Origin of the sequence: Chryseobacterium sp. T16E-39, from assembly GCF_002216065.1 — a bacterium.
GTDB lineage: Bacteria > Bacteroidota > Bacteroidia > Flavobacteriales > Weeksellaceae > Chryseobacterium.
In genome coordinates, this window is the sequence record NZ_CP022282.1 from 2,652,889 (window position 1) to 2,710,289 (window position 57,401).

Sequence of the window (57,401 nt, forward strand, 5' to 3'; positions counted from 1 at the left end):
ACAGCATATTTTAAAGCAGGAAGATCCAGCCAGCCAACTCTTCTCGGCCTTCCCGTATTAGAACCAAACTCATTTCCTTTGGTTCTTATCTCATCCCCCAATTCATCAAAAAGTTCTGTTGGAAAAACTCCATTTCCTACCCTTGTACAATAGGCTTTTGTAACACCATAGATTTCACCTACTTTTTTAGGCGAAATACCTAAACCGCTACAGGCACCCGATGCAATTGTTGTTGACGAAGTTACGTAAGGATAAGTCCCATGATCAATATCGAGTAACGTTGCCTGCGCGCCTTCAGCCAGGATATTTTTCCCATCTTTGATTGAATTGTTTAAAAATACTTCGGCTTCAATCATACGAAATCTTTTCAAAAATTCTACAGCATCAAAAAAGTCATTCTTCAGGTTTTTCAATGGAGGAAGCTTTTGACCATACTCTATAAGTTGTTTATAATCCCTTTCCAGAATATGATTTATCATTTCTTTAAAATCAGGTTTCATAATATCTCCCACTCTTACATTCTGTCTCAGAACCTTATTTGCATACGCTTGTCCTATTCCATTCTTTGTCGTTCCGATCGTATGATAAGATGGATTTTCTTCCATAAATACATCGAGCAGTGAATGAGTGGGTAAAACAAGATGAGTCTTTTTAGAAATAGCAAGATACTTTTCAACCTGAATTGTTGCATCAAAAGACTGTAATTTCAACACTTCCTGCTTAAAATTAACAGGATCCAATACCATTCCTGCTCCTATTATATTTTCTACACCCTCCATAAAGATTCCTGAAGGAAGAGATTTTAATGTTATTCTCTTCTCGTTACGCTCAATGCTATGTCCTGCATTTGCTCCCCCGTTGAAACGGGCTACAATGTCATAATTTTGACTGATTAAGTCGATGAATTTACCTTTTCCTTCATCTCCCCATTGTAAACCTAATACAATATCCATACTATATAATTTATCTTTTTTACAGAGCAAATCTATAGCATGTACAGCAGGAGGCAATTGTCATTTGACAAGAAAGAAAAACTATACTATATTTTTCCTGATCCGACTGAAAGAAGAAGGAGTAATACCCAGATATGAGGCCAGCATCGCCTGAGGAACGCGATTCGCCAATCCCGGATAATGGTTTAGAAAATGAAGATATCGGGATTTCGCATCAAGATTGAGCATTGTACTGGCAACTTTAAGCTTATTTTCAGCAACAAAAGCATGAAGTTTCGCAATGAGAACCTGCCAAATCGCAATTTCACTTTCTAAAGTTTTAAAGTGATCAAAATCAATGACCAATAAAGTCCCCTCCGTAATAGCTTCTATATATTCGTTGGAAGGAGTCTGATTGACAAAACCCTGAAAGTCTCCTATAAACCGGCCTTCATAGATAAAATACCGGGTAAAGTCATCCCCTTGTTTGTTATAATACAATGAACGGAATACACCTTCCTTTACAAAGGCAATATTCTGACTTATTCGACCTGCTTCTACAAATACCTCTCCTCTTTGGATACCTATTTCTCTTACTCCATCAGCAATCAGGCCTTCCTCTTCTTCAGTAAGCACCCCAAATTTTCTTATGTAATCAAATAGTTCTTTCATTCCTCTACTCATTCGTATTTTAAAGATATACAATTACCATTTACTGGCAATTGCTAATTGACAATAAAAGAAAAAGCATTAACAGAAGTTACCTATAGTATACACGACGAGTCACATTCCAAAGATAAAAGCGGAAAAAATTTCCGCTTTTGATTAAATTACTTTTCGTTTTTTAGTTTTCAGTTGGCTTACAAATAATTATTCTGTACCAGCCATGCTGTAATTCTTTTAAGGGTAAGCAAATTAGGGTCTATCGATGATGAAAGACCACCCACTTTATCTTTCTGAGGGATAGAAACCACTATTCTTACTTTATCACGTGGAGTAAATAGCTCAAAATTCTGCGCATTGTTCCCTCCTGCAAAATTCACCTTAGCCACCATAATACCATCCGGAACAAAAAACTCATAAGAATCCTGACCGCCCATACTTCCGGTGGATGTAAAAAAGCCGATAGTTTCGCCTCCCTGCTCAATCGATTTCCCTTCTCTTAGTTCAATTGGCCAGTTTCTATTACGCGATACCAATGTATAGTTCACAGAAGTTCTTGGTGATACTCCTTTTGTGGCAATCAATTCGGTAACTTTATCCGCATCCAGACTATTCCCATTAATTATAGATCCCTTTCCAATTAAATTTATGAATCCTTTCTCCATAGCCAGGGTGGATAATTTAAAAATTCCAACCTGATTAGTCGGCAGAAAAGTAAAACGGTAATACATGCTTGTATTGTCATTTCTATCCCCTTCAAATTCTGTACTTAAAACTGCAATTACGAGTTTTTGCCCATCCATTGAATAAAGATTAAAATTCTTTGTAAGGCCTAAATTTTGTTTTTGGACTTCGACCTTTCCAATTTTATTGCCGTCTACAGCAATGATATTATTTTTGTATTCAACCTTCTGTGCAGAGAGGAATATGTTTACTCCAAGTAAACATAAAAAAGTAAAAATTGTCTTCATTAATGGTTATTTTTTATATCGACACAAAATACAAATAATAAGTTAGTCTTTTTATAAAAGTATTTTCCAAGATCAATTGAAATACCACAATTAGCAAATATTTTTCACACGGCACAATCATTGTACGTTATTAATCAAACATAGTACAATGAAAGCAATCTGGAATGGCGCCATTGGCTTTGGCTTAGTTAATATCCCTGTTAAAATTTATTCGGCAACTGAAACCAGCAAATTGGATCTGGACATGTTGGATAAATCTGATTTTTCCAATATTAAGTTCAAAAGAGTCAATGAAAAAACAGGGAAAGAAGTAAAATGGGAAAATATTGTAAAGGCTTACCTCATGGAAGATCGATACATTGTTCTTGAAGATGAGGATTATGTAGCTGCAAGTCCCGAAAAAAGTAAAATACTCTCTATTGATCAATTTGTAAAAGAAATTGAGGTGGACAGTGTTTATTTTGAAAATCCTTATTTTCTGGAACCTCAGAAAAATGGAGAAAATGCTTACAGACTTTTAATGAAAGCTTTAACGGAAACCAAAATGGTTGGTGTTGGAACCTTTGTCCTTCGTGAAAGTGAGGCTATAGGAATGATCCGACCTTACAATAATGAAGTTTTGGTTTTAAACAGATTAAGATTTGCTCAGGAAATCAGAGACTATAACGATTTAAAAATTCCTGAAAAAAAAGCTCCCAAACCAGCTGAATTAAAAATGGCAGTAAGCCTGATAGAGCAGCTTTCTCAAAAGTTTGATCCCACCCTGTATAAAGACACCTATTCTGAATCATTGATGAAAATCATTAAGCAGAAAGCAAAAGGAAAAACTGCAAAAGCACAAAAAGCAAAACCAGTGAAGGAAGGAAAAGTAATTGACCTGATGGCTCAATTAAAAGCAAGCTTACAAAGTCCAAAATCTAAAAATGCATCCTGATGGCTCTAAAAGATTATAACGAGAAAAGGAAGTTCAATGAAACGAGTGAACCTGAGGGCAAAACAAAAAAAGGCAAAGGTCAACTTATTTTTGTTATTCAAAGGCATGCCGCATCACGGCTTCACTATGATTTTCGTTTAGAAATGGAAGGAGTTTTAAAAAGTTGGGCTGTACCCAAAGGTCCTTCTCTGGATCCCAAAGATAAACGTCTGGCAATGATGGTTGAAGACCATCCCTATGATTACAAAGATTTTGAAGGAAATATTCCTGAGGGAAATTATGGTGCCGGTCAGGTAGAAATCTGGGATAGTGGAACGTACGAACCACTGGAACAAAGCACTAAACTTTCTGCTGAAAAAGAATTATTGAAAGAATTGCATGCAGGATCATTAAAATTTGTTTTACACGGTAAAAAACTGAAAGGTGAATTTGCTTTGGTTAAAATGAAAAATGCTGAAGATAATTCGTGGTTGTTGATCAAACATAAAGATGATTTTGCAGAAACGGGTTACGATGCTGAACAGAATACTTCTGCAAAATCATTGGTAACTCAGTTTTTAGAGGAAAAAAAAAGCCTAAAAAGCAACAAAAAGAAGTCATAACTGGGCCAACTGCATTTCGAAATTTTAATGCTTTAACGAATGAAAAGAAGCTTACTTCTTTTATCAAACCCATGCTCGCAAAATCATTTGAAAAGGCGTTCGATGATCAGGACTGGATTTTTGAGATCAAGTGGGACGGCTACAGGGCTATTGCTGATTTAAGCCATAAAGCTCATCTGCTTTATTCAAGAAATGGGATTTCTTTTCTGGCGAAATTTGAGAAAATTACTCAGGATTTTGACCAACAAAAACATACAATGATTCTGGATGGCGAAATCGTAGCTTATGATGAAAAAGGGAAACCTAATTTCCAATTACTGCAACAGATTGGAGATAATCCCAATCTTGCTCTCGTTTATCAGGTTTTTGATTTACTTTGGCTGAATGGTCATTCTACGGAAGAGCTCCCGTTATTGCAAAGAAAAGAACTGTTAAAAGAAGCATTAGTTGAAACAGAAGTGATCAAATACTGCGACCATATTCCGGAAAAAGGAATTGAATTTTTTGATCAGATGAAAAAGATGCAGCTGGAAGGAATGATTGCAAAGAAGACCGACAGTCTATACATTGAAAATCACAGGACTTCTGACTGGCTAAAAATTAAATTTACCAATACCGAAGAGGCTATCATCTGCGGATTTACAGAACCGAGAGGTTCAAGAGAAGGATTTGGAGCCCTGATTTTAGGAAAATATAATCAGGGAAAACTAATTTATTCGGGACACACAGGTACAGGATTTAATAAAGAAACTTTGACGCAGCTTCATCAGCAGTTGAAAAAATTAATTATAAAAAGTACTCCATTTGACTCTGCTCCCAAAACAAATATGCCCGTAACATGGGTACAGCCTAAACTTGTCTGCGAAATTAAATACTCTGAAATTACTAAAGACGGAATCTTTAGACATCCAGTTTTTATTGCCATTCGCCAGGATAAAAATCCTGAGGAAATTAACGATTCAACTAATAAAATGGATCAACCAAACGAAAAACCTAAAAGAATGAAAGCCAAGACTCCATCAAAAAACACCGAAAAAGAAATTACTTTGGATAAACATAAAGTAAAATTAACCAATCAGGATAAGATCTATTTCCCGGAAGATGGCATCACTAAGGGAGATGTGATTGATTATTATCAGTCAATAGCTAAATACATATTACCCTATCTCAAAAATCGTCCTCTGTCACTGAACCGTTTTCCAAATGGAATTGAGGAGCAGGGTTTTTATCAAAAAGATGCCAGTGACAACATTCCGGAATGGATAAAAACAACAGAAGTCTACTCAGAATCTAATGACAAATACATTGACTATATTTACTGTAATGACAAGGCGACTTTAGCCTATCTCAATAATCTGGGCTGTATCGATCTCAACCCCTGGAACAGCTCAATCCCAGATCTTGAACATCCCGACTATTTAGTGCTGGATCTTGATCCTTCTAAAAAGAATACATTTGACGATGTTATTGAAACCGCCTTGCAAGTGAACGAAGTATTGCTTTCAATTAAGGTGAAGGGGTACTGCAAAACTTCTGGGAGCACAGGAATTCATATTTATATCCCCATGGGTGCTAAATACGAATTTGACCAGGTAAAGGATTTCGCCCATATTGTGATGAAACAGGTCAATGAAAAACTGCCCAAAATAACAACTTTAGAAAGAAGCTTACAGAAAAGAGATGATAAGAAAATTTATCTCGATTACCTTCAAAACAGGACAGGACAGACATTGGCAAGTGCATACAGCTTACGTCCAAAACAAGGAGCTTCTGTTTCGATGCCTTTGGACTGGAACGATGTAAAACCAGGATTGAAACCTACTGATTTCAATATCCATAACTCGTTGGAAAGAATTAAAGAAAATGGAGATTTATTTAAACCTGTTTTGGGAAAAGGAATTGATATGATGAAGGCATTGGAACTCCTACAAAATTTAAAATAATTAAAGTATTAATTAAAAAAAGTCCTGCAGTAATGCGGGACTTTTTTTATATCAAATGATTCATTATTTATTATAAACATGTACATCCCGCTGAGGAAAAGGAATTTCAATTCCAGCTGCATCGAGAGCCGATTTACATTCAATAATTAATTCCTCCAGCATTGTCCAGTAATTTTCATTGGAAGTAGTTACCCTTACCGATAAATTGATTGCACTGTCCCCAAGTTCAGTAACAACTACTTGTGGCGCTGGATTTTCCAGAGCATATTGATTATTCTTTATTACTCCGAGCAATATTTCTTTTGCCATTTTTAGATCAGCATCATAAGATACCCCTATATCAAACCACGTTCTTCGCGTTCCCAGCTGCGTAAAATTGGTAATGCTCTTATTTGAAATTTCGCCATTGGGGATCACGATCAATTGATTTTGAGGAGTTATCAGCCTGGTATGAAAAACATCTATTGCATTCACTGTGCCGGAGACTCCCGAACTTGCTGAAATATAATCCCCTATCTTAAATGGTTTTAATAATAAGATAAGTATCCCGCCCGCAAAATTGGTTAATGACCCTTGTAATGCTAAGCCAACTGCTAATCCGGCAGCACCTATCATGGCTACAAAGGCAGAAGTTTGTACTCCTAGCTGAGTGACCACAACAATAAAGAGAAGGATATTGAGACCCCAGTTAATGATATTTAATAGAAAAAGCTGTAAAGAAGGCTCCATATTACGCTTTTTAAAACCTTTTTCAACGAGTTTCTTGATCATTCTGATCATCCATGATCCGATAATATATATCAGGAATGCCGAAATCACAGCCGTAATAATTTTAGGCGCCCATGCAATCGCTGAAGTCATGAAGTTATCCCATTGTTGCTGAACATTGTTCAATTTTAAATCATCCATTTTGTATTTATTTAAGTTTTGATATGTTGCGTGTTTATTTTAATTTGTTCAGTTTTAAAATGACCTATATCCAAAAAACAATATCCTCTAAGCCTTTGGCTTAAAGTAAAAGTGATATCTAAATTTAATGGAATAGCAAACAGTCTGTTTCAGACTTACTCAATGATCATTTTTGAAATTGAATCTTGAAAAAAATAATTTCGAGTTTTAAAAATACTCAAAAAAAAGGTGAATTCCAATTTCTATCAGGCATACAGCACCCAACCAAACGATTGCTCAAGAAGGTGTAAATTAAAAAATATACTCATTTATGAGAAATGAGTGAAAACACACTAGGAATCAAAATGTTTAGTGAAAAATATCAAGGTAATTTCGCCACCAGGTTTTCAGGTAAAATTCTCAAAATATGATAAATTATTTTCCATTTAAAATTGGGAACGATAGTAAATGAATTTCCGGCATTAACTATAAACTTCGCAACATATTCGGGCTCCATCATTAAAGATTCTGTCAATTCAAGACCCTCATTCATTTTAGTACGGATGTATCCGATGATTAATGCATTAACAATAATATTTCTGGAAGATAATTCTTGTCTAAGCCCTGCTAAGTATTGTGTAAATGCCGATTTAGTACTCCCATAAATAAAATTGCTTTTTCTTCCCCTTACCCCGGAAAGCGAAGAAAGTCCAATAATTCTTTTAAGATTTTTATTGCTCTTATCCATTGCAATGATATTGAGAATAGAAACACCTCCCATATAATTTACCTGCATCATTTGATGGGTACCTTTAAAATCAATCAAAGCCTCTTGATTGTTCACTAAAAACCCGGCAGCATACACGACAATATTAGGTTTTACAGGGAGATCAAAATAAAACTTCTGATGAGAATCGAAATCAATGGCATCAAAATACAGGACTTCTACCCTTGAAGAATCCAGTTGGTTTTCACTCACAAAGTTTTTCAGATCATGTATATTTCTGGAAGCCGCAAGCACAGAAAATCCCTTTTTGAGATACTGTTTAATACACTGTTTTGCAACATCAGAATTAGCGCCTAAAATAAGAACAGTCTTATCTGTATTTTGATTCATTGAACAAAGATAACGTAAACCTTAAAATATCAAAGATGATTAACCTAACAACATTTTTTGATATATCTTATAAAAAATCGGCGCGGTGAACAAAGTTCACCGCGCCGATTGTATTTTAAAAACTAAAAAATTATTTCTTTTCAGTTTCAACTTCTTTTTTCTCAGCAGTCTTTTCAGCTGCTTTTGTTGCTTTCTCTCCAAAACGGTTGTCAGTAAATTCTCTTGATACCGCAGCCTTTTCGAATTTTAATTTTCCAGATAAAGTTTCAATTACGAAACCATCATCCTGGATTTGAGCAATTCTACCGTGAAGACCAGAAGTCAATACGACTCTGCTCCCCACTTTCAGATTTTCCTGAAAAGTTTTCTCCTGCTTTTGTTTTCTCATTTGTGGTCTTATCATTAAAAAATAAAACCCTACAAACATCACCCCCATCATGATCAGCATCATAGAAGAAGATCCTCCAGCCGGCTGTGCCTGTAAAAATATAGTTAGCGTATTCATTTTAATTAAGGTTGAATATTAGCAGTAAATGTTAATTTAATAGGAGCTTTTTCTACGTTAGCATATACATCTGCATATTTTTGAACGTTTCCATCAAAATTTGAAGAATCGAAATGCAATGTAATATTTCCTTTTTTACCAGGTAAAATTGGTTCTTTTGTAAAATCAGGAGCAGTACATCCACATCCAGGCTTAACTTCAGAAATTACTAATGGATTTTTTCCTGTATTGGTAACTTCATATACATGCTGTACTTTATCTCCTTTTTTGATATTTCCAAAATCGAAGTTGCTTTCTGATAAAGCAATTGAAGTTGACGGCTGGCTAGACACAGCTGGAGTAGCTGTTTCTGTAGCTACAGGAGCACCTGTAGAATCTGTAGGAGTTGCAGCTACAGCAGTAGAATCTGCTGTTACAGAGGCAGCACCTTGAGCTTCTTTATTTTCTTTTTTACAAGAAACTAAACCAAAGCCTATAATAGACAAAGCGATAATTGATAACGTCTTTTTCATGTTAAATTCTATTTTGATCTTTACAATATTTATCTAAAATTCCGTTGATGAAGATATTGGATCTATCCGTAGCAAATACTTTAGCAATTTCAATATATTCATTAATAATAACTCTTGAAGGGGTAACAGGAAAATGATCAAGCTCTGAAATAGCAACAGATAAAATTACTTTATCCATTAAAGAAACTCTTTCCAAATCCCAGTTTTCTAATCTCTCACCCAGTTTCGTTTCATTCTTTTCCCAATTGTTCAGAGTGTCTCTAAGCAGTTTACCGGCAAAAGCCTTGTCATCTTCATCTTTGATCATTTTGATCAGTGTTCTGCTTTCTTCATCCTCTTTCAGGAAACCGATTGTCTTCTGAACCATGGAATTGGAAATATGAATATCATCAGACCAGGTCAATTCTTTATCTCCCAGATAGTCATGAAAATCTTCATTCTCGGCGATGTATCGTAAAAATAACTTACCGATAAATTTCTGATCTTCTTCGAAAGAATATTCTTCTACCTTCATGAAGTCCTGATAACGTTTTCCAGCAGTAATCCTTTGGAAAGTCTTTACCAGTAAATCATCATGCAAATCCCATTTCAATTCTTTGTGCTGTCCGGTAAAGAAAAGTCTCTCCGGATTTTCTTCTAACTTGATTAACACTTGATTGTTAATAAATTTCTGATTAGGATTAATATCAGAATCGGTCTTCAAATATTTTTTCTTCCCAATCTCCATTTGATTTTCTGCCAGATCTTTAAGACCTACTAAGAAATTCAGCTGGTAAATATAGAGATGATAGATTTTCTCTATACCCGAAAACATGTTTTTCTCTAAAACATCAAATTTAATCGGATTTTGGTAGTATGAATATACATTTTCCACCACTTTTTCACGGATTTGTCTTCTTCCTAACATTCAAAGAGCTTTTTATGGGTGCAAAGATACAAAATTTAAAATTTATGAAATTCGTAGTGTAAAGGTATTTTTGTAATTTTGCAAAACTATATGAAAGCTTTAAAAACCCTGAACCCCTACTTTTGGAAACACAAAATATTGTTGTTTTGGGGGCTGTTATTTATCATTGCAAGTAATTTTTTCAATACTTATAAAGTTCAGTTTGTAGGAAAATCGGTAGATGAACTTACAAAAGGCGGACAGATGGGATTTAACAGGCAGGTATTAATTTACGTTGCAATTATTGTCGGATGTTCATTGCTAACAGGATTCTTTACTTTTATGATGAGACAAACTATTATTGTAGCCTCCAGAAGAATTGAATATGAACTTAAAAATAAGATCTACAGACATTATCAGGAACTCTCCTTAACGGATTATAAGCAAACTACGATCGGGGACCTTATGAATCGTTTGAGCGAGGATATTGTAGCAGTAAGAATGTATTTAGGTCCTGGAGTGATGTATGTAGTCAACTTAGTTATTCTTCTTCTTATTACCAGTATATACATGATAAAAACGGATGTATCAATGACCCTCTGGACATTGTTGCCACTTCCAATTTTATCATATCTTATTTTTAAAGTAAGCTCTATTATCAACAAAAAGTCTAAGATCATGCAGAAAAGCCAATCTGGTATCTCGACTTTTGTTCAGGATAGTTTTTCAGGAATCAGGGTTGTAAAATTCTTTGCAAGAGAAAACTACATCAAAAAGAATTATGGAGTAAAAGTTACAGACTATCAGGACAAAGCTTTAGATCTGGCAAAAACTGAAGCCTACTTCTTTACTATCATTTTATTTGTGATTGGATTACTGAATGTAGCCATTATCGTAATTGGAGGACAAAAATATATTGCCCGGGAATTAAGCATTGGGAAAATTGCTGATTTTTTCATGTATATCAATACCCTGATATTTCCATTTTCAATGGTAGGATGGGTAACCTCTGTCAATCAAAGAGCTGAAGCTTCCATGCAGAGGATTAATGAATTTCTCGATAAAAAATCGGAGATTATTAATAAAAATTTCGACAACTATTCTATTAAAGGGGATATCGAATTTAGAAATGTTTCCTATGTATACCCAAACACGGGGATTAAGGCATTGGAAAACCTAAGCTTTACCATCAATGCAGGGCAGTCACTGGCTATTATGGGGAAAACAGGAAGTGGAAAATCTACTATTGCTCTTCTTCTTTGCCGTTTAATTGATCCCACAGAAGGAGAAATTTTAATTGACGGAAAAAATCTTAAAGATCACAATCTGGAAGTTTATAGAAATTTTATCGGTTATATTCCACAGGAAAGCTACCTGTTTTCTGATTCGATAGAAAATAATATTGGTTTCGCGATAGATAATCCTTCCCACGAAAAAGTGATCGAATATTCAAAAATTGCTGATGTCCATAAGAACATCATAGACTTTAAAGAGCAATATAAAACGACCGTTGGGGAGCGTGGAGTGATGCTTTCGGGAGGTCAGAAACAAAGAATTTGTATCGCCAGAGCCCTAATTAAGGATCCAAATATCATCATTTTTGATGATTCTCTGTCTGCTCTCGATACTGAAACTGAACAAAACATCCTGGAAAATATTGATACTAAAATCAATAATGCAACCTCTATAATCATCACACACAGAGAGTCTAGCGCACAAAAAGCTGATAAAATCCTTAATCTTACTGAAATTACCAATTCTGTAACTGCTTAGCCGATTCATTCAAAATTGTTAAATAAATCATAAAAAAAATTTTGTGATTAAAAGAAATCTTTTATATTTGTTCTTAACAAGATTAAAAAATATCTAACAATGAGTGAATACAAGGAACGCCATGAAAATGAAATTTTCACGAAGGTGTTAAAAGCAGGAAGAAGAACATATTTCTTTGATGTGCGTGAGACGAAAGCAGGGGATTATTATCTTACAATTACCGAAAGTAAAAAGAACTTCGGAGAAAATGGAGAGGCTACATTTGAAAAACACAAAATTTACCTTTACAAAGAAGATTTTAAAAGTTTCCAGGAAATGTTCAATGAGTCAACAGATTTCATCATTAATGAAAAGGGTGAGGATGTAATTTCAGAAAAACATGACAAAGACTTCAAAAGCAAATCTTATACTATAGATTCTGACGACGAAGTTTAAAAAAAGAATATCTAAAAACACAAGCATCTGAAAAAAAGATGCTTTTTTTATGTTTTAAATTATAAAGATTCACTTATAAAATGAAAAGGTACACTATTCAAGGTGTACCTTTCATTTTTATAAAAGTATAATTTTGGATAAGTATCAATCCAATATTACGATATTATTCAAATGAAATAAAACACTAAAATCGCTTTGAAATTACTGTTTTATAATCTTTTTTCTTATTGTAAATTCTTTACTTCTTAATTGAATAAAATACACTCCCGGGGTCAATTCTCTTAATTGTATGACACTTTGCTTCTTGTTAGAAATATCAATAGTTTTTAATTTATCACCTACAGCGGTATATAATTCAAGCATTAAATCTTTTGTTGGCGCTATATTAATTGTGATCTCATTAGTAAATGGATTGGGTGAAATGTCAAAATTAACAACATTGCCAGTTTCATTAACTCCCAGTTTTGGCTCAACATACACCGTTTTACAAATTTTATCAACATCACATGACGTACCGCTTATTGATAAGCTCACATTGTAATACCCTGTATTAGCATATGTATGTACCGGATTTTGTAATGTACTCGTCCCTCCATCCCCAAAGTTCCAATAGTAACCGGTTGCATCTACTGAATTATCCGTAAACTGAACTGAACTATTTGTTGTAGCCTGTAAAAATGCGAAATTTGCGGATAATGACTTAGGATTGATGTAATCTTCAAAAAAATTAGGCAGGCCTCCCCAATCATTTTCAGTTCCAGGTGCAAGATTAAATGATGATTCATTATAATTACACGCAGCTCCTAAGGCATTGGGGTTATTAATTGTCCCCAAATAGCCCTTCCACCTCTGAGCCACATATATTTTTCCGTCGGGTGCATTGACTAATGAAACCGGTATATTTTCCGGAACCTGAGCAAAAGGAAACGGAGATAAAAGTGTTTTTGAAGCCACAATATCCGTTGTTGTCCCCGCATTTAAATTAAATTGATAAAGATTTGGTCCATAAAACCCACTGCTTAAATACAGCTTAGAATTATCCGGTGAAAAAGTTGCTCCATAAAATGGAATTGTCCAAGAAGTATATGGCCCCCACCAATGTTGAGTATCTGCAGGAAATACAAAATTTGAAGAGACATTCCCAGTAAGTTTATCAAAATTAAAGAGCTCAGGAAGTGTAGTTACTGCCCAGGAATATGCGCCGTCCGGATTTACATTAATTAACATTTGTCCATTCGGAGAGGCTTTTAAATAGCCACGAGCATTTATATAATTAGGATTCAATGAATCATGAATTTGTCCTGTTGATGAAATGACAGGGGTTGTATTAATTCCTGAACCTGTTATCAGATAAGAATAGAATTCATTTGTTGTGTATTTATGGGAGATAATCCAAATATCACAACCATTGGAATGTTTAGCTGCGGTTATTTTTTCTTCGGCCAATCCAAGCAGCGGCTGATTTTTTAGAACTACCTGTCCTAATCCATTATTCATACTCGTATCTACAACAGAATATCTTAAACCATCTACCAGGTTATCTTCAGTACAGTCTGTCGTAAATACATAAAAAATAGAATTACTTGCAGGCTGACGTACAATCAGAGCGGATTGGGAACTTGAAGATTTACTAAAGGCACTGCATTTTCCACCAATTCCACTCCCATTCACCATAATCTGATGATTGGCATTCCAAATTATATCGCCGTCTGTGTAAAACAATAATCCACATCCATCAGAAATTGATGCTACTCCTTCAGAAGCTAAAAGATTTCCGGTAGCTGCATGAGCTCCTAAATTATCAAAATATATTCCCGCCTGATTTCCAAAATACCAGAAATTATTCGTATTCTGACTATATACAGAGGCCTTTAGCAGTAAAATAAAAATAATTAGTAGTTTTAGTCTCATAGTTTAGTTCTTAATAGCGCGCTAAGTGCTCAGCACTTCAAAAATAATCTAAAATATGTAATAAAACATTCAAAAAAATAATCTATTCATGATTATATTCTGTCATTTTAATAAAAAATTAACAAAAACTATAAATTATTAGGTAAAAAAATAAGTTATCCAGCCTCTAACCCCCAAGTTGATATGCTGGCTTGACATTCTGCCAGAAAATTTTCAAGAATGTTTAAAAATTTAAACGAGAAACAGGATCTCGTAGGAGTATAAAATAAAAAAGTACACTTTTAAAAAGTGTACTTTCTTTGGGTGAATGAGGGGTCTCGAACCCCCGACCTTCGGAACCACAATCCGACGCTCTAACCAACTGAGCTACAATCACCGTTTTGTGGTTGCAAATATAGGAAAGAATTTTTAATTACAAAACAATTCCATCAAAATTTTTCAAAGCAATTAATCTCTCTGTTGTAAAGCCCTCAGCGTAAGCAACTCCCGATAAACGCCCAAGATCCTGCGCCCTGTAAGTTAAGCTCTCAAAGAAGTCTTTTGTAGCAATCGGAGTCACCGGTTCGGTAGAATTAGGATCATAAAACTGAGTTTTGAATGCCATACAAGCTTCAATCTTTTTATCAAGATGTTCAGAAATATCAATAACAAATTCCGGTTGAATATGTTTCCATTGGATATAATGAAAAATATGTTTGGGTCTCCATACTTCCTGGCTCTCTCCGTCTTCTATTGTTTCTATTTTTCTAAGCCCCGCTAAAAAGCACGCATCGGAAACTAATTTAGACCCTTTTGCATGATCCGGGTGTCTATCATCAATTGCATTAGCCAATACGATTTCCGGGCGGTATTTGCGGATCATTTTTACAATCTTCATCTGGTATTCTTCAGAATTAACCAGGAAGCCATCTTTCATGCCCAGGTTCTCTCTGGCTGAAACGCCTAAAATCCTTGCAGAATCACCTGCTTCAACTTTTCTGGTCTCATCAGTACCTCTTGTTCCTAATTCACCTCTTGTAAGATCTACAATAACACATTTTTTACCTTCTGATACCAATTTGGCGATTGTCCCACCACAACCAAGCTCTACATCATCAGGGTGTGCTCCAAAAGCAAGTATGTCTGTTTTCATCTGTTCTTTTTATTTTTTGAATTTGTCAGATGGAACGCCCAAAAATTATGCTCATATCTTCGAATGTTCAATTAAGGGCATTTCATATTTTCAAAGATAGGGCTTAAAATAAAAACTTCCCAAACATTACGAATGGGAAGTTTTAATATCTATAATTTAAATTTTAAATTACTTATTGATCTCACCGTTAAGTTTAACAGCATCCTGATATGTTGGATCCAACTGAACCGATTTAGCAACATAATCTTTAGCTTTAGCAAGATCAGAATCTTTACTCATATATGCTACCGCAAAGTAAGCATATGCTAAAGTTTGCTTATTCGCTTCAGTGTCTGCAGGTTTTACAGTACTAATGAATTTCTCATAAGCAATTTTTGCCGCATCATTATTAGCAGCTTGCTGATAAGAATATCCTAAGCTGTAATAAGCAGGAGCCCAATCAGGAAGAAGAGTGCTCATCTTCTGCCATGTAAGAATAGCTCCATTCCAGTTTTTAGCATCCTGATAAGCTGTTGCCAACTTAAATAATGAATCTGTATCCTGAGCATTAGCAGCTACTTTTTGTTTTAATCCTTCAATCGTAGGGTTAGTTGGCCCAGCATCAGCAGATCCTTGAGAAGCACCTCCTCCAGCAATTTTAGCCAATTCCATATCCCATTTCATTGTTTCATCTTTAGCAGCTTTAGCCATAGCAATTTTTTGCTGAGCTTCAGTTGTTAAAGCAGTTTTCTTAGCTGCATCCTTTTCGTCTTTAGCTAATCCAGCTGCGATCAAACCTTGTAAACCTTGGTCTGCAGGCTGTACTCTTGATTTGTCTGCCTGAGAAACGAAGCTATCCATGTTTTGTTTAGCCTCTGCATATTTTCCTTCAGCATATGACTGATAAGCTCTTAATTTGAATTTAATAGGATCATCAATCTTATCAAAGATCTTATCTAAAACCATTTTGGAGTTAGCATAATCTTCATTCGTAAAATAAAGCTTAGAAATTTCTAATTGAGTATACGGATCTTCATCAGCATATTTTGTATAGTTGATCAAATCCTGAGTAGCCTTTTCGTTTTGCTGATATTTAATATCATATGCAGCCAATGCTTTATAAGCAGGAGCATATGTAGCATCTACTCCAACTGCTTTATCAATATTTTCCTTAGCTAATTTCCATTGCTGTGCAGCCATCCATAAAGTACCCATTCTCGTGTAAACAGAAGCTTTATTTTTAGCAAGAGGCAAAGCTTTGTCGTAAGCTGTCATTGCATCTCCTGGAATTTTCTTTAGTCTATAAGCATCTCCAAGCGTATAGTAATAGTTTGCAGGAACTTCTTTTTTCTGAGCTCTTTCAATTGCTTTGTTCAAAAACTGAATAGCTAAATCAGGAGAGTTATTTTTCTCAAATAATGTTAAAGCTTCAGCAGCTCTAAACAATACTTCAGCATCTTTTTCTCTTGAGTCACTAACAATTTTCTGAATTTCAGCAACAGCTGCTTTATCTCCTTTTCCAAGTTTTACAGCCGCTAATCCAATCTTGTTTAAATAGCTTTTGCCATCTGCAGCAAGACCTTTATTAAAACTTTCAGTTGCTTTAGCAAAATCAGGTTCACCTTGTCTTAAAAAAGTATTTCCTAAGTAGAAATAGTTTTCAGCAGTAGGTGCTTTAGCAATCATATCAGTGAAGTTAGTTTTTGCCTGAGCAAACTTATCACTATCAACGCTATTAATACCATCTTGCAATGTTTGTGCAAACGAAAAATTGGCAAAAAATACCACCGCTGCTCCAAAAGCAATCTTTTTTACATTCATAATCATTATATCTTTCATTTTATATTTTCTAAATCGAGTAATATTATACACAATTTTTAGACCAAAATAGTGTATTTATTTAGGGTAAAAAGTTAATTTAATATTTTTTAACGCATTTGCACCTCCCTTTTATAGATGTTGTAAGGTTGCAAACCTTCTTTTTGAACAATCATTTGCCCTAGTTGAGTACACGAATATCTAATAAATCCATTAGCAATGTTAAAGTTTCCTTCATTTGTTAAAAAATACAAAACTCTTGTAAAAGGGTACTCCATTTCACGTAGTCCGGCAGCATCGGGAGAATATAATTTTCCATTGTTTTCAACAGGCAGTACTTTAACCATATCCCTCAATTGTATAGAGACTTTATCATAAGGACGACTAAAGGTATTAAGACCTATTACTCCAATCTTATCAGGATACTTATTTAATTGTTCTATAATATTCTCGCTACCAGGAATCACCGAAAATTTAAGATCCTTCGGTTGCTTTTTCAATTTCTGAGCAACAAAATTTAAATTACTAGAATTGGCTCCGTCAAAAATAAATGATTTATTATCGGATAAAAGACCATTTTGTATCTCATTCATAGTAATACTGGTCTTGGTAGAATTTTTAGGAACAACGAAAATAACAGCATCAGCAGCAAATCTTGCAGGTAAAAATTTAGAACCCACCTGCTCTTTAAACGCTTTAAGTTCTTCAGCATTTAATTCTCTGGACATTACAGCAACTCTGGCTTTTCCTTTTAACAAATCAAGGAATCCTAAGTCTTCTTTTTCTGTAACAACCTTTATATGTGCATCAGGATAATTTATCATATATCCGTCCGCTAAAGCTTCTGTAACACTTTTAAAAGATTCATCGGTAAGAATGGTAAGATCTCCTTTATAATAGGAAGGAGATTTATCTTCTTTTTTACAACTTAGAGCAATAACACTTAAAACAAAAAGCATTATCCCTTTCATACTATTCTTCATTTCCTGAATTTTTTATTCTTGAAACCGCTCTGTAAATTCTAAAGATTCCATATAAAATCATAACACCTCCCAGCGGGTATGCAACGGCAGGCTCTAAAATAATAAAGAAGAATTTGTAAAAAATAACTACAATTCCTAAAACGATATAAAACAATCCTGTAACTAAGGATAACCAATTGAACATCATGCAACAAAAATACCAAAAAAAATAAAAAGAGAAGCATATGCTTCTCTTTTTTAATTATTATTTAAAGATAAAAAATTATCCTTCAAAATTCATTGTCAATGGTAATCTGAAACGATAACGTACAGATTGTCCATTAATCTTAGCAGGGCTCCACTTGTTCTTAATAGATTTAATGGTTCTTACTGCTTCAGAATTAAAGTCTGAATTCTTTCCACTCGCTTTAACGTCTGTAATACTTCCATCTCTTTCAACAACGAAAGTTACTTCAGCTTTTACAGCACCTTCATCTCCATTCATCGCAGATCCGTCAAAGTTACTAGACACTTTATTTCTAAAAGCGTTAATACCTCCTGGGAATTCTGCAGTTTGCTCTACTTCAGTATACACTTGAGTATCACTTACCTGAGGCTTCACTTCAGCTGTTGAAGTTTTTGTCCCTGTAGATGGTGGTGGCGGTGGAGGTGTGTAAGCCGGAGCTTTTACCCCCTCCTGATTATTTAAACCAGTCGTCGTTTCTAATTGCTTAGAGATTGGCGGTGGTGGAGTTTCAATCTTTGGAGCCTTTACAGGTTCCGGAACCACGTTTTGGATTACCTCAATTTTCTCCTCTTTTGGAGGTGGAGGTGGTGGAGGTGGTTCTTCTTCTTTTGGCTGCTCAATAATTTTATCTTCCTGAAGAATTTCTACCAAATCAGCTTTTACTTCTTGCTTTTCTGGCGCTGTAAGTCTTTTAATCGTAAGATAAATAAAAGGAGACAAAGCCGCAACTAGGAATAATGCTGTTCCAACAATAAAAGATTTTGTCAGAAGTCTTGGATACTGATGTCTCAGATCATAAGCACCATATTCCTTGTTTCTATTTTCAAATACAATCTCGTCTAAAGTTAGATTCTGACCGTATACATTTTCATCTGCCATAGATTTTCAATTTTATGGTTAAATTACTTTGTAGCTGGTGTAGCCGCAGCTCCATTATTCCCAACCTTCTTATTATAAATAGCTGTTTCCCAAGGCTTCAGATCAGTAACTCCGTACTGCTCACTTTTGGTAATAGCCATTTCATCAAGAATATCCACAAAGTTTTTATATACAGCGTCATCAGTCGGTTTGATAATTACAGTAAATTTAGTTTTATCTGCCGCATTTGCTTTTGCCTGCTCAATTACTTTTCTAACACCTTCTCTATCGAAAGTAGTTTCATTAAGATTCTGATCAGTTAAAGATGTATTATCTTGCTGATGCCAAAAAATCTTATTGTCCTTACCCAATAATAAAGAAATTGAGTTAGAAAGTTTAATTTCTGTTGGAGGTGGTTTTTTATCTTTTTCTTTCGGTTTTGCCGGAAGACCCAAATCCATTACGTTAGGTTTACTAAACGTGGTTGTGAACATAAAGAAGGTAATCAATAGAAAACCCAAGTCCACCATCGGAGTCATATCGACTCTGGTACTCTGTTTCTTGGAACGTACCTTGCCGCCTTTGGCGCCTTTTTCCTGTACTTGTACTTCTGCCATTTCTAGTGATATTAAGGTTTACCTTCTTGTGATGTAATCAACCAAAATTTAAGAAAATCAATATCTCTTAAACCTTCAAATAAGCTTTTCACTTTAGGGTATTGAGTAGTAACGTCTCCTTTAATAGCCAATTTGTACTCAGGATTTACGCTTAAACTTTGTTGTACCCAGTCTACTAACTGCTTATTAGTACTGTCCATAGGAATCCCAGTAGGACTCTTGAAACTTTTTTGCTCGTCATCTGACAAATCAAGATAGCTTTTAAGTTGGTTCATAGGAACCCCAATTGCTTGTACTTTCTGAAATGCAGCTTTTTCGTTATTGTCAAAAGTAATATTATATTTTTGACCCATTTTATCTAAAAGCTGTAATCTCTCTGATGCGTTTTCTACAGGCTGGAAATAAAATTTTCCGTCTGGAGTAGCGTTAATAGTCATTAAACTAGCATCAGGAAGTAACTTCTCTGATATTGAAGATGGCGGCTTAATCTGCTCCACGTCAGGTTTTTTAAACTGAGTGGTCAATATAAAGAATGTAAGTAGTAGGAACGCAACGTCACACATCGCGGTCATATCCGTCACTACTCCATGTCTTTTTGGTTTGACTCTCGCCATTATTTTTATTATTTTTAATTAAACTTCTTTTATTGCTAATGCAAATTCCTTGCTAAAAATTCTTAGTTGAATTCAGCGAAAGACTGCTGGATACTCATAGCGATCTCGTCGATCTTGTAAGTTAATCCATCAATTCTAGAAGTAAAATAGTTGTAAAGAATAATAGCGATAGCTGAAGTACCAATACCTAAAGCTGTATTGATCAATGCTTCAGAGATACCTGTAGAAAGTGCAGCTGCATCCGGAGTACCACCACCAGAACCTAATGCGAAGAATGCTTTAATCATCCCGATTACTGTTCCTAAAAGTGCGATCAATGTTGCAACAGTACCTAAAGTAGAAAGAATCATCATATTCTTTTCTAGCATTGGCATCTCAAGAGTAGTAGCCTCTTCGATAGCTTTGTTTAGAGCGATCATTTTCTGCTCTTTATTTAAAGTAGTATCATGAGAAAGTGCTTTGTAAGTAGTAAGACCTTCCTTCACTACGTTACCTACAGATCCTTGTTGTCTGTCACATTCTTCTAAAGCTTCATCAATTTTGTTTTGATTAAGTAAGCTTCTTACCTGTACTACAAAGTTGTCTAAGTTTCCTTTCCCAGACGCCTTTCCTAATACGAAATATCTTTCAAAAGAGAAAACGATTACAGTGATCATGAAAGTAATCAAGATAGGTACGATAACCCCTCCTTTGTAGATAATACCTAAAAACGACTCTGGATGAATGTCTTTTCCTTCAACACTTGAAAAAGCTACAGAACCACTTCCTAGTTTATCTGCATCTTTGAAGTTACCAGGACTCCCTAGCACGAATAAATAAATACAAACTCCTATAACGAATAAAATAGGAATAATAATAGCCGGGTTTAAACCTCCTGCCTTTCTAGCAATTACTTGCTCATCATTTTTTGAAACATTCATTTCCATATTTAACTAAATTATATTGTTTTAAAATTTTATCAAGTTGTAAATTAAAGGCAAAATTAATTAAAATACAAGAGTCTTAAATAAACATTTTGCATTTTTTTGATAACGAAATATTATTACGATTTCGATATTTCAATTTTTCTCTTTTTTTTTAATGATATTTCTCAGTATTTAAAAATACATTAAAAATTTCAAAAAATTAAGCCCTCATTTTTTTTAATTTGCCAATGTTAATTTTTTTTTAAATTACAATATTCACAATTCTGTGAGGGACAACAATGATTTTTTTCGGGGTTTTTCCCTCTAAAATTTGCTGCATTTTTGAGTCATTAATCACCAAATCTTCTACCTCCTTAGCTGATAATTGAGCAGATAGGGATAATTTGAACCTCATTTTACCATTTACACTCACCGGATATTCAATTTCATCCTCCACCAGGTAAGATTCAATCAATTCAGGAAACTCCTGAAATTCAATAGACTCAACATGTCCCAGTCTATTCCAGAGCTCCTCACAGATATGAGGCGCATAAGGAGAAATGATAACGGCTAATGGTTCAAGAATATTGCGTTTGTTGCATTTTATTTTTTGCAACTCATTAACAGCGATCATAAACGAAGATACAGAGGTGTTGAATGAAAAGTTTTCAATATCAAAAACAACCTTCTTTATTAAGGTATGTAAAACTTTGTATTCTTCTTTTGTAGGTTCTTCATCAGAAACTTCAAATACATCACCATTAAAATACAGGTTCCAGAATTTTTTAAGGAATCCATACACTCCACTTAGCCCTTGGGTATTCCACGGCTTTGATTGTTCCAATGGACCTAAGAACATTTCATATAATCTTAAACCGTCTGCTCCATATTCATCACAGATATCATCAGGGTTGACTACATTATATTTAGACTTGGACATTTTTTCCACTTCACGGTCTGTGATGTATTTTCCATCTTCTAAAATAAATTCTGCATTTGCATATTCAGGTCTCCATTGTTTGAATGCCTCAGTATTTAATTCATCGGATGTTCCTTTTAATAAAGATATATCAACATGGATTTTCTGAGTCTTATATTCATGAGCCAAAGCTTTAGAAACATATTGATTCGTCCCTTCCACTCTATATATATATGCACTCATTCCTAAAATCATCCCTTGGTTGATCAATTTCTGGAAAGGCTCATCATGATTGATGTATCCTCTGTCTTTTAAGAACATATTCCAGAAACGTGAATACAGTAAGTGACCGGTTGCATGTTCGCTTCCTCCTATATATAGGTCTACCTGTCCCCAATAATCAGTTAATTCTTTTTTAGCAAACCCCTCTTCGTTATGAGGATCCATATATCTTAAGAAATACCATGAGCTTCCAGCCCACCCTGGCATTGTAGATAATTCCAGAGGAAATACAGTAACTTCATCAATCAGATCAGTCGCAACTACTTTCTGAGAGGCTTCATCCCATGCAAAGAATTTAGCATTCCCTAAAGGAGGATCTCCATCTTCGGTCGGCAAATATTTTTCAACTTCAGGAAGTTCCAAAGGCAATGAAGAAGCAGGTAATGTATATGGCATTCCATCCTTATAATATATAGGAACCGGCTCCCCCCAATAACGCTGTCTTGAAAATATAGCATCACGCTGTCTGTAATTTGTGGTTCCATGCCCAATATTACGACTCTCTATCTCAGCAATCATTTTCGTTTTCGCTTCATCATAAGATAATCCATTCAGAAAATCCGAGTTGACACACGTACTTGTTTTAGAGTCAAAAGATTTTTCCTGAACGTCTTCGTCTGTTTCAACAACTTTTTTAATTTCTAAATTAAATTTCTTAGCAAATCTGTGATCACGTTCATCATGTGCCGGCACTGCCATAACTGCTCCGGTACCATAGCCCATCAATACATAATCTGAAATGTATATTGGCATTTTTTCATTACTGAACGGATTGACCGCATAACTTCCCGTAAAAGCACCACTCACATTTTTCACGTCAGACATCCTGTCTCTCTCGGTCTTTTTAGAAGTTTCTTCAATATAGGTATCTACCTCCGCTTTTTGAGCAGCTGTAGTAATAGTATCTACTAAAGGATTCTCCGGAGCCAACACCATAAATGTTGCTCCAAAAATAGTATCAGGTCTTGTTGTGAAGACCTCAATAATTTCGTCATGATTCTCGACACTGAATTTAACCTGTGCTCCCTGAGATTTCCCGATCCAGTATTCCTGAGAATCTTTCAGCGGCTGAGGCCAGTCTAAGGTGTTCAAACCTTGAAGTAATCTTTCTGAGTATGCGGAGATCCTCATACTCCACTGCATCATTTTTTTCTGAAATACAGGAAAGCCTCCCCTTTCAGATTTCCCGTCTTTTACTTCGTCGTTAGCAAGTACAGTTCCCAGAGCCGGACACCAGTTCACAGTCGTTTCTGCTCTGTAAGCCAAACGGTAATTTAATAAAATATCTTCCTTATCTATATCAGAAGCATTTTTCCACTCCTCTGCAGTGAAATCCAATTCTTCATTCTGATTGGCATTTAACCCATGAGTTCCTTTTTCTTCAAAATGCTTAATTAAAGTTTCAATAGACTCAGCTTTATCTGTATCCTTATTATACCATGAATGAAACAATTGAATAAAGATCCATTGTGTCCATTTATAATAAGAAGCATCTGAAGTTCTGACTTCCCGGCTCCAATCAAATGAAAAGCCAATTTTTCTTAATTGCTCTTCATATCTCGTAATATTTTCCTCCGTAGTGATTGCCGGATGTTGTCCTGTTTGAATAGCATATTGTTCAGCAGGAAGTCCAAAACTATCATAACCTACCGGGTGAAGAACATTAAACCCCTGATGTCTTTTATATCTTGCATAGATATCAGATGCGATATATCCCAGTGGGTGCCCAACATGAAGCCCTGCACCTGATGGATAAGGAAACATATCGAGTACATAAAATTTGGGTTTATCTGTTGCATTGGAAGTTTTGTACGTCTGTTTTTCTTCCCAATATTTCTGCCACTTTTTTTCTATCTGCTGATGATCGTAAAACACTATATGTATATATTTTATTTAAATTATACTTCAAAAAATTTGAAGAGGTACAAAAATAAAAATTTTAAAAGAAATAGAACTTTAAATTTTAATTAATTAGCAAACCAGGGGTCAACAAAAAGATCTCATCCGAAGATGAGATCTTTTATTCTTTTCTAAACTCTTATATATTATTGAGGGATTCTCTTTAATGTATAAGTTTTAGACTTATATAAATTAGGATCTGTAGTGTCTTCGATGGTAAGATTCAGGGTAGTTTCATTGAGTGTAGTTACTTTTCCTTTATCCGGAACTACGGTACCCTGATATTTAATTTCTATTCTGTTATCGCTTGTGCTATAAGTATATGTGAAATTTCTATCTGAAACTGTACTACAAATTGCAGGGGTCCCGATTTCATCTTTATCGGTTCTTTTCCCGGTGCTTCCTTCATTAAACAGCCATCTTGAATCTTTCTGGCAAGTCGTGTAGGTAATTTCGTCCGACACTCCAGCCCCGTTCACAGGAATAGTTGTGATCACTTCCTTTACAGGTTGCCAAAGTCCATTAATTGGAAATAACCTTTGAGGATCGTCATCCTTACACCCCGTAGCTGCTAATAATGATAAACCTGCAAATAGTAATGCTAATTTCTTCATATATCAAATTTTTCAAGGCCTAAAATTATGATTTTTTTTAAATACTCTGTCATTTTTTTTAGGTTTTGCAATTATAATTTTCATTTTCTTAAAATTCCTTCAAGAAAACAGAGATTTTAAAACCTTATATTTGCAGAAAAACACGTATGCCCCAAGTTTCCATAATCACTCCATGTTATAATTCATCCAGATTTTTGGAAGAAACAATCAGATCCGTAATGAGCCAGACTTTTACAGATTGGGAGTGGTTGATCACGGATGACAAATCTACCGACAACTCCGTGGAAATTATTAAAAGAATCAATGACCCAAGAATAAAGTTATCCGTAGCAGAAAAAAATGGAGGAGCAGGGCATGCAAGAAATCTATCTTTAGAAAAGGCTACCGGAAGGTTTATTACTTTTTTAGATGCTGATGATTTTTGGGAGCCTGATTTTTTAGAAGAAATGATCAATTTCATGAAAGACAATAACGCCGAAATTGCTTATTCAAATTACGCCAGGTGCAATGAGCAATTAGTTCCGCAAATTGATGATTTCAAAGCAGATAAGGAAGTCACTTTTGGAAATCTTTTAAAAACCTGCCGCCTGTCATTATTGTCTTCAATGTATGATTCCCGGAGAGTAGGCATAGAGTACTTCCCAGAAGGCAGCAAACGTGAAGACCATGTGATGTGGCTCAACCTGTTAAAGAAAATTCCTGTAGGCAAACCTCTTCCTAAAACAATGGCTAAGTACAGAATGCACTCCACAAGCGTTTCAAGAAAAAAACAACATATTATAAAAGACCAATATCTTGTATACAAAGACTTTATGAAGTTTTCTACTATAAAATCATTATACTATACTGCTAATTGGGCTCTGAACGGATTTATGAAATATTCTAAAATTTTTAATTAATGGAATATTCAAAAGAATTCAAAGCTGCCCTGAGTAATTTTTCTTCAATAGAAAAAGACCGTTTGATCTTCAGACTCCTTAAAAAGGACAAACTCCTTTCTAAAAAACTTTATTTTGAACTTATTGATACTGAAACAACAGATCAGAAGAGAGCTCAGATGGAAGAAATCATTAAAGAGAAGGTTCTTTTTGCTTCTAAATATTTAAGCAATCCAAAATATTTCCTTGTACTTATTCGAAAAATAAGTGCTGAAATCACAGAGCATATAAAAGTAACGACAGATAAGTTTGGCGAGGTGTCACTTCATTTATTTCTAATTAATAAAATTCTGGATCACAACAGCCAACTGAGCCATCAAAGATTCGACAATGTTTATAAGCTCTATCTTTATTTAATTAATAAGCTTATAAAAGCTTTACTTACCATAAAAAAACTGGACGAAGATTACTGGATGGAGTTTGATGAACCGTTAGAAGAATTAGAAAATAAAATAAAGATTAACCATTACCTTCAAAAGCTTTGTATCAACAACAGCTTTGATTTTAACTGGATGAAATCCGACCAAATTCCTGAAAACCTTGATTTAATGATAAAAGAAATAAAGAGCCAGGGATTTTTAAAGTGATGTAATCTTTTCTATAATGAGTGTTGATGAGTTGGGTTTACCATCAACAAATTGTCTGGCATTTTTAGACATCTCAGCAAGCACCTCATCATTATTAATAAGGAAAAGAATAAAATCTGCAGCTAAATATTCATTTTCAAAAGACTTTCCACCCTCTGAAGAAATCAATTCATCTGCTTCCGGATTTTTTCTGTACTGATTCCCAAAAATAACCGGCACACCAAAAGTTGCTGCTTCAAGAATATTATGCAGTCCCGCATCATGGAATCCTCCTCCTACTACAGCTATATCAGCATAAGAATACAATTTAGATAGTAATCCGATACTATCAATAATTAAGAACTGATACTCCGTAATTGGTAGTTCACTGGATTCTATTTCACTATATAATAATGCGTAAGGGAATATTTGTTTTAAGTGCTGGACTCTTTTTAAGTCGTGGGGAGCTATAATAAATTTGAGAAATGGATTCTTTCTAAAAGTAATCGATGCAATTTCCTCTTCTGCTTTCCAAGAACTTCCCAAAACAATGGTTTTCTTACCATCGATAAATTTTTCAATAAATTGAACATGATTGTCTCTGGCTCTCAATTGCTTTACCCTATCAAACCTTGTATCTCCTGTTATAGAGGATTGGGTCAACCCTACACTTTTAGCCAGTGCATATGAGAATTCAGTCTGATGAAAAAACCAATCTACATTATGCTGCAATTGTTTAACGAACCATTTACCATACGATGTAAAAAAAGACTGTCGTTCATAGAACAGCGCTGAAATTACATAAATCCGGACGTTTCTCTTTTTAAGCTCCGCAAAAAGATTATACCAATAATCATATTTAACCGTGAAAAAAATTTCAGTCGTAAATTGTACTGCAAAATTTCTTACTGTTTCTTTTTTGTCAAAAGGAAGGTAGCAGATAACATTTGCAATATGCTTCTTTTTAATAACATTTTCATAACCTGAAGGTGAAAAAAAAGTAATCAGAATCTTATGTTGCGGAAATATATCTTTCAATTTCTCTAAAACAGGAAGTCCCTGTTCATATTCTCCCAGGCTTGCAGCATGCATCCAAATAACCTTATCATCCTTTGAAAAAATTGATTTAACAAGAGGTAAGGATTGTTTTCTGCCTTCAACTCCTTTTTTCGTTTTCTCATCAAATAACGAAAAAACCTTCATTCCGAAAATGAGAAGATTAACAAATATGTTATAAATAAAAGACATCACTTATTTTCAATTTCAATTCTATCATTATGGGTTGAAGGATTGGAGATCACCAAAAACTCAAGATCCTCTTCAGAACTATTAGAAATACAATGTTGGTCTTTGGGCAAAATAGAAATACCCTCACCTGCGTTTACGGAAACCTTTTCATGATTAACCTCAAATAAAGCCTGTCCCTTTAATATATAGAAGAATTGACTGGCTATATTATGGAAATGCAATTTTTCAGAAGTTCCCGGAGGCATTATCTCCTGCTTGATCGAAAGTTCCGGAGTATCTTTCAGTATCCAGCTATCACACTGATCTCCCCAGATATAATGTTCTGAATTATCTTTCTTTTTAATCATTTCCTTCCATTTTTAAGATAGGATTAATATGTTGGTCCCATAACTACAAAAATAGAATGAAGCCATCACTACATCACATTTTTTATCACCCTTAATTTATGAGTATGGCTATTTAATTCTTTATTAAAAATACCTGTAGAATCCAGAGTATCGATTCTCACTTTACCGGAAGCATGAATAATTTTTTGGTTCTCCAACATTATTCCAACGTGAATAATTTTTCCTTCAGCATTTTCAAAGAATGCCAAATCTCCCGGCTGACTTTCCTCAACAAAAGTTAAAGGTTCTCCAACTTCTGCCTGCTGATAAGTATCTCTGGGTAATTTTATATTATGGACCTTATACACCAATTGTGTAAAACCTGAACAGTCCACAGCAAAAAAACTTTTGCCTCCCCACAGATAAGGAACGTTAAGAAATTCTTTTGCTGTTAAAGCAATACTTTCCCGAATATCATGACTTCTTCGTGATGCCACTGTCTGAAATTCAACCTCTGAGCCCATGGAAAGTAATGTTTTACCATCGTTCATCAATACCGAAGAAAAGTCTTCTGTAATTACAGTTACCTTTCTCCTCTCAAGCTCTTCGTCTGGAACCAGTTTTATTTGCTTAGTATCCATCCACCCCTCATATCCATCATAATGCATTTTTATTTTGGTCCAGTTTTTATTCACTTCCAAAATATCTGCACTTTCACCAAACAATATTTCTGTTACAATTTCAGCCTTGTCCGAGTTTTCTGCGCGGACAGGGGCTACAGTAACAATACAAATTCCTTTATTCATCAATTTTTATATTAAATGATTAAAAAATTCAAAGATTAAAAATTAAACTTCAAAATATTCTAATTACTTCCTGCGGAGGAAATTTACTCCATCCCGCAAAGGTAAAATAAGATTTTCAAAATCTTCATCTTTTGTAATCAAATCATTGAGTTCCTTAATCACCTGCGTGGATTTTTGCTTTGGATTTTCTTCTAAAACTTTCCCATACCAAAGTACATTATCAAACAAAACCACAGATCCAGATCGTGTATGTGGCTTTATCAATCTAAAGTATTCAGCATAATTATCTTTATCCGCATCAATAAATACCAGATCAAAAAATTCATCTGTTTCCTTCAGAAATTCCTTAGCATCCTGAAGCTTAAAATGAATCTGATCAGCATATTCACTTTCCGAAAAATATTTTTGAGGAAGATAAGCCAGGTCTTCATTTACGTCCAATGTTGTCACTTTCCCATCCTTAGAGAGACCGGTAGCCAGGCATAATGTTGCATATCCTGTAAAAGTTCCAATTTCAAGAACATTTCTAGGCTGTAGCATTTGAGAAATGATCGTTAAAAGTCTTCCCTGCTGATATCCCGAAATCATATGGGGCTGCGTCGTTTTCTGGAAAGTCTCCCTTCTTAATTTTTTTAGAATTTCAGGTTCAGAAGAAGCATGGGTTTCCAAATACCTATCCATCTCGGGATTCTTTTCTTCAAAAAAACTCATGTTACCAATTTTTGTTATTCAAATTTAACTAAATAAAAGAAAAGACAAATAATTTATCTACAAAAGATACAATTAAAATAGGGAAACCACCATACAAAATACCGTAAAAACCCGGGTGCATTTTACAAGCAAGACATGGTATCTTTGGTAGGCGTTAAACACACTAATATTATATATCATGGAAACAGAAGAAAACCAAACCAAGCCAAAAAGAAAAGCTATAAGAACTGTAGAAAACGTATCTTCTTCTGAAAGAACTAAACGCAAATTATCCGATCTATTTTTTAAACGAATTATTTCATTATTGAAAAGAGAAGAACTAGTTTGATTAAAAAAAATAAATCCCGAAGAAATTCGGGATTTATTTTTTATGATAGGATTTGAATTCTTATTTCTTTGGATTGATATCCATCAACTTCATGAATTCATCTAATTTAGGCATAATGATAATTTCAGTTCTTCTGTTTTCCGCTCTTCCTGAAACACTCATATTTGTTGCCTTAGGATTGTATTCTGAACGTCCACCCGCAGTAATTCTTGAAGGATCTACTCCGAACTGAGTTTGTAATATTTTTGCAACAGCTGTTCCTCTCAATGCTGAAAGATCCCAGTTATCTCTTGGTAAATTAGCTGAACTTAATGCCGCATTATCCGTATTACCTTCGATCAATACAGAATATTTGTCATAATCGTTGATTACCTTCGCCACTTTCCCAAGTACTTCCTGAGCAGCTGGCAAGACATTATAATCACCTGTTTTATATAACATTTTATCAGATAGTGAAATCATTACAACACCCTTCAACACTTTTACCTGAACATCATCATCCGTTACATTATCCAAAGATCTTTTCAGTTTATTAGATAATGCTAAATTTAAACTGTCATTTTTAGCATTATTTGAAATCAATTGCTTGATATAAGAGTTTGAAGCGTTAATCTCTCCTACTAATTTATCAATATTTGCAGAGCTCTTCCCTGTATTAGATAAACAAGCATCTAAAGATGACTTCAAAGCATCATGTTGGCTTTTTAGTAAACTATTTTCACCAGATAATGCAGAATTTTGAGATTTCAGATCCTGAATTTCTCTTTGTCTTTCGCCAATATTTTCAATACATTGTTTGTAGTTAGAACTCAATGCATCGTACTGTTTTTTGCTGACACAAGATGTCATTCCCAACGCCATTGCAGAAACTGCTAAAATTTTTAATATCTTCATAAATAATCTTTTTTAGACGGATCAAAGTTAGAAAATTCAATTGAATTATATGAATTATCTTTGCACAAAAGAAATTCTCAACATCTATGTTGAAAAAATTAAGCATTAAAGAACATCTGGAAAATCTGGTCAACTCCCCTGAAAAACACACTTATCTTTTAGCGGTAAGCGGTGGTGCTGATTCTATGGTTTTAGCGTTTCTATTTCAGAATTTAGGTCTCAATTTTCAGATTGCACACATCAATTATAAGCTCCGGGGAAAGGATTCTGACTCTGATCAAAAAGTGGTAGAGGATTTTTGCAAAAAAAACTTTATTACATTTCATTTATATGAAGTATCAGAAGAAGGCCAAAAGCCAGAAAACTCCATTCAGCTTTGGGCCAGAGAGCTTCGTTATCGTTTTTTCAAAAAGATACAGGAAAGAGAAAACCTGGAATTTCTGGTTACCGCCCATCATCTGAACGACCAATTGGAAACTTTCATTATTAATCTTTCGAAAGCTTCAGGAATTAAAGGGCTTAGTGGCATTCCCGCAAACGAAAATAAAATTCTACGTCCCCTTTTGCAATATACAAAAGAAGACATCTATAGCTTCGCTGAAGAAAACAATATTGCATACAGGGAAGACCGATCGAATAAAAAAGCGATTACTTACGAAATAAGATCAGAAATGAGATCGTCCCAAAACTTTTGGAAACCAATGACCATTTTTTGGAAAATTTCAGAAAGTCATCTTCCTATCTTAATCAAACTAAAGATTTTGTTCAGAAACAAATCCAGGAAATAGAAAACAGTATTTCAACGTTTAACCTGGGAAAGATAATTTTATCAAAAGAAAAGCTAAGCAAAGAAAGTGATTTTGTAAAATTTGAAATTCTAAAAAAATACGGCTTTAATAAAGAGGATGAAATTAAAAAAATCTTTACAGCAGAAACGGGAAGCTCTTTTTTTTCTAATGATTTCCAGCTGCTCATCAACAGAGGGCAATTAATTATGATCGATCTCAATGATGAAAAAACAGATGAAGAAGAGATTATTTTAATTGAAAATTTTAATTTCGATCAACTCTCTATTGACATAAATCTCAACAATTTTATTAGTAAAAACAATGAAGTTGATAAGACTATTCAATGGTCATTTGACGCAGAAATGATTCAATTCCCATTGGTTTTAAGAAAAAAAATAGAGGGCGATTTATTTTATCCATTATACTTTTCGGGAAAAAAGAAAGTTTCTAAGTTTTTTAAGGATGAAAAATTATCTATTTTAGCGAAGCAAAAATTTGGGTATTAGCAGACGGCAATAAAAATGTATTAGGCGTTATTCCATACAGACAAGACAGAAGATTTATATGTATAGAAAAGACAAAATATACCCTGAACCTTTTTAACTAAATGTAAAAATGAAAAGTAAATTTAAAGCATGGCTGTTACTGGCTTTGGTATTCTTATTTACGGGACTTAATGCACAGATTAAAAATCCTGTAAAATTTAAATTCACAGTTAATGACCTGGGAAACAATCAATACGAAGCAGTTCTTAATGCAACGATGGAAAGTGGGTGGCATATTTACTCGAGAGACATTCCTGAAGATACCGGAATTCCTACAGAATATAAAGTCTCCGGAAAAAACATTGAATTAATTGGAAAATTCCAGGAGGTTGGAAAAAAACATGAGGAATTTTCAGAAGCTTTCGGGGGAACCATTGTTTTTTATTCGAATTCTGCGGGTTTTAAACAAAAATTTAAACTTAAAGATCCTACAAAACCAGCTGATGTAACTTCTGAAATTACTTACCAAACCTGTGATGACCGGGTTTGTCTGGCTCCAAATACTCTGGAGTTCAATCAAAAAGTAACTCCAAAAGGTGCAACAGAAGAGGCTACTCCTGAAACAGCTCCAGAAGTTGCTAAGGATTCTTTAAAAACAGCGGTAACAGCAGTTGAAAATCCTGCAAAAAATGAAGCCGTTGCAACACAAGTATCTCACTTGGATCCTAAACAATTAAAAATAGAGACGATTGATTTCAAAAAACCTTTAACGGATTGTGGCACTAAAACTTCACAAACTGATGAAAATTATTGGACTTATTTATTTTTAGGATTTATCGGAGGGCTTATCGCTTTATTAACTCCATGCGTTTTCCCAATGATTCCTTTAACCGTTTCATTCTTTACAAAAGGAAATAAAAATAAAGCAAAGGGTAAAAGAGATGCCCTTATTTATGGTTTCTTCATTTTATTAATATTTGTTTTATTAAGTGTTCCGTTTCATTTAATTAATGGAATTGCCGGGAATATTTTCAATGAAATATCGACCAGTGTTTGGCTGAATATAGCTTTCTTTATTATATTCATTTTCTTCGCAGGAAGTTTCTTTGGATATTATGATATCACATTACCAAGTTCTATTGCAAACAAATCTTCTAAAGCAGAAGAAGCAGGTGGTATTATCGGTATTTTCTTTATGGCTTTAACCCTTGTAATAGTTTCATTCTCTTGCACAGGACCTATCCTGGGAAGCTTGCTGGGAAGTGCAGTTACGGGTTCCACCAATGTTCCAATGCTATTAACTTTTGCTTTGGCTGGTTTTGGATTAGCATGGGCAATTATTTTTGGATTATTGGCATTGTTTCCACAAGCATTACAAAGTCTTCCAAAATCAGGAGGCTGGATGAATACTGTAAAAGTGGTTTTAGGTTTTGTGGAATTAGCTTTGGCTTTAAAATTCTTGTCAAAAGCAGATCTGGTTTCTAAGACCTTCTTTTTGAAAAGAGAATTATTTATTGTTATCTGGGTTATCATAACTATTGGTCTTGCTTTGTACCTATTTGGAGTTATCAGATTCCCTCATGATGATAAAAAGCCAAAAATATCTATTACAAGAAAAATATTAGGTGTATTAGGTATTGGCTTTGTGATCTACTTAATTCAGGGATTAATTCCATCAGAACGTCCAAAACTTCAATTATTGAGCGGAATATTACCCCCATTGAACGTGAGCTATTTCCATGATGAAAAAGACGGAATTCTGGGGATGCATCCTGAGCATGATTTCTTTAGCGCCGTAGAATTAGCTAAAAAAGAGAATAAACCGATCCTTATTGACTTTACCGGTTATGGTTGTGAAAACTGTAGAAAGATGGAGGAATTCGTTTGGAGTGAACCGGACATCCTGCCTATACTCCAAAATGATGTTGTTCTTGCATCTCTTTATGTAGATGATAAAGAAGAACTTCCTGAAGATCAGAAAACTAAAATTGACCTTGGAGAAGGACAAATTAAAAAAGTAAAAACAATTGGTGACCGATGGAGCTTATTCCAACAGGTGAATTTTAACAATAATTCCCAACCACACTATGTTTTGGTTACTCCAGACGGAAAAGTAATTAATACTCCCGTATCTGGATATATGCCTAAAGAGGATTTTAAGAAATTCCTTGAATGCGGTGTCAATTATTACAAACAAAATAAGTAGTTTTCCTATTTAAAATTATACAGCCCTCTCAATTGAATTGAGAGGGCTTTTTTTACACTTATTAGAAAAATATCTACACTTACTTATTGAGAAGGACATACTTCACACTTTTTTTTTATTTTTAAGAAAATAATATATGAAAAAAACATTATATCTCTTATTTTTTATATTGAACTCGTTTTTTATAGACGCTCAGGCACCAAGCATTGAATGGCAGAAGACTTTAGGAGGAAGTTTGACTGACTGGGGTTACTCCGTCAGGCAAACGGCCGATGGCGGATATATCACAGCGGGGTATACTTCATCTTTTAATGGTGATGTTACGGGAAATCACGGAAATGGTGACTTTTGGATAGTAAAATTAAATATGACTGGAGGTATACAATGGCAGAAATCACTAGGAGGAACAGGCTATGAAATTGCCTATTCTATTAAGCAGACTACTGACGGAGGATATATTGTAGCAGGTATATCTGACTCTAATAATGGTGATGTAACCGGAAATCATGGAAGCCAAGATTATTGGATTGTAAAACTCGATCCTGATGGAAATATACAGTGGCAGAAATCACTGGGAGGTAGTGGTTCTGAAAAAGCTCTTTCCATTCAACAAACAACTGACGGAGGTTATATTGTTGCAGGTTCATCCGGTTCTACAAACGGTGACGTAACAGGAAATCACGGAAACCTTGACTATTGGATAGTAAAATTAAATAATAGCGGGGATATCCAGTGGCAAAAATCACTCGGGGGCACTGGCCTTGAAGATGTAGCAGAGATCCAACAAACCAATGACGGAGGATTTATTGTAATTGGCTCATCTAACAGTTCATCCGACGGGGACGTAACCGGAAATCATGGAAAGTATGACTATTGGACCGTAAAATTAGATATCTTAGGTAATATACAGTGGCAAAAATCATATGGCGGCATCGGCGATGATTTTGCTTACTCTATTCAACAGACTGTGGATGGAGGTTACATTATTGCTGGAACATCTGCAGATTCCGTAACCGGAGATATTCCAACCTATCCGGGAATTCCTGATTATTGGATCATAAAAGTAGACAGCAATGGAAATATGGAATGGAATAAACTGTTAGGAGGAAGTCTTCGTGATACTACACAGGTTATCCGGCAGACTCAGGACGGAGGATACATTGTAGCTGGCTGGACAATCTCTATAGATGGCCAGGTGACCGAAAATCATGGAAATAACGATTTCTGGGTGGCAAAGCTTGATCATGTAGGAAATCTAAAGTGGCAAAAATCTTTGGGAGGATCGAATAGCGAAAACCTACATTCTCTTGAACAAACAGCAGACGGAGGATATATCATTCTGGGAGACACTTCTTCAACAAACGGTGATGTTACAGGAAATCATGGAATAATCGATTGCTGGCTTGTCAAATTATCTTCCAACTTATTAAACACTACAGAAAACCAATCTATAAAAAAACCTGATCTATATCCTAATCCAGCAAAAGATTATGTTTATCTTGATAATCTGCCAAACGGAACCATTGTCAGCATCACAGACATGTCCGGGAGAAAATTATTTACCCAAAAATATACTGATAGAAAAATTTCTATTCATACAATACAATTTATAAATGGAGTATATATGATTCAGGTTGAGCATAAAGGTCAATCGATACTGTCTGAAAAATTAATTATAAATAAATAACAACCAAATACTTAAAAAATCATAAAACCTTAAGAAACTATAATCAATTAAGTTTTTTTCATATTGACTAATTAATAAATTTTGAAAATATTTGAAATTATAATAATTTAGGTATAAACTTTGTATAAATTTCTTCAGATAAGGAACAATAATTCATTCTTTATTAAAAACCGTTTAACATTTAAAAATTGTACTTATGGCTGAAGTTATTGCACAAGAGAAATCAGGAGGAAAGCAACGGAAAAAACTGATCCGGGTTGATATGACTCCAATGGTAGATTTAGGTTTTTTATTAATTACCTTTTTCATGTTTACTACCAACTTTACTAAACCCAATGTGATGGATCTGGGATTACCCGCAAAGGATCACACCCCTAATCCCACACCCCCACCAATAGATATTGACCTCAAAAATCAAATAACATTTATTATTGGCAAAGACAACAGGGTATTTTATCATCAGGAGGCTAAAGAAGATTTAAATACCAAAAATCTAAAAGAAACAAACTTTAGTGGAATAAATATATCTAAAGTAATATCGGAAGCCTATAACAATGCTCCTAAAAAGGAAAATTTTACTATCATTGTAAAGCCAACAGATGATTCCAATTACAAAAACTTTGTAGATATGCTGGATAACATTGCCATTTCTAAAAAGGAACGATATGGAATTACAGACATCAAACCTTGGGAGAAAAAAGTTTACGAAGACTTAACAAAATAAAAAAAGAAAGAGCATTTTAAGAATGCTCTTTTTTATTTACTTTTGAGCATATAATTTATTCTTTGATGAAAAATATTTTAATCGCAGCTATTGCTGCAACTCTACTTCTTTCATGTTCTAAAAAAGAAGCTCAATCAACCTCAAGCCAGGCAGACAGCATAAAAATTATCGATTCCATTAATGCTGCAAGAACAAAAATAAATGACAGTATCAAAAGTAAAAATCATTTTAAAGATTTTACTGGAGATCACAAATTCACTCATAATCTTATTAAAAAATCGGGCTCCGTAAATTTCAAAAAGACAGAAGGCGAAAAGGATCATTATAAAGTGGTTGGAGATATTAAATCAGGAAAAGATTATGTTCACATTCAAGGTTATATGAAAGTGGTATCCGAAAAGCACATGAATTTTACAGGAAGTGTTTCACAAAGCATTTCTGAAAATGAAAATGGGAAAATAGACATCAGACAAGGGACAAAGACTTTCCTTTCAAAGGATGGTGGAAAAACCTGGAGACTACAGGACATGGTAAACGGCTCGGGATTTGTTGATTATATTGACATTCACTTTTAATATCGAAAGCATGCTGAATTTTGAAAAAAAAGGAAACGGAAAAGAAACACTAGTTCTTCTTCACGGTTTTATGGAAAATCTTTCTATCTGGAATGATATGGAACCTCATTTGTCCGAAAGCTTCAATCTCTTGAAAATTGATTTACCTGGCCATGGACAATCTGAAATTTTAGCAGATGTTCATACCAGCGAACTTATGGCTGAAGAAGTAAAAAAAGTCCTTGACAACCAAAAACTTGAAAAAGTACATCTACTGGGACATTCTATGGGTGGCTATGTATCATTAGCTTTTGCTGAAAAGTACCCCGGATCACTAAAAAGTTTAACTTTATTTTTCTCTACTTACCTTCCTGATGATGAAGAGAAGAAGAAACAGCGTATAAAAAGCTACCGGATTATTCAGGAAGCATTTCCAAATTATGCAAAAGCAGGAGTTCCTAATCTTTTTAATCCTAATGAAAGAGACATTCTAGAAGGAAAAATAGAAACAGCTTTGAAAGTTGCACTTTCTACCAATAATCTTGGGGCACTCGCATGCGTTAAAGGAATGGTAGACAGGACAGACAAAAAGCATGTATTGGAAAAACTTGAAGCTAAAATTCTTGTTTTATCAGGAAAACACGACAATGCTGTAAAAACAGAAACAACCATTAATAATCTTCCGGACAGAACGAATATCAAATCATATATTCTGGATTGCGGACACAACGGACATTGGGAAAAACCAAATATCTGCGCCGAGATCATTAATACCGAACTTCTTCATAATATGCCGAAAAATTTAGTTTTATAAAAAAATATCTTATGAAAATCCTGGCTCTCACCATCATATGCATCACCTTTCTAAGTTGCAAAAAGGAACCTTCATTAGTTAAAAACAGCAACGGTGATTCTGCTTCTTCATCACAAGTTTTAAAACAAGATACTATACAACCAAAGCAATTGAAACAAGGTATTTTTAATTTTGTTACAGAACTATGCGACAACAAAGGATACTATGATGAGAGCAAGTATACAAAAGAAGAACTGGAAGGAACCTATAAGCTTTTTTTTGAATTGAGTGGCTTGCCGCTAACCTCACCACAAGTTTTTGGGCTGGACGCATTACATGATGTAAGAAAAAATAAAGATCAGGTACTGGAGAAGCTTAACAAGGAGTTTGTTGAAAAGAAAAAGCTCATTGAGAACCTGAAAATTGTAAACACTCCATTTTGGCAAAATGTAAAAAAACAAAAATACAGAGAACTTCTCCAATACTACGAAGAACAGAAGATTCAAATCATCGCTTATTCTGATCCCTCCATTTTACTGAAAAGTAATACATCCAAAAACTGCAGCCGGTTTGCAAAAGCTTTAAATTCTGATGATTCTCAAATGGTTGAAGAATGGAGAATCTTAAGAAAAGAGATGAGCAAAAGAAATGGTAATCCACAACAGGTTATGAATGAATTTGAAAATCATCTCAACTCAGCAGATAAAAAGGATTATGCAACCATAGACCTTATCGTTTTCGGCTGGGGAAATTGCGTCAACGACGAAATTGAAAGACCTCAATATAATGAAAAAATGAATGACCAATTTAATTCTCTATTCATAAAAGTAGATTCCGATTGTGATAAACCTTAATTTACATTTACTAAAATTTCTTGTATATTAGTGATGATTAATTTTCTCAATGAGTTTTTTTTCTTTCAATAAAACTAAAAAGGAACCCATAATCGGTTTAACACTTTCCGGTGGGGGAATGCGTGGAATTTCCCATATTGCTGTTTTAAAAGCCCTGGAAGAGTATAACTTAAAGCCACAAATTATTTCAGGAACCAGTGCCGGATCAATCGTTGGGGCCTTCTATTCCTTTGGAAAAACACCCGATGAGATGATGGAAATTGTAAAGAGCACCACCTTCTTTTCCAGATCCTATTTAAAGCTTTCCAAAAACGGTATTTTCAGCTCAAATTTTATTTTAAAACTATTCACAGATCATTTTCCTGAAGATGATTTTAGGATCCTAAAAATCCCTGTTTATGTAGCAGCAACAGAAATGACCCATGGAATCGTAGATTTTTTTTCTGAAGGTCCTCTTTTCCAACCTTTATTAGCTTCGTCAAGTGTTCCCTTCATCCTTCCTCCAGTAAGAATGGGAGAAAAAATATATGTAGATGGCGGTGTTTTGGATAACTTACCCATTGGACCAATTATTGACAAGTGCGATTTCCTGATCGCCTCGCATGTTAATTCAATAACCTACGATGAATTAAAAAAGATGAGTTTACTCAAAGAATTTGACCGAATTTTACACTTGGCCATTGCAAAATCTGTTTATTCCAAAGTGAGCTCCTGTAATATTTTCTTAGATCCACCCAAAATGACAAAATTCAGTCTGTTCAATAAAAAATACATGGATGAGATGTTCCAACAAGTTTACGAGTACACATGCAACGAGTTGGAAGAAAAGGGATATAAAAAGATGGTTAATTAATAGTTGAAAATGGAGAGTTGAAAGTTAAAAATTTGCTTATCTGCCTTTCCGCCCTTATGTCTTCCTTAATCCCGTTTACAAGTTCTCCTCTGCTACTCTGGCTTTGAAAGTTTCAAGCGTGGCCGGTAAAGCCTCATTCGATTTCCCACCTGCCGCGTTGATATGCCCACCTCCATTGAAATACTTTCTTGAAAACTGGTTCACATCCACATCATCTTTGCTTCTGAATGAGATTTTAATGAAATCTTCATACAAATCTTCCATAAAAAACGCCGACATTTTTACACCAACAATACTTAATCCATAATTGACGAAACCTTCAGTATCGCCCTTTTGGAAGCCGTATTCCTGAAGTTCTTTTCTTGTCAGATATAAAACAGCTACTGTACCATCATTTACCACTTCTATCCTTCCTAAGATTAAAGCAAGTAAATGCAAACGGGAAACAGTATTGGTATCCCAGGTATTGGAAGTAATAACAGAGGGGTCAGCACCCTTTTCAATCAGATTAGCAATAATACGGTGAGTAGCAGCACTTGTAGAACGAAAACGGAATCCTCCGGTATCTGTCATAATCCCAGTATAAAGACATTCCGCAATATCTTTATTTACAAACTCTTCATCATTCATTGCCTCAATAAAATGATAAATCATCTGTGAAGTCGCAGGAATAATGGTGTCAGAATACACGTAATCAAATGCTTCAGGCTGCTGGTGATGGTCAATCAGAATTTTTTTCGCAGTAGCTTTTACTAGCCAGTCTCCTAAAATCCCTATTCTTGAAGGCGAATTAAAGTCTAAACAAAAGATAACATCAGCTTCGTTAATCAGATCAAATGCAACTTTTCTTTTATATTCAGCAACTACATTCTTCCTTGCTTCAGGCATCCATTTTAAAAATTTAGGAAAATCATTAGGCACAAGTACTTCCGCTGCGATCCCCTTAGCATTTAAATAATGTTTCAAGCCTAAACTAGAACCTATAGCATCTCCATCCGGATTATAATGGGTAAGAATAACTATTTTATTTTCAGGAGTAAGAAGCTTCTTGATTTCTAAAAGTTCAGCAGGTGTAAACATCACTATGTTTTTTTTAAATTTGAGTTTCCAAAGATAGAGCTTTTAAATAAATCAACAGATATTAATTTAAAGAACCTCAGAGCCCTATTTATGATAGGCTTTCCAAATATGGCGTTAAAAAGAACTTAATTTTATTTCAAAAAAAAACAATATAAATTTGTAACTTCTAAAAAAATATTTATCTTTGCAACCTGAAAAATAAATAGATAATTACGATTTAAATATATAGTAATGAGTAAAAGAACATTCCAGCCATCAGAAAGAAAAAGAAGAAACAAACACGGTTTCAGAGAAAGAATGTCAACGCCAAACGGTAGAAGAGTTTTGGCTGCAAGAAGAGCTAAAGGCAGAAAGAGTTTAACGATAAGTGCAGCACGCGCTAAGAGATAATCTCAAAATTATCATATACAAATCATGCTTGAAAAGAAGTTTTTCAGGCATTTTTTGTTGTTAAAATTTACTAAAATTTAGGTTCTTTAAGTTTCTTTTTTCTATTTTTAAAATCTGAAAAGATTTTTTTTAGAAATAGCCTTTTAAAATTAAATTATGCCACATACAAATATCTCTGGAGATAGCATTATAAGTTTGCAACATGCAAAGATTGCTCAAAAAAGCTTTACTGTTCTTTCCGATGTTAATCTAAATATTAAAAAAGGAAGATTCTGTTACCTTATTGGAAAAACAGGATCAGGGAAGAGTTCTCTTTTAAAAACTCTGTACGGGCATATTCCTTTGGCATCCGGACATGGAGATGTAGTAGGTTTTGATCTTGCAAAAATGAGAACATCCGACATCCCTAATCTGAGAAGGAAGTTAGGAATTGTTTTCCAGGATTTCCAGCTGCTTTCTGACAGAACGGTTGAGAAGAACTTAAAGTTTGTTCTTGAAGCTACCGGATGGAGTGATAAAATTAAAATGGAAGACCGCATCAATGAAGTTCTTGGAAGCGTGAACATGAAAAGCAAAAAGCACAAAATGCCACACGAGCTTTCAGGAGGAGAACAGCAACGTATAGCTATTGCAAGAGCGTTATTAAACCATCCTGACCTTATTTTAGCTGATGAGCCGACAGGAAATCTGGATCCTGAAACTTCTAATGAAATTATGACCTTACTTAAGCAGGTAGCCTTGGAAAATGGTGCTGCAGTAGTTATGGCGACTCACGATTATCATATGATCCAAAATTTCCCGGGAGAAGCAATCAGATGCGAAGATGGAAAAGTATCTGTTTTGGATACTACAGAATTATTTGAATAATTATTTTCCGAAAATATGAAACTCTTTGGTGAGTTCAAGATATTGGTCCGAGTATTTCCTCGGACTTTTTTCTATCACAAAAACAGATTCTTTAATCACGTTTTCTACTAAAGAAAACTCCAATACAAGTCTTTTCGTTTTTGAGTTCTCTATTCCCTTAATGGCTACTCTCCTATCAAGAAACAAATGATACCCTCCGGCAATTTCAATAAAATCCCTTCCTATTTCAGCAGGAATAATTACTGAGAAAATGCCATTTTCTGAAAGTAATACAGAGGCCTTTGATATCAACTGTTCAAAATTCAATTCAATCGTCTGCCGGGCAACTTTATCTTTACTGGAATCAGATTCTTCGAAATAAGGAGGATTGGAAACAATCAAATCAAACTTTTCACTGGACTCAAAAAGTTTAAAATCCTGTTGAATATTTTTAAGCCTTGCATTGAAAATAGAATTTTGAAAATTCCGCCTGGTTAATTCAAAAGCAGCATTTTGAATATCTAATCCTAAAAATTCAGCTTTAGGGTTTCTTTGGGCAAGCATTAAGGAAATCAACCCAGTCCCGGTTCCTACTTCCAACACCCTGTCAGCGTTATCTACATTAGCCAACGCCCCAAGCATAACACCATCTGTCCCAACGCGGAAAACATCAGAAGATTGCAGAATTTCGAACTGTTTAAACTTAAAAGGTTTCACTATAGATTGGTAGGTAATGTGATGGTAAATGTAGATCCTTTATCAATTTCAGATTTTACAGAAATCTCTCCTTTATAATCTTCCACCATTTTTCTTACCATAGATAGACCAAGCCCCATCCCACTATTTTTGGAAGTGAAATTTGGCTCAAATATTCTTTCATACATATTCTCTGGAATGCCTACTCCATTATCCTGAACAGAAATCATCACCCTTCTCTGATGCTGCTCTAAATCTACATTAATGATCAATTTTCGATCCTCACTTTGAGCCTGTTTTGCATTGGTGACAAGATTTGTTATGATTCTGGAAAGATAAATCTTATCCATATTAATCATAATATTAGACTTATTGGTATGAACAAAAACACTATCATCACTGAAGACACGCAGAATATCTGCAACTTCAGCATTTAGATTGATCGTCTCATTATTTTTTTCAGGAAGCTTGGCAAATTCAGAGAATGCAGATGCTACCGTGGCAATAAGATCAATCTGATCTACCATTGTTTTACTCATCAGCTTCACCCTTTCCGTTACATTAGGATCCTGTGGATCAAATTTTCTTTCAAAATTCTGAATAGTAAGCTTCATAGGAGTCAAAGGATTTTTCACCTCATGAGCTACCTGTTTCGCCATCTCCCTCCAGGCTTCTTCCGATGCTTTGAAGCGAAGCCTTTCCTTCTGATCCTGAATCTGAAGAATCATTCTGTTATAAGCTCTTGCCAAAGCATTCAACTCATCATTTTTATAATATCTGATGGGGCGCATTTCATTTTCAAAAAGTGTAATACGCGTAATCATATCTGAAAACTTGGTAATATTTTTAGCCAAACTGTTTGATGTCACCCAACTTATCCAGATACTGAATATAATAAGAAAGAAATCAACCAGAAGTATGTATTTGACATACTGATGAAGCACCTCAAAATAAGCAGACTCATTATGATACAGTGGAATATATACAATTCCTATAGGTTCTAAAACATTATTTTTCAAAACCATATAAGATGAGGTGAATACAGCGTCTTTCGCCTGATCATACCCTTTAATATCCACTCTTGCATCAGTTGCCAATATCCTATTGACAATATCCACAGGAATGGATTTTTGCGAAACCAATCCCTGATCTTTATTAGAAAGTAAATAATGTCCTTTCAGATCATAAATAACAATATCATGTTGATTGATATCTGCAATCTCAAAAATCTTATTTCCTAAAACCTGGGGGAGATCTCTTGTTTCGAGTACAGTACGGCTTACTGCATAATCCAGAAACCGCATTACGGCACTGGTCTTTTCCTGCATATCTATTTTACTTTGCTGCAAAGAATTTTTTCTTAAAACAAAATAAGGAACGAGAGAGGAAGCAACAACACTTAAAAGACACACCAACAAGAAACCGAAAAACACACGATTTCTCAGGCTATATCCTTTGTATTTATTAATTGCCATTCTGTTTATTAATTAACCTAGCAATATACTTACCAATTATATCAAATTCAAGATTTACTTTATCACCTATTTTCAAATGTTGCATATTGGTAAATTCCCAGGTATAAGGGATAATGGCTACCGAGAACTGAGACTCTTCGCTTTTCGCAACGGTTAAGCTAATCCCATTCATTGTAATTGAACCTTGAGGAACTGTCACAAAACCACCATCACTATCATATTTAACCGTAATAAAATAACTCCCGTCTCTATTTTCAATACCCGTTACTTCTCCAGTTTTATCAACATGCCCCTGAACAATATGCCCATCCAATCTACCATCCATTTTCATACAACGTTCAAGGTTTACGACGGTCCCCACTTCCCACTTACCTAAATTCGTCTTTTCCAGTGTTTCATTAATTGCCGTTACAACATATTGGTCATTTTTAATTTCAACAACGGTCAGACAACAACCATTATGTGCAAGACTCTGATCTATTTTCAATTCATGGGTGAATGGACATGTTAAAGTAAAATCAATATTACTTCCATTTTCCTCAATTTTCCCAATAACCCCAACTGCTTCAATAATTCCTGTGAACATATTATTTTTTGCTAAATTTGTAAAATTATAATCTTCAAAGATAATCAAAATGAGTCCAAAAAACTATAAAGTACGAGTAGGAATTTCAATCGGTGATTTCAATGGCATCGGCCCTGAAATCATCATGAAGTCTTTGAAAGACAAAACGATTACAGATTTTTTCACGCCAATAATTTTTGGATCCGGAAAACTTTTCACCTACCAGAAAAACATTTTCAAGCTGAATTTGAATTTCAATTACATCAACGAGGCATCGCAGGCTCAGGCTGGAAAGCTAAACATGGTCAACCTTGCTAAGGACAATTCCAACGTAGAACTGGGTACACCAACCGAAGAGTCTACACAAATGGCAATATCTTCTTTAGAGGCAGCGACAGAAGCTTTAATCAAAGGAGAGATTGATGTTCTTGTCACAGCACCCATCAATAAGGACGAAATGATGAAAATGGGATTTAAACATGCAGGACATACAGGATACTTTGAAGAAAAATTCAATAAAAAAGGACTTATGTTCCTGGTAACCGATGACTTAAAGGTCGCTGTTTCCACACACCACATTCCTATTGCAAAGGTGGCAGAAAATATTTCTAAAGAAAAAATCAAAAAGCAGATCAAAGCTTTAAATCAGACTTTAATTGAGGATTTTTGCATTCAAAAACCCAAAATAGCCGTTTTAGGATTAAATCCTCATTCCGGAGATGGTGGAGTAATTGGAAATGAAGAAATAGAAATTATCAGTCCAGCCATTAAAGAACTTTCAGATAATGGAATTTTAGCTTTTGGCCCCTTTCCGGCGGATAGCTTTTTCCAGCCAAACAAATACAAAAATTTCGATGCTGTTTTGGCAATGTATCACGATCAGGGACTAGCCCCTTTTAAAACCTTAGCCTATGAAGAAGGCGTAAATTATACAGCCTCACTTCCATTTATAAGAACCTCCCCAGATCATGGTGTTGCTTATGATATTGCCGGAAAAAATATTGCAGATGAGCAAAGTTTTACGGAAGCTATTTTTACTGCAATCAAAATTTTCAAAAACAGAAGTGAATATAACGATCTAATGAGCAGTAGAATGCAGCCAAGAAAGATGGCCGTAGACAATGGAATAGATGAAGATTTACCTGATGAAAACGAAGGGTAGACCGCTCAGACACATTTTAAATTAATTTTGTTTGATATTTTATTTGTAATTATAAAAAAAATGCATATTTTTGCACACTCATTTTATGGACAAGTTAAGAAACTATGACGTAAGCTTTTCCGGTTTAAAAAACGGCAAGCACCAGTTCAAATTTGAGACAGATCAATCGTTCTTTCAATTATTTGACACTGAACAGGAATTTACAAATCCTAGGATTACAGTGGATGTTTTATTAGAAAAGCATACTACTTTCTTAGAGTTTGAAATAAAAATCGATGGAATTGTAGAATTGGTTTGTGATATTACAAACGACAAATTCGATCATCCTATTGAAAACGAAATTAAAGTTTTGGTAAAATTTGGAGAAGAATATGATGATAGCGATGAAAACGTTATTACCATCCCAAGTACAGACCACGCCTTTAATGTAGCACAGTTAATTTACGAGAATGTGATGCTTTCCATACCTATGAAAAAGATATCTCCCAACGTAAGTGACGAAGATTTAAAAATTCTTGAACGATTCAGTCCTAAAGAAATTGAAGAGGAAGAACAAGAAAGCGACCCCAGATGGGAAGCGCTTAAAAAATTAAAAGATAAAAATTAAAATAATTTAAATATGATGAGATGATGAAAAAAATCTCATCGCTCATCAAATTAAAAAAGTTATTACAAAATGGCACATCCAAAGAGAAGACAATCGTCCACAAGAAGAGATAAGAGAAGAACTCACTACAAAGCTGTAGTTCCTCAATTAGCTAAAGATGCAAGTACAGGTGAACTTCACCTTTATCATAGAGCTCACTGGCATGAAGGAAAACTTTACTACAGAGGTAAAGTTGTATTAGAAAAAACAGTGGAAACTACTGAAGAAAACTAAGAGGCAATTTCAAAAAAACCTCGTTTTAATACAAAAACCGTCCAATTTTGATAAAATTGGACGGTTTTTTGTTGTTTTTTATGTTTTTTTGGTATCTTTGGCTCAAAATCAAATATCAAATTTATGGACATTAAAGACATCCAAAATCTTATTAAGTTTGTATCAAAAGCTGAAGTTTCAGAAGTAAAATACAAGACTAAAGATTTCGAAATCACTATTAAAACTCCATTAGCAGGAAGCGAAGTAAACTATGCACAACCAGCAGTTTATCATACCGCTCCACAACAAGTTGCTGCTCCTGTACAGACTCCGGCTGCTGCTGCTCCTACTGAAAAAGCTGAAGCAGTATCTGACGACAGCAAATATGTAACTATTAAGTCTCCAATGATTGGTACTTTCTACAGAAAGCCATCTCCAGATAAAGACGTTTTTGTAAATGTAGGTGATGAAGTTTCTAACGGAAAAATCGTTTGTGTAATTGAAGCTATGAAGTTGTTCAACCAGATAGAATCTGAAATCAGCGGAAAAATCGTTAAGATACTTGTAGACGATTCTACTCCTGTAGAATATGACCAACCTTTATTCCTAGTAGACCCATCTTAAGGAATTTTAGATTAAAGATTATAAATTTTAGATGAAATACTTTTCATTTAAAATAATTTAAAATTCAAAATTTATAATTTAAAATTTCGGAGAGATGTTCAAAAAAATATTAATAGCCAATCGTGGCGAAATTGCAATGCGAATTCTTCGTACTTGTAAAGAAATGGGAATCAAAACTGTTGCAGTATATTCTACTGCCGACAAAGATAGTCTTCATGTAAGGTTTGCTGACGAAGCTGTTTGTATTGGCCCGGCAATGAGCAAGGACTCATATCTTAAAATCTCTAACATTATTGCAGCTGCAGAAATTACAAATGCTGATGCGATCCATCCAGGTTATGGATTCCTGTCTGAAAATGCTAATTTCTCAAGAATCTGTCAGAAAAACGGCATCAAATTTATTGGTGCTTCTCCTGAGCAGATCGAAAAAATGGGTGACAAAGCTAACGCGAAGGCAACCATGAAAGCAGCAGGTGTACCATGTGTACCGGGTTCTGACGGCTTGATCGAATCTTACGAACACGCTGTAAAAGTTGCTGAAGAAACAGGATACCCTGTCATGATCAAAGCAACTGCAGGTGGTGGTGGAAAAGGGATGAGAGCTGTTTGGAAAGCTGAAGACCTAAAAGATCATTGGGAATCTGCAATTCAGGAAGCTGTAGCAGCCTTCGGAAATGGAGGTATGTATATGGAAAAATTAATTGAAGAGCCAAGACATATCGAAATTCAGGTTGCAGGAGACCAATATGGTAAGGCATGCCACCTTTCTGAAAGAGACTGCTCTGTACAGAGAAGAAATCAGAAATTAACCGAAGAAACTCCTTCGCCGTTCATGACTGATGAGCTTCGTGAGAAAATGGGTGACGCAGCAGTAAAAGCAGCAGAATATATTGGTTACGAAGGTGTTGGAACAATCGAATTTTTAGTAGACAAGCATAGAAATTTCTATTTCATGGAAATGAATACAAGAATTCAGGTTGAACATCCAATTACGGAACAGGTAATTGACTATGACCTAATCAGAGAGCAAATTCTTTTGGCTGCAGGAACCCCAATTTCAGGGATCAATTATTACCCGAAATTGCACTCAATTGAATGCAGAATCAATGCAGAAGATCCATATGCGGATTTCAGACCATCTCCAGGAAAGATCACAGGATTAAATATTCCTGGTGGCCACGGAATAAGAGTTGACACTCATGTATATTCTGGATATTCAATTCCTTCCAACTACGATTCAATGATTGCAAAATTAATTACGACTGCTCAGACCCGTGAGGAGGCAATTGCAAAAATGAGACGCGCCCTGGAAGAGTTTTATATCGAAGGTGTAAAAACGACAATTCCATTCCATAGACAACTAATGGATGATGAAAATTATCTTGCAGGAAATTATACCACAAAATTCATGGAAGATTTTGTAATGGATAAAAAGTATGATAATCACTAGGATTATTTTAGATAAAAAACAAGAGACTGCCTCATTTTGAGGCAGTTTTTTATTTTATGCCTTATCATATTAAATTATTAACTTTGCATAAAACCATAAGAATATGTCAACAGTAGAAACAGAAAAAAATTCACAATATTTTATTGACCTTGAAGACAAGCATGGAGCCCATAATTACCACCCTTTACCTGTAGTTTTAGATCGCGGGGAAGGTGTTTTTGTTTGGGATGTAGAAGGCAAAAAATACTATGACTTTCTTTCAGCATATTCTGCTGTAAACCAAGGACATTCACATCCTAAAATTGTAGAAGCTTTGGTAAACCAGGCTAAAAAACTAGCTTTAACTTCAAGAGCATTTTACAATTCTAATTTAGGAGAATACGAAAAGAAGATAACGACTCTATTTGGATTTGACAAGGTATTACCTATGAATTCTGGTGCTGAGGCAGTAGAAACAGCAGTAAAACTAGCCAGAAAATGGAGCTATGAAGTGAAAGGGATTTCAGAAAATGCAGCCAAGATTATTGTCTGCGAAAATAACTTCCATGGAAGAACAACCACTATCGTATCTTTTTCAAACGATCCTGATGCCAATCAGAATTATGGGCCTTTCACTCCTGGTTTTATTAAAATCCCTTATAATGATATAGCTGCATTAGAAGAAGTATTGGATAAAGAAGCTGGAAATATTGCCGCATTTTTAGTTGAACCCATCCAGGGTGAAGCTGGTGTTTATGTACCTAAGGATGGTTTTCTGAAAGAAGCTTCTGAGCTTTGTAAAAAGCACAATGTCCTTTTCATCGCTGATGAAGTACAAACAGGTATCGCAAGAACAGGAAAACTCATTGCTTGTTACCATGAAGACGTACAGCCTGATATTTTAATTTTAGGGAAAGCACTTTCTGGAGGAATGTATCCGGTATCTGCTGTTTTAGCTAATAATGAAATCATGAATGTCATTAAGCCAGGGCAGCATGGATCAACATTTGGAGGAAACCCAATCGCTTGCGCAGTCGCAGTTGCAGCATTAGATGTCGTTGCTGACGAAAATTTATCTGAAAGAGCAGAACAGCTTGGACAAATTTTCAGAAGTGAAATTGAAAAACTAATTGCAACATCTGATCTTATTACCAAAGTAAGAGGTAAAGGTTTACTTAATGCTATTTTAATTAATGATACACCCGACAGTTCTACAGCCTGGAATCTTTGTTTGAAATTAAAAGAAAATGGGTTATTAGCGAAACCGACTCATGGGAATATAATCAGACTTGCACCACCATTGGTGATCACGGAAGAACAACTTCTTGATTGCATAGAGATTATTAAAAAAACCATTCTCGAGTTTAAATAATGCCCCTTACCCTAGCTGTCATTACTTATAATGAAGAATATAACATTGTAAGACTTTTAGACGCTCTTTGTGATATTGTTGATGAAATTATAATCGTTGACAGCTATTCTACAGACAGTACAAAAGAAATTATTCTTCGCCAATATCCAAAAGCGAAGTTTTTTGAAAAAAAATTTAACGGGTATGGTGAACAAAAAAACCATGCCCTAAAGTTTTGTTCTAATGATTGGGTCCTATTCCTGGATGCGGATGAAGTTCCCAATAAAGAGCTTAAAAAGTCTATCAAACAGATAACGTCTTTACAAAATCCAGAATTTTGCGTCTATAAGGCGAAGTTTAATAATCACCTAGGGACTCGTTTGATAAAGCATGGAGGCTGGGGAACAGTTTCCCGTGAGAGGCTTTTTAAAAAAGATGCAGCAAAATATTCAGATGATAAAGTGCACGAATATTTGGTTACAAATCAAAAGTCAGGAACTTTAGAAGGAAGGCTTGATCATTATACCTACAAAAGCATTCATTGCCATGTTTCAAAGATCAATAAGTATTCTGATATGATGGCTGAAAAAATGTTTGACAATGGAAAAAGAATTAAAAGATTCAAAATAATAGTAAGTCCTGTTTTTGAGTTTGTAAAAGTTTTCATTTTTAAACTTGGTTTTCTTGACGGGTTTGCAGGATATTATGTTGCCAAAACCATGTCTTACTATACCTTTCTAAAGTATATTAAATTACGTGAGAAAATTAAGATATCAGAACTTCAAAAAAAGTGTAGCCAGAAAAACATATGATTTTATATCTTCTTTTCTTTCTAATAGTCCTATTCTTATTAGTATATTTTCGTCTTTATTTGTTCTTTTTCCAAAAAAATAGATTAATTATTTTAATGTATCATCAGGTGGAAGAGAAAAGTACCGACAGCCTTACGGTAAGCCTCGAGAATCTTGAACAACAATTTAAATACTTAAAAGAAAAAAATTATTCTTCGAAATTCTTTTCAGAAATAGATCAACCAGCTAAGAAAAGTATTATACTGACCTTTGACGATGGCTATAAAAACAATTTCGACTATCTTCCGGCTTTGCTGGAAAAGTATAATTTAAAAGCGGTCATATTTATTCCTACAAAATTTATTCAGGAAGGATACAACGATCATCAAATGATGACTTTTGAAGATATCAAAGGGCTTGATTCCAGGTTTTTTGAAATTGCACTTCATACCCACGTACATGAAAACCTTAGAAATTTATCTCCGGAAGTAATTGAGAAAGATCTCGAAACAAATATGCAAATACTCAATCAGCATCATATCAATTATAAAAAAGTTCTTGCGTATCCTTATGGAAAATATCCTAAAAGCAAAGAGGACAAGAAAATCTTTTTTATGGTTCTGGAAAAACTGGGAATCGATTTCGCCGTAAGAATTGGAAACAGAGCAAATTACTATCCTTCCAAAAAATATGAGTTATGTAGAATAGATATAAAAGGGGATGATTCCTTAGAAAATTTCAAATTAAAACTTATCTTTGGGAAATTAAAACTGTTTTAGAAGACCTAACTTTCATGGTTTTTAAACATCTAAATAGTTATGATAAATATAAGTGGCTTAATCATAACATATAACGAGGAGAAGAATATAAAAGAAGTCCTTGAGTGTTTTGATTTTTGTGATGAAATTATTATTATTGATTCTTTCAGCAATGATAAAACCCTAGAAATTGCTAAAGCTAATCCTAATGTGAAAATCATCCAAAATAAATTTGAAGATTTTACTAAACAACGAAACCTGGCTCTAGACGAAGCTAAAAATGATTGGGTCCTTTTTCTGGATGGTGATGAAAGAATTACACCTGCACTAAGAGCTGAAATCATTAATGAATTGGATAAACCTGATAAAAAAGATGCTTATTATTTTTACAGAAAATTTTTTTTCGCAGGAAAACCTATTCATTACTCGGGAACTCAAACCGATAAGAACTTCAGACTATTTAGAAAGTCAAAGGCAAGATATATTTTAGAAAAAAAAGTACATGAAACATTAGAAGTTTCAGGAACAATTGGAGAATTAAAAAATAAATTACTCCACTTCTCCGTTTCTGACTATGAGTCTTATAAGCAAAAAATGATTCATTATGGGATTTTAAAAGGACAGGAGTTATCAAATAAGGGAAAAAAATTTAATATAACAACACAATATTCTAAAACAGCTTTTAAATTTTTCAAGGCATACATTTTGCGGTTAGGAATATTAGATGGAAAAGAAGGATATCAGCTTTCATTTTTGCAAGCATTAAGTGCGTATGAAACCTATGAATCATTAAAAAAGGAACAAAATTAGTTGAATGAAGATTTGTGTAATTAGTTACGATTTTTGGGGCTATGACAAGCATATTGTAGATACATTATGTAAAAAAGGTATTGATGCCCATCATATCAAAATTGGAAACGTTACACATTCAAATTTTAAAGAAAGGGCAACTAACGCAATCAGTAAAGTTTTTTTAAATAAAAATTTAAAAACTGAAAAAAGGCAGCAGTTTGTAATAGATTCTTTAGTAGCGCTGGGTCACCAGGACCAGATATTGGTTTTGAATCCTGATACCTTCGACATTTCAACACTAGAAGAGATTAAAGCACACAGTGACAGATTGATCACCTATTTGTATGACAGTCTTGAAAGACTTCCGGTAGAGGATGAAAAGCTTGCTCTTTTTGATAAAATTTTCTCATTTGATATTATTGATATAAAAAAGCATGGCTTTGAGAAGCTTACCAATTACATATATCTAGATCATCTTTCTTGTAAAGAACAAACCCCTGATATGGATCTTTTCTATATCACATCTTACGATAATAAGAGGGTTTCTTATATCAAACTTCTGGCTAAAAAATTAATAGCACTCCATTTAAGGTTTCAGATCATGATCATTGGGAAGAAAAGCTGGAAAAACCAGTTAAAAAATATATTTATTACTATTCCTGAAAATTTATCTATTATTTTTAGTATTAAAAAAATTTCTCATAAAGATCTACCTAGTTATTATAAAAATTCAAAGGCCCTCCTTGATCTAACACGCGAAAACCAACATGGCCTTAGCTTCCGGGTATTTGAAGCAATGGCTTTAGAAAAGAAAATCATTACAGATAATATGGTGATTAAAGATTATGATTTCTACAACCCTAATAATATCCTAGTTCTTGATGAAACCTGTAGCAATCTTGATAAAAATTTCTTTGAACAGCCCTATGAAAACATTTCTGATGAAATTTACTACTATTACACTCTTGACAATTGGGTTGATCGTGTGTTTAAATTAGCATAAAAAATTTATTTCAATTATAAACAATGATTACACATACTAATCAGTCTAAAATTATCATATTTTGTCCCCCTAATAGTGTAACTGGCGGTCCAGAAGCGTTACACCAACTTGCTGACAAATTATATCATCTAGAGGTTAAAAATGTTTTTATGCATTATATTCCTAACCGAAAAAATGCAAAACCAAGTAATTATTCTATTTATCATACCACTGAAATAAATTCCTTTGAAGATCATCCCGAAAATATCCTGATCGTTCCAGAGTCTATGACTTTTCTAATAAAAGAATACCCTCAAAGCCAAAAAGTAATTTGGTGGTTAAGTGTTGATTTTTATAAGATTTTAATGGACTATAGAATAAGAAAGCAAAATATACTTACCAAATTTTTCTATAAACAAAAGGACAAAGAATATCACTTTGAACCACTCCCAAATGTTTTTCAATGGGCACAATCCTATCGCTCTTCAGTTTATATTAAAGATCATGGCATCCCTGAGAGCCAAATAGATTATGTATGTGATTACATTAACCCAAGCTTCTTAGAAAATAAAGAAAAAATAACCAAAGACCTTACGAATAAAAACATTCTTTATAACCCCCGAAAAGGAAAAAAAGAGATTTCCCTTATAATTAAAAGCTCACCAGAATTAAATTGGATACCTATTCAGAACATGAATGCTGGCCAGATAAAAGATTTAATGGCAAAGTCTTTACTGTATGTAGATTTTGGAGAAAACCCGGGTCGCGATAAAATGTTACGGGAATCAGTATCGCAAGATTGCTGTATCATTTCAGGAAAAAATGGATCTTCCGCTTATTATGAAGATCTGATGATTCCAGATGAATACAAATTCAACTTCAATGAAAATAAAATTTCTGAAATTATTTTAAAGATCAAACAGGTTTTAGAAAATTATCCTCATCACATTTCTGATTTTATTCCCTATAAAAACATGGTTTTAAATGAAGAAATCGCATTTGAAGAAAAATTGAAAGAAATATTCAAAAAATGAGCACAAAGAAAATCACCTTAATCTATCCTTTTGCTTATGGTTATATTGATTTTGTTGTCGGGCAGCTTCAATCAGACTCGTCTGTAACCGTTACAGATATTAAAACTGATACCATTAAATATATTTATCCAAATGTATTCGTGAAAATATGGAATGGTATAACAAAGCTGTTTGGCAGGAACATTAAAAAAAAATATTTCAGTAAAGAGGTTTTAAAACAGATTACAGAAAATCAGGATATCATTTTTGTTATTCGTCCAGATTTGTTAGATGATTCGCTATTAATCGAGTTAAAGAGAAAAGCAAAAAGTTTTATTGCTTACTATTATGATAGTTGTAAAAAATATCCTCGACAACTTGAAATAAGTCATTTTTTTGATGAAGTCTACTCTTACGAAAAAGAAGACATAAAAAAGTATAATTTTATTGAAACCACTAATTTTATCTATGACGAAACAATTGAATCTCAATCGGTAAAATATGATATCTTTAATGTTTCATCTTATGATTCAAGAATTGATGAAATTGATATGATTTCAAGAATATTATTTGATGCCGGATTTTCTATTTATTTTGTATTATTTTGGTATGAAAAATTAGCTTACCCCCATTTAAATTCCACTACAGAATACCTGTCACTAGATGATACGAAGAAACTCATTTCTCAATCAAAAGCAATGATAGATATTCAGAGAAAGGATCAAAAAGGGCTTTCCTTCAGAACTTTTGAAAGCTTAGGGTATAAAAAGAAACTAATTACCACAAATGATGAAGTCAAAAATTATGATTTCTACCATCCTAATAATATGTTGGTAATTGACAGTAATAATTTGGATACAGATGAAATTAAAAATTTTCTCGCTCTGAATTATGTAGAAATTGACCCTAGTATTATCAAGAAATATACTGTCAAAAGCTTCACTCAAAAAATATTCAAATTATAACACAATGGGTATTAAAAGAAAAATAAAAAATTATATATATTTAAAAAATCACTATCCCTTATCAGAAAAAATCATTACACCTGATGAGCACAAAAAAAATATACTGATCGTTGATAGTCAGATCCCAACTTTTGATAAAGACTCTGCATCAAATAGAATTACAGAGATTGCCAAGTTTCTTGCCAAGCACTATAATGTGTATCTTATGGATTGGAGAAAGGCAATCCCGAAAGTTGAATCGAAAAAATATATTAAAAACCTGAATGACCATAATGTCATTGTTTATACCCCATTCATTGGTAAGTATGGAATCATGAAAGGCAAAAAACATTTTATTGATACATTGCTTCCCAAACTCGACTTTGTATGGTGCCATAGACCTGAACTTTTTGAATATTATTTAGACTTTTTCAGAAAAGAAGCACCCAAAGCGAAAATAGTTTATGATATGGTAGACATTCATTATCTTAGGATGGAAAGAGGTCTTGAAATTAAATATGATAAAAACAGAGCCAAAGAATTGGTTCATTATAAATATATTGAAACTGAACTCTGTAAAAAGGCTGATAAAATCGCCGTCATCAGTGATAAAGAAAAAGAATTTATGACCTCTTTTGTTGATGAGTCAAAATTATTTACAGTAAGTAATGTTCATAATTTAAAAGTTAAGCCTGAAGACATGCCTCCTTTTGAAAAGCGCAACAGCATATTCTTCATTGGTACTTTTTTACATGACCCTAATGTAGATGCGGTAGAAATCCTATATCACAAAATTATGCCTTTGGTTTGGAAGACTTTACCTGAATTAAAGATCACAATAATCGGTTCTGAAGCTCCACAATCCATAGTAGATATGAATTCTGAAAAGTTTGAAATTGCCGGTTTTGTAGAAAACATTATTCCTTATTATGAAAATTGCTTTGCCTCAGTATCTCCTTTAAGATTTGGAGCGGGTGTAAAAGGCAAAATTGGACAGGCATTAGAGTACACCCTTCCTGTATTAACAACTGAAATAGGTGCGGAAGGAATGTTTTTAGAAGATGGGATTACAGCATTGATTTCAGGAAACGAGGACTATCAGAAATTTGCTGATAATATTATTGAGATATGCAGTAATAAACAAACCTGGGATACCCTACACAACAATTCTGAAAAAGCTATTTATCCATTTTCGATTGATGCGCAGAGAGATGAAATCTTTAAGATGCTGCAATGAAAGACCTGGCAATAATTATTTTGAATTACAATTCTTTTGAAGACACTTCACGAGAAGTAAATAGTTTATTACAACAAAAATGCTACAATAAATCTATTTATATTGTTGATAATAATTCTACAGATAAGGGTAAAATAGAACAATTAGGATTAGAAAAAAATATCAATTTTATCATTAGTGATAAAAATGGTGGTTATGCCTACGGTAATAATTTAGCTATAAAACAAGCTATAAAAGATGGCAAGAAGTTCTTTTTATTACTCAACCCGGATATTGATATAGATGTTGTTACTATCGAAGTATTATACAATGATTTACAGAGAAAGACTGAAATTGGTATTATTGGACCAAGGATATGCTATAGAAATCATAAAAATTTAATCTATTCAGATGGCGGATTATTACATCCTGAAGAAGGATTCCAGGGTGAGCACGTACACTTTAACCGCAATATATCTGATGTGAAAACTGATCATTACAATTATGATATAGATTACGTAGATGGTAGTGTCTTTATGTTCAGAAAAGAAGTATTAGATGAAATAGGATTAATGAATGAAAAATTTTTCATGTACTATGAAGAGTCTGAATGGTGCTTGAGAGTATTAAGAAAAACACAGTGGAAATTAGTCGTCAACACAAACATAACTGCATACAACGTCTATAGCGAAAAAGGAAGTTTTTATGAATACTATATGACCAGAAATCGCATATGGTTATGTAGGTTA

61 protein-coding genes and 1 tRNA gene (2 of these 62 only partly in view) are annotated in these 57,401 nt (G+C 34.1%); 33 read left to right on the forward strand and 29 right to left on the reverse strand.

The genetic code is table 11. From position 1 onward, the window contains the following. From CEY12_RS11980 to CEY12_RS11990, 3 genes are all read right to left on the reverse strand, one after another. Positions 1–953, reverse strand: partial view of an adenylosuccinate synthase gene (locus tag CEY12_RS11980; RefSeq protein WP_089027918.1) — the 5' portion only. The gene continues 319 nt to the left of window position 1, outside the view; 953 of the gene's 1,272 nt are visible here — the first part of the coding sequence; its start codon is at positions 951–953; its stop codon lies off the left edge, out of view. An 81-nt stretch (positions 954–1,034) separates the two neighbouring features. Then, entirely contained in the window at positions 1,035–1,616 is a 582-nt protein-coding gene (locus CEY12_RS11985; protein WP_228409684.1) for a Crp/Fnr family transcriptional regulator, read from the reverse strand. Positions 1,617–1,792: 176 nt separating this feature from the next. Further along, positions 1,793–2,566 carry a hypothetical protein gene (locus CEY12_RS11990; RefSeq protein ID WP_089027919.1) on the reverse strand — a complete coding sequence of 258 codons (774 nt, stop codon included), beginning with the start codon at positions 2,564–2,566 and terminating at the stop codon, positions 1,793–1,795. A gap of 148 nt (positions 2,567–2,714) precedes the next feature. Here CEY12_RS11990 and CEY12_RS11995 point away from each other — a divergent pair, with 148 nt between their 5' ends. The 3 genes from CEY12_RS11995 (at position 2,715) to ligD (ending at position 6,045) form a co-directional block, all read left to right on the forward strand. Further along, entirely contained in the window at positions 2,715–3,500 is a 786-nt protein-coding gene (locus CEY12_RS11995) for a Ku protein (protein WP_089027920.1), read from the forward strand. Further along, positions 3,500–4,102 (forward strand): DNA polymerase ligase N-terminal domain-containing protein, encoded by a 603-nt coding sequence (locus CEY12_RS12000; protein ID WP_089027921.1) that lies wholly within the window; start codon positions 3,500–3,502, stop codon positions 4,100–4,102. The genes CEY12_RS11995 and CEY12_RS12000 overlap by 1 nt, the downstream gene beginning before the upstream one ends. Positions 4,103–4,173: 71 nt before the next feature. After that, the gene (gene ligD / locus CEY12_RS12005; protein WP_089027922.1) at positions 4,174–6,045 is read left to right on the forward strand and encodes a DNA ligase D; all 1,872 of its coding nucleotides are present in this window, start codon (positions 4,174–4,176) and stop codon (positions 6,043–6,045) included. A gap of 63 nt (positions 6,046–6,108) precedes the next feature. Here the strand turns inward: ligD and CEY12_RS12010 are convergent, their stop codons facing one another. From CEY12_RS12010 to nusB, 5 genes are all read right to left on the reverse strand, one after another. Then, a complete protein-coding gene (locus tag CEY12_RS12010) occupies positions 6,109–6,954 on the reverse strand; it encodes a mechanosensitive ion channel family protein (protein WP_089027923.1) in 846 nt (281 codons plus the stop codon). A gap of 361 nt (positions 6,955–7,315) precedes the next feature. Continuing rightward, positions 7,316–8,050: an SDR family NAD(P)-dependent oxidoreductase gene (locus tag CEY12_RS12015; protein WP_089027924.1), complete on the reverse strand. Its 735-nt coding sequence runs from the start codon at positions 8,048–8,050 to the stop codon at positions 7,316–7,318. A 130-nt stretch (positions 8,051–8,180) separates the two neighbouring features. Continuing rightward, positions 8,181–8,555, reverse strand: coding sequence for a preprotein translocase subunit YajC (gene yajC / locus CEY12_RS12020; protein WP_089027925.1), 375 nt, complete (start codon positions 8,553–8,555; stop codon positions 8,181–8,183). A gap of 5 nt (positions 8,556–8,560) precedes the next feature. After that, entirely contained in the window at positions 8,561–9,067 is a 507-nt protein-coding gene (locus CEY12_RS12025) for a DUF1573 domain-containing protein (protein ID WP_089027926.1), read from the reverse strand. 1 nt (position 9,068) lies between these two features. After that, positions 9,069–9,974, reverse strand: a complete 906-nt coding sequence (nusB, locus tag CEY12_RS12030) for a transcription antitermination factor NusB (protein WP_089027927.1) — start codon at positions 9,972–9,974, stop codon at positions 9,069–9,071. Between the two features lie 90 nt (positions 9,975–10,064). On the opposite strand from nusB, the gene CEY12_RS12035 reads away from it, so the two are divergent. Further along, positions 10,065–11,726: an ABC transporter ATP-binding protein gene (locus CEY12_RS12035; protein WP_089027928.1), complete on the forward strand. Its 1,662-nt coding sequence runs from the start codon at positions 10,065–10,067 to the stop codon at positions 11,724–11,726. A gap of 99 nt (positions 11,727–11,825) precedes the next feature. Continuing rightward, positions 11,826–12,161 (forward strand): DUF3276 family protein, encoded by a 336-nt coding sequence (locus tag CEY12_RS12040; RefSeq protein ID WP_034679055.1) that lies wholly within the window; start codon positions 11,826–11,828, stop codon positions 12,159–12,161. A 201-nt stretch (positions 12,162–12,362) separates the two neighbouring features. Here the strand turns inward: CEY12_RS12040 and CEY12_RS12045 are convergent, their stop codons facing one another. The 12 genes from CEY12_RS12045 to CEY12_RS12100 form a co-directional block, all read right to left on the reverse strand. Beyond that, on the reverse strand, positions 12,363–14,072 hold the full coding sequence (locus CEY12_RS12045; protein WP_089027929.1) for a PKD domain-containing protein: 1,710 nt from the start codon (positions 14,070–14,072) through the stop codon (positions 12,363–12,365). Between the two features lie 301 nt (positions 14,073–14,373). Further along, positions 14,374–14,449: transfer RNA gene (locus CEY12_RS12050), tRNA-His, on the reverse strand. 35 nt (positions 14,450–14,484) lie between these two features. Further along, positions 14,485–15,204, reverse strand: coding sequence for a bacillithiol biosynthesis deacetylase BshB1 (bshB1, locus tag CEY12_RS12055; protein WP_089027930.1), 720 nt, complete (start codon positions 15,202–15,204; stop codon positions 14,485–14,487). A 168-nt stretch (positions 15,205–15,372) separates the two neighbouring features. Beyond that, the gene (locus tag CEY12_RS12060; protein ID WP_089027931.1) at positions 15,373–17,022 is read right to left on the reverse strand and encodes a tetratricopeptide repeat protein; all 1,650 of its coding nucleotides are present in this window, start codon (positions 17,020–17,022) and stop codon (positions 15,373–15,375) included. 89 nt (positions 17,023–17,111) lie between these two features. Beyond that, positions 17,112–17,984, reverse strand: a complete 873-nt coding sequence (locus tag CEY12_RS12065) for a PstS family phosphate ABC transporter substrate-binding protein (protein WP_089027932.1) — start codon at positions 17,982–17,984, stop codon at positions 17,112–17,114. Then, positions 17,974–18,171 carry a DUF308 domain-containing protein gene (locus CEY12_RS22620; protein ID WP_228409685.1) on the reverse strand — a complete coding sequence of 66 codons (198 nt, stop codon included), beginning with the start codon at positions 18,169–18,171 and terminating at the stop codon, positions 17,974–17,976. The genes CEY12_RS12065 and CEY12_RS22620 overlap by 11 nt, the downstream gene beginning before the upstream one ends. Before the next feature lie 75 nt (positions 18,172–18,246). Continuing rightward, entirely contained in the window at positions 18,247–19,089 is an 843-nt protein-coding gene (locus CEY12_RS12075) for an energy transducer TonB (RefSeq protein WP_089027934.1), read from the reverse strand. Positions 19,090–19,112: 23 nt separating this feature from the next. Continuing rightward, positions 19,113–19,685 (reverse strand): ExbD/TolR family protein, encoded by a 573-nt coding sequence (locus CEY12_RS12080; RefSeq protein WP_089027935.1) that lies wholly within the window; start codon positions 19,683–19,685, stop codon positions 19,113–19,115. Positions 19,686–19,696: 11 nt separating this feature from the next. Continuing rightward, positions 19,697–20,299: an ExbD/TolR family protein gene (locus tag CEY12_RS12085; protein WP_089027936.1), complete on the reverse strand. Its 603-nt coding sequence runs from the start codon at positions 20,297–20,299 to the stop codon at positions 19,697–19,699. A 62-nt stretch (positions 20,300–20,361) separates the two neighbouring features. After that, positions 20,362–21,225 carry a MotA/TolQ/ExbB proton channel family protein gene (locus CEY12_RS12090; protein ID WP_089027937.1) on the reverse strand — a complete coding sequence of 288 codons (864 nt, stop codon included), beginning with the start codon at positions 21,223–21,225 and terminating at the stop codon, positions 20,362–20,364. Between the two features lie 241 nt (positions 21,226–21,466). Continuing rightward, positions 21,467–24,280, reverse strand: coding sequence for a leucine--tRNA ligase (gene leuS / locus CEY12_RS12095; RefSeq protein WP_089027938.1), 2,814 nt, complete (start codon positions 24,278–24,280; stop codon positions 21,467–21,469). 170 nt (positions 24,281–24,450) lie between these two features. Then, positions 24,451–24,918: a lipocalin family protein gene (locus CEY12_RS12100; RefSeq protein ID WP_089027939.1), complete on the reverse strand. Its 468-nt coding sequence runs from the start codon at positions 24,916–24,918 to the stop codon at positions 24,451–24,453. A 146-nt stretch (positions 24,919–25,064) separates the two neighbouring features. Here CEY12_RS12100 and CEY12_RS12105 point away from each other — a divergent pair, with 146 nt between their 5' ends. Both CEY12_RS12105 and CEY12_RS12110 read left to right on the forward strand, forming a co-directional pair. Beyond that, a complete protein-coding gene (locus tag CEY12_RS12105; RefSeq protein ID WP_089027940.1) occupies positions 25,065–25,817 on the forward strand; it encodes a glycosyltransferase family 2 protein in 753 nt (250 codons plus the stop codon). Beyond that, positions 25,817–26,443, forward strand: a complete 627-nt coding sequence (locus tag CEY12_RS12110; RefSeq protein WP_089027941.1) for a deoxyuridine 5'-triphosphate nucleotidohydrolase — start codon at positions 25,817–25,819, stop codon at positions 26,441–26,443. Before CEY12_RS12105 ends, CEY12_RS12110 begins: the two co-directional genes overlap by 1 nt. Here CEY12_RS12110 and CEY12_RS12115 read toward each other — a convergent pair. From CEY12_RS12115 to CEY12_RS12130, 4 genes are all read right to left on the reverse strand, one after another. Then, complete coding sequence (locus CEY12_RS12115) at positions 26,435–27,670, reverse strand: 3-deoxy-D-manno-octulosonic acid transferase (RefSeq protein WP_089027942.1); 1,236 nt, start codon at positions 27,668–27,670, stop codon at positions 26,435–26,437. The two genes, CEY12_RS12110 and CEY12_RS12115, sit on opposite strands and share 9 nt — an antisense overlap. Then, a complete protein-coding gene (locus CEY12_RS12120; protein ID WP_089027943.1) occupies positions 27,670–28,017 on the reverse strand; it encodes a cupin domain-containing protein in 348 nt (115 codons plus the stop codon). Before CEY12_RS12120 ends, CEY12_RS12115 begins: the two co-directional genes overlap by 1 nt. 68 nt (positions 28,018–28,085) lie before the next feature. Continuing rightward, a complete protein-coding gene (locus CEY12_RS12125; protein WP_089027944.1) occupies positions 28,086–28,802 on the reverse strand; it encodes a C40 family peptidase in 717 nt (238 codons plus the stop codon). 63 nt (positions 28,803–28,865) lie between these two features. Further along, the gene (locus CEY12_RS12130; RefSeq protein WP_089027945.1) at positions 28,866–29,513 is read right to left on the reverse strand and encodes an O-methyltransferase; all 648 of its coding nucleotides are present in this window, start codon (positions 29,511–29,513) and stop codon (positions 28,866–28,868) included. A gap of 178 nt (positions 29,514–29,691) precedes the next feature. Between CEY12_RS12130 and CEY12_RS22275 the strand changes: the two genes are divergently transcribed. Beyond that, positions 29,692–29,841: a hypothetical protein gene (locus CEY12_RS22275; protein ID WP_157676814.1), complete on the forward strand. Its 150-nt coding sequence runs from the start codon at positions 29,692–29,694 to the stop codon at positions 29,839–29,841. 60 nt (positions 29,842–29,901) lie between these two features. On the opposite strand, the gene CEY12_RS12135 is transcribed toward CEY12_RS22275, so the two are convergent. Further along, entirely contained in the window at positions 29,902–30,735 is an 834-nt protein-coding gene (locus CEY12_RS12135) for an OmpA family protein (protein WP_089027946.1), read from the reverse strand. Between the two features lie 86 nt (positions 30,736–30,821). Here CEY12_RS12135 and tilS point away from each other — a divergent pair, with 86 nt between their 5' ends. The 9 genes from tilS (at position 30,822) to CEY12_RS12175 (ending at position 39,679) form a co-directional block, all read left to right on the forward strand. Then, positions 30,822–31,523 (forward strand): tRNA lysidine(34) synthetase TilS, encoded by a 702-nt coding sequence (gene tilS / locus CEY12_RS22625; RefSeq protein WP_228409686.1) that lies wholly within the window; start codon positions 30,822–30,824, stop codon positions 31,521–31,523. Continuing rightward, positions 31,448–32,029, forward strand: a complete 582-nt coding sequence (locus tag CEY12_RS22630; protein WP_228409687.1) for a tRNA lysidine(34) synthetase TilS C-terminal domain-containing protein — start codon at positions 31,448–31,450, stop codon at positions 32,027–32,029. The genes tilS and CEY12_RS22630 overlap by 76 nt, the downstream gene beginning before the upstream one ends. A 109-nt stretch (positions 32,030–32,138) precedes the next feature. Further along, on the forward strand, positions 32,139–34,214 hold the full coding sequence (locus CEY12_RS12145) for a protein-disulfide reductase DsbD family protein (RefSeq protein ID WP_089027947.1): 2,076 nt from the start codon (positions 32,139–32,141) through the stop codon (positions 34,212–34,214). Between the two features lie 136 nt (positions 34,215–34,350). Continuing rightward, on the forward strand, positions 34,351–35,901 hold the full coding sequence (locus CEY12_RS12150; protein ID WP_089027948.1) for a T9SS type A sorting domain-containing protein: 1,551 nt from the start codon (positions 34,351–34,353) through the stop codon (positions 35,899–35,901). Positions 35,902–36,097: 196 nt separating this feature from the next. Then, a complete protein-coding gene (locus CEY12_RS12155; protein WP_089027949.1) occupies positions 36,098–36,625 on the forward strand; it encodes a biopolymer transporter ExbD in 528 nt (175 codons plus the stop codon). A gap of 65 nt (positions 36,626–36,690) precedes the next feature. After that, positions 36,691–37,200: a hypothetical protein gene (locus CEY12_RS12160; RefSeq protein WP_089027950.1), complete on the forward strand. Its 510-nt coding sequence runs from the start codon at positions 36,691–36,693 to the stop codon at positions 37,198–37,200. Between the two features lie 10 nt (positions 37,201–37,210). After that, positions 37,211–37,993 carry an alpha/beta fold hydrolase gene (locus CEY12_RS12165; RefSeq protein WP_089027951.1) on the forward strand — a complete coding sequence of 261 codons (783 nt, stop codon included), beginning with the start codon at positions 37,211–37,213 and terminating at the stop codon, positions 37,991–37,993. A gap of 11 nt (positions 37,994–38,004) precedes the next feature. Continuing rightward, positions 38,005–38,826: a hypothetical protein gene (locus CEY12_RS12170; RefSeq protein WP_089027952.1), complete on the forward strand. Its 822-nt coding sequence runs from the start codon at positions 38,005–38,007 to the stop codon at positions 38,824–38,826. 49 nt (positions 38,827–38,875) lie between these two features. Then, positions 38,876–39,679, forward strand: a complete 804-nt coding sequence (locus tag CEY12_RS12175; RefSeq protein WP_089027953.1) for a patatin-like phospholipase family protein — start codon at positions 38,876–38,878, stop codon at positions 39,677–39,679. 75 nt (positions 39,680–39,754) lie between these two features. On the opposite strand, the gene CEY12_RS12180 is transcribed toward CEY12_RS12175, so the two are convergent. Then, the gene (locus CEY12_RS12180) at positions 39,755–40,759 is read right to left on the reverse strand and encodes a DHH family phosphoesterase (protein WP_089027954.1); all 1,005 of its coding nucleotides are present in this window, start codon (positions 40,757–40,759) and stop codon (positions 39,755–39,757) included. A 231-nt stretch (positions 40,760–40,990) separates the two neighbouring features. On the opposite strand from CEY12_RS12180, the gene rpmH reads away from it, so the two are divergent. Next, a complete protein-coding gene (gene rpmH, locus CEY12_RS12185; protein ID WP_034681061.1) occupies positions 40,991–41,149 on the forward strand; it encodes a 50S ribosomal protein L34 in 159 nt (52 codons plus the stop codon). A 156-nt stretch (positions 41,150–41,305) separates the two neighbouring features. After that, complete coding sequence (locus CEY12_RS12190; RefSeq protein ID WP_089027955.1) at positions 41,306–42,016, forward strand: cell division ATP-binding protein FtsE; 711 nt, start codon at positions 41,306–41,308, stop codon at positions 42,014–42,016. Here CEY12_RS12190 and CEY12_RS12195 read toward each other — a convergent pair whose 3' ends face one another. The 3 genes from CEY12_RS12195 to CEY12_RS12205 are packed head-to-tail and all read right to left on the reverse strand — an operon-like array spanning position 42,017 to position 44,752. Then, positions 42,017–42,712 carry a tRNA1(Val) (adenine(37)-N6)-methyltransferase gene (locus CEY12_RS12195; protein ID WP_172821034.1) on the reverse strand — a complete coding sequence of 232 codons (696 nt, stop codon included), beginning with the start codon at positions 42,710–42,712 and terminating at the stop codon, positions 42,017–42,019. Beyond that, a complete protein-coding gene (locus tag CEY12_RS12200; RefSeq protein ID WP_089027956.1) occupies positions 42,712–44,166 on the reverse strand; it encodes a sensor histidine kinase in 1,455 nt (484 codons plus the stop codon). Before CEY12_RS12200 ends, CEY12_RS12195 begins: the two co-directional genes overlap by 1 nt. Then, positions 44,156–44,752, reverse strand: coding sequence for a riboflavin synthase (locus CEY12_RS12205; RefSeq protein WP_089029862.1), 597 nt, complete (start codon positions 44,750–44,752; stop codon positions 44,156–44,158). Before CEY12_RS12205 ends, CEY12_RS12200 begins: the two co-directional genes overlap by 11 nt. A gap of 49 nt (positions 44,753–44,801) precedes the next feature. Between CEY12_RS12205 and pdxA the strand changes: the two genes are divergently transcribed. The 14 genes from pdxA to CEY12_RS12275 form a co-directional block, all read left to right on the forward strand. Then, positions 44,802–45,893: a 4-hydroxythreonine-4-phosphate dehydrogenase PdxA gene (gene pdxA / locus CEY12_RS12210; RefSeq protein ID WP_089027957.1), complete on the forward strand. Its 1,092-nt coding sequence runs from the start codon at positions 44,802–44,804 to the stop codon at positions 45,891–45,893. A gap of 85 nt (positions 45,894–45,978) precedes the next feature. After that, the gene (locus CEY12_RS12215) at positions 45,979–46,500 is read left to right on the forward strand and encodes a YceD family protein (RefSeq protein WP_089027958.1); all 522 of its coding nucleotides are present in this window, start codon (positions 45,979–45,981) and stop codon (positions 46,498–46,500) included. A gap of 69 nt (positions 46,501–46,569) precedes the next feature. Beyond that, a complete protein-coding gene (gene rpmF / locus CEY12_RS12220; RefSeq protein WP_089027959.1) occupies positions 46,570–46,773 on the forward strand; it encodes a 50S ribosomal protein L32 in 204 nt (67 codons plus the stop codon). Positions 46,774–46,896: 123 nt separating this feature from the next. After that, entirely contained in the window at positions 46,897–47,376 is a 480-nt protein-coding gene (gene accB / locus CEY12_RS12225) for an acetyl-CoA carboxylase biotin carboxyl carrier protein (RefSeq protein ID WP_089027960.1), read from the forward strand. Between the two features lie 94 nt (positions 47,377–47,470). Continuing rightward, positions 47,471–48,826, forward strand: a complete 1,356-nt coding sequence (gene accC / locus CEY12_RS12230) for an acetyl-CoA carboxylase biotin carboxylase subunit (RefSeq protein WP_089027961.1) — start codon at positions 47,471–47,473, stop codon at positions 48,824–48,826. Between the two features lie 103 nt (positions 48,827–48,929). Further along, positions 48,930–50,177: an ornithine--oxo-acid transaminase gene (rocD, locus tag CEY12_RS12235; protein ID WP_089027962.1), complete on the forward strand. Its 1,248-nt coding sequence runs from the start codon at positions 48,930–48,932 to the stop codon at positions 50,175–50,177. Further along, positions 50,177–50,968 (forward strand): glycosyltransferase family 2 protein, encoded by a 792-nt coding sequence (locus CEY12_RS12240; protein ID WP_089027963.1) that lies wholly within the window; start codon positions 50,177–50,179, stop codon positions 50,966–50,968. Before rocD ends, CEY12_RS12240 begins: the two co-directional genes overlap by 1 nt. 95 nt (positions 50,969–51,063) lie before the next feature. After that, complete coding sequence (locus CEY12_RS12245; protein ID WP_157676815.1) at positions 51,064–51,726, forward strand: polysaccharide deacetylase family protein; 663 nt, start codon at positions 51,064–51,066, stop codon at positions 51,724–51,726. 39 nt (positions 51,727–51,765) lie between these two features. Next, a complete protein-coding gene (locus CEY12_RS12250; protein ID WP_089027965.1) occupies positions 51,766–52,515 on the forward strand; it encodes a glycosyltransferase family 2 protein in 750 nt (249 codons plus the stop codon). A 4-nt stretch (positions 52,516–52,519) separates the two neighbouring features. Further along, positions 52,520–53,500: a hypothetical protein gene (locus CEY12_RS12255; RefSeq protein ID WP_089027966.1), complete on the forward strand. Its 981-nt coding sequence runs from the start codon at positions 52,520–52,522 to the stop codon at positions 53,498–53,500. Positions 53,501–53,649: 149 nt separating this feature from the next. Then, on the forward strand, positions 53,650–54,513 hold the full coding sequence (locus CEY12_RS12260) for a hypothetical protein (protein ID WP_228409688.1): 864 nt from the start codon (positions 53,650–53,652) through the stop codon (positions 54,511–54,513). Further along, positions 54,510–55,457 (forward strand): hypothetical protein, encoded by a 948-nt coding sequence (locus CEY12_RS12265; RefSeq protein WP_089027968.1) that lies wholly within the window; start codon positions 54,510–54,512, stop codon positions 55,455–55,457. Before CEY12_RS12260 ends, CEY12_RS12265 begins: the two co-directional genes overlap by 4 nt. 4 nt (positions 55,458–55,461) lie before the next feature. Beyond that, positions 55,462–56,673: a glycosyltransferase family 4 protein gene (locus CEY12_RS12270; protein ID WP_089029863.1), complete on the forward strand. Its 1,212-nt coding sequence runs from the start codon at positions 55,462–55,464 to the stop codon at positions 56,671–56,673. Further along, positions 56,670–57,401 carry the 5' portion of a glycosyltransferase family 2 protein gene (locus CEY12_RS12275; protein ID WP_089027969.1) on the forward strand. Its footprint extends 132 nt past the window's final position, so the window shows 732 of its 864 coding nt (coding positions 1–732); the start codon lies at positions 56,670–56,672; the stop codon falls past the right edge of the window. Before CEY12_RS12270 ends, CEY12_RS12275 begins: the two co-directional genes overlap by 4 nt.

Excerpts from the sequence above, each read along its gene's own strand:
- CEY12_RS12190 (WP_089027955.1), top strand. The coding sequence starts at position 41,306 with ATGCCACATACAAATATCTCTGGAGATAGCATTATAAGTTTGCAACAT.
- CEY12_RS12260 (WP_228409688.1), top strand. The coding sequence starts at position 53,650 with ATGCATTATATTCCTAACCGAAAAAATGCAAAACCAAGTAATTATTCT.
- CEY12_RS12160 (WP_089027950.1), top strand. The coding sequence starts at position 36,691 with ATGAAAAATATTTTAATCGCAGCTATTGCTGCAACTCTACTTCTTTCA.
- CEY12_RS12115 (WP_089027942.1), bottom strand. The coding sequence starts at position 27,670 with ATGTCTTTTATTTATAACATATTTGTTAATCTTCTCATTTTCGGAATG.
- CEY12_RS12150 (WP_089027948.1), top strand. The coding sequence starts at position 34,351 with ATGAAAAAAACATTATATCTCTTATTTTTTATATTGAACTCGTTTTTT.
- CEY12_RS12045 (WP_089027929.1), bottom strand. The coding sequence starts at position 14,072 with ATGAGACTAAAACTACTAATTATTTTTATTTTACTGCTAAAGGCCTCT.
- CEY12_RS11995 (WP_089027920.1), top strand. The coding sequence starts at position 2,715 with ATGAAAGCAATCTGGAATGGCGCCATTGGCTTTGGCTTAGTTAATATC.
- CEY12_RS12080 (WP_089027935.1), bottom strand. The coding sequence starts at position 19,685 with ATGGCAGAAGTACAAGTACAGGAAAAAGGCGCCAAAGGCGGCAAGGTA.
- CEY12_RS12035 (WP_089027928.1), top strand. The coding sequence starts at position 10,065 with ATGAAAGCTTTAAAAACCCTGAACCCCTACTTTTGGAAACACAAAATA.
- CEY12_RS12110 (WP_089027941.1), top strand. The coding sequence starts at position 25,817 with ATGGAATATTCAAAAGAATTCAAAGCTGCCCTGAGTAATTTTTCTTCA.
- CEY12_RS12165 (WP_089027951.1), top strand. The coding sequence starts at position 37,211 with ATGCTGAATTTTGAAAAAAAAGGAAACGGAAAAGAAACACTAGTTCTT.
- CEY12_RS12175 (WP_089027953.1), top strand. The coding sequence starts at position 38,876 with ATGAGTTTTTTTTCTTTCAATAAAACTAAAAAGGAACCCATAATCGGT.
- yajC (WP_089027925.1), bottom strand. The coding sequence starts at position 8,555 with ATGAATACGCTAACTATATTTTTACAGGCACAGCCGGCTGGAGGATCT.
- CEY12_RS22275 (WP_157676814.1), top strand. The coding sequence starts at position 29,692 with ATGGAAACAGAAGAAAACCAAACCAAGCCAAAAAGAAAAGCTATAAGA.
- CEY12_RS12130 (WP_089027945.1), bottom strand. The coding sequence starts at position 29,513 with ATGAGTTTTTTTGAAGAAAAGAATCCCGAGATGGATAGGTATTTGGAA.
- ligD (WP_089027922.1), top strand. The coding sequence starts at position 4,174 with ATGCTCGCAAAATCATTTGAAAAGGCGTTCGATGATCAGGACTGGATT.
- rpmF (WP_089027959.1), top strand. The coding sequence starts at position 46,570 with ATGGCACATCCAAAGAGAAGACAATCGTCCACAAGAAGAGATAAGAGA.
- CEY12_RS12060 (WP_089027931.1), bottom strand. The coding sequence starts at position 17,022 with ATGAAAGATATAATGATTATGAATGTAAAAAAGATTGCTTTTGGAGCA.
- CEY12_RS12100 (WP_089027939.1), bottom strand. The coding sequence starts at position 24,918 with ATGAAGAAATTAGCATTACTATTTGCAGGTTTATCATTATTAGCAGCT.
- CEY12_RS12180 (WP_089027954.1), bottom strand. The coding sequence starts at position 40,759 with ATGTTTACACCTGCTGAACTTTTAGAAATCAAGAAGCTTCTTACTCCT.
- CEY12_RS12090 (WP_089027937.1), bottom strand. The coding sequence starts at position 21,225 with ATGGAAATGAATGTTTCAAAAAATGATGAGCAAGTAATTGCTAGAAAG.
- CEY12_RS12065 (WP_089027932.1), bottom strand. The coding sequence starts at position 17,984 with ATGAAGAATAGTATGAAAGGGATAATGCTTTTTGTTTTAAGTGTTATT.
- nusB (WP_089027927.1), bottom strand. The coding sequence starts at position 9,974 with ATGTTAGGAAGAAGACAAATCCGTGAAAAAGTGGTGGAAAATGTATAT.
- CEY12_RS11990 (WP_089027919.1), bottom strand. The coding sequence starts at position 2,566 with ATGAAGACAATTTTTACTTTTTTATGTTTACTTGGAGTAAACATATTC.
- accC (WP_089027961.1), top strand. The coding sequence starts at position 47,471 with ATGTTCAAAAAAATATTAATAGCCAATCGTGGCGAAATTGCAATGCGA.
- rpmH (WP_034681061.1), top strand. The coding sequence starts at position 40,991 with ATGAGTAAAAGAACATTCCAGCCATCAGAAAGAAAAAGAAGAAACAAA.
- CEY12_RS12245 (WP_157676815.1), top strand. The coding sequence starts at position 51,064 with ATGTATCATCAGGTGGAAGAGAAAAGTACCGACAGCCTTACGGTAAGC.
- CEY12_RS12010 (WP_089027923.1), bottom strand. The coding sequence starts at position 6,954 with ATGGATGATTTAAAATTGAACAATGTTCAGCAACAATGGGATAACTTC.
- CEY12_RS12085 (WP_089027936.1), bottom strand. The coding sequence starts at position 20,299 with ATGGCGAGAGTCAAACCAAAAAGACATGGAGTAGTGACGGATATGACC.
- CEY12_RS12170 (WP_089027952.1), top strand. The coding sequence starts at position 38,005 with ATGAAAATCCTGGCTCTCACCATCATATGCATCACCTTTCTAAGTTGC.
- CEY12_RS12125 (WP_089027944.1), bottom strand. The coding sequence starts at position 28,802 with ATGAATAAAGGAATTTGTATTGTTACTGTAGCCCCTGTCCGCGCAGAA.
- CEY12_RS12215 (WP_089027958.1), top strand. The coding sequence starts at position 45,979 with ATGGACAAGTTAAGAAACTATGACGTAAGCTTTTCCGGTTTAAAAAAC.
- CEY12_RS12015 (WP_089027924.1), bottom strand. The coding sequence starts at position 8,050 with ATGAATCAAAATACAGATAAGACTGTTCTTATTTTAGGCGCTAATTCT.
- CEY12_RS11985 (WP_228409684.1), bottom strand. The coding sequence starts at position 1,616 with ATGAGTAGAGGAATGAAAGAACTATTTGATTACATAAGAAAATTTGGG.
- tilS (WP_228409686.1), top strand. The coding sequence starts at position 30,822 with ATGTTGAAAAAATTAAGCATTAAAGAACATCTGGAAAATCTGGTCAAC.
- CEY12_RS12240 (WP_089027963.1), top strand. The coding sequence starts at position 50,177 with ATGCCCCTTACCCTAGCTGTCATTACTTATAATGAAGAATATAACATT.
- CEY12_RS12255 (WP_089027966.1), top strand. The coding sequence starts at position 52,520 with ATGAAGATTTGTGTAATTAGTTACGATTTTTGGGGCTATGACAAGCAT.
- CEY12_RS12025 (WP_089027926.1), bottom strand. The coding sequence starts at position 9,067 with ATGAAAAAGACGTTATCAATTATCGCTTTGTCTATTATAGGCTTTGGT.
- bshB1 (WP_089027930.1), bottom strand. The coding sequence starts at position 15,204 with ATGAAAACAGACATACTTGCTTTTGGAGCACACCCTGATGATGTAGAG.
- CEY12_RS12135 (WP_089027946.1), bottom strand. The coding sequence starts at position 30,735 with ATGAAGATATTAAAAATTTTAGCAGTTTCTGCAATGGCGTTGGGAATG.
- accB (WP_089027960.1), top strand. The coding sequence starts at position 46,897 with ATGGACATTAAAGACATCCAAAATCTTATTAAGTTTGTATCAAAAGCT.
- CEY12_RS12040 (WP_034679055.1), top strand. The coding sequence starts at position 11,826 with ATGAGTGAATACAAGGAACGCCATGAAAATGAAATTTTCACGAAGGTG.
- CEY12_RS12270 (WP_089029863.1), top strand. The coding sequence starts at position 55,462 with ATGGGTATTAAAAGAAAAATAAAAAATTATATATATTTAAAAAATCAC.
- CEY12_RS12205 (WP_089029862.1), bottom strand. The coding sequence starts at position 44,752 with ATGTTCACAGGAATTATTGAAGCAGTTGGGGTTATTGGGAAAATTGAG.
- CEY12_RS12105 (WP_089027940.1), top strand. The coding sequence starts at position 25,065 with ATGCCCCAAGTTTCCATAATCACTCCATGTTATAATTCATCCAGATTT.
- CEY12_RS12250 (WP_089027965.1), top strand. The coding sequence starts at position 51,766 with ATGATAAATATAAGTGGCTTAATCATAACATATAACGAGGAGAAGAAT.
- CEY12_RS12145 (WP_089027947.1), top strand. The coding sequence starts at position 32,139 with ATGAAAAGTAAATTTAAAGCATGGCTGTTACTGGCTTTGGTATTCTTA.
- CEY12_RS12265 (WP_089027968.1), top strand. The coding sequence starts at position 54,510 with ATGAGCACAAAGAAAATCACCTTAATCTATCCTTTTGCTTATGGTTAT.
- CEY12_RS12120 (WP_089027943.1), bottom strand. The coding sequence starts at position 28,017 with ATGATTAAAAAGAAAGATAATTCAGAACATTATATCTGGGGAGATCAG.
- CEY12_RS22620 (WP_228409685.1), bottom strand. The coding sequence starts at position 18,171 with ATGATGTTCAATTGGTTATCCTTAGTTACAGGATTGTTTTATATCGTT.
- CEY12_RS12200 (WP_089027956.1), bottom strand. The coding sequence starts at position 44,166 with ATGGCAATTAATAAATACAAAGGATATAGCCTGAGAAATCGTGTGTTT.
- pdxA (WP_089027957.1), top strand. The coding sequence starts at position 44,802 with ATGAGTCCAAAAAACTATAAAGTACGAGTAGGAATTTCAATCGGTGAT.
- CEY12_RS12075 (WP_089027934.1), bottom strand. The coding sequence starts at position 19,089 with ATGGCAGATGAAAATGTATACGGTCAGAATCTAACTTTAGACGAGATT.
- CEY12_RS12155 (WP_089027949.1), top strand. The coding sequence starts at position 36,098 with ATGGCTGAAGTTATTGCACAAGAGAAATCAGGAGGAAAGCAACGGAAA.
- rocD (WP_089027962.1), top strand. The coding sequence starts at position 48,930 with ATGTCAACAGTAGAAACAGAAAAAAATTCACAATATTTTATTGACCTT.
- CEY12_RS12000 (WP_089027921.1), top strand. The coding sequence starts at position 3,500 with ATGGCTCTAAAAGATTATAACGAGAAAAGGAAGTTCAATGAAACGAGT.